Raw genomic sequence first — 54,753 nt, 5'->3', positions numbered from 1 at the left:
CCGCAAGGTGCACATCGTGCCGGGCAATCACGACAAGGACTGGACGCACAAGGATGTGGCGGGGACGTTCATCGTCGAGCCGCCCATCGTGCGCATCAATATCCATGGGCAGAAGATCGTGCTGTCGCACTATCCGCTCATGGAGTGGCAGTCCATGTCGCGCGGGTCCTGGCATCTTCATGGGCATATCCACAGCGCGGGCAGCGTGTATAACGAGCTCAACCGCAAGCAGGGCCTCATGCGCTATGACGTGGGCATGGATGCGAACGACCTGGCGCCGGTGAGCCTGGACGAGATTCGCGCCTGGTTCGAGGGCGTGGAGTTCTACGGCCGTGCCCGCTGGTGGGAGTGGGTGAACGGGACGGGTGATCCTGCGGTGGCCGAGGATTGCGAAGTGGTCCGCGAGCTCATGGTCGAGGTGGATCGCGACCATGCGACCGCGCAGGAGTCTGCGGAGGCGTCGCGGCGTTGCGCCTCGGCGCTGCGGGAGCTCGGACTCGGACGCTAGCACCACGCGGAGCACCGGCCTTCACCGCGGCCTTCGCTTCGAATGCATGGGGCTTCAACCTCAAATTAGGGACAGTCCCTCATTTGAGGTTGAGAGGGGCAATCGTTTCCAGTGCGTGAATTCGCCATGCTCCCCATCGTCATGGTAGGCGGGTAGTACACTGAAATCCCGTGGAAGCGCCGGATTCCGGTGCAGATTTCGACGGGAAGTGCAGGTAAACACCATGACAAAGCATATATTCGTGACCGGAGGCGTGGTCAGCTCGCTGGGCAAGGGCATCACCGCGGCGTCGCTGGGGCGTCTGCTCAAGTCGCGCGGCTATCGGGTGACCATGCAGAAGGCCGATCCGTATCTCAACGTGGACCCGGGCACCATGAGCCCGTTCCAGCACGGCGAGGTGTTCGTCACCGAGGACGGCTACGAAAGCGATCTCGACCTCGGCCATTACGAGCGCTTCATTGACGAGAACCTCACGCGCGACTCCAACTTCACCACGGGCGCCATCTACCAGGACCTCATCGCGCGCGAGCGCCGCGGCGACTTCCTCGGCGGCACGGTGCAGGTCATCCCGCACGTGACGAACGCCATTAAGGCCAAGTTCCGCGGCGTCGAGGAGCAGACGGACGCCGACGTGGTCATCACCGAGCTCGGCGGCACGATCGGCGACATCGAGGGCCAGCCGTTCGTCGAGGCCATCCGTCAGTACAAGAAGGATGCCGGCGCCGAGAACGTTTGCTACATCCACGTCTCGCTCGTGCCCTATATCGCGGCGGCCCACGAGGTGAAGACCAAGCCGACGCAGCACTCCGTCAAGGAGCTGCGGAGCTTTGGCATCCAGCCCGACATCATCGTGTTGCGCAGCGACCATCATATCGAGGACGACGTGCGCGCCAAGATCGCCTCGTTCACCGACGTGGACGTGGATTGCGTGTTCACCTGCGAGGACGCCCCGTCCATCTACGATGTGCCGCGCATGATGGCCGAGCAGGATTTCGACCTGCGCGTCTGTGAGCGCCTGGGGCTCGATCCGCACGAGCGCGACATGGCGGATTGGGAGGGGTTCCTCGCTGCGAAGGACCATGCGGAAAACGAGGGCGACCCCGTGAAGATCGCACTCGTCGGCAAGTACACCCAGCTGCCCGACGCGTACCTCTCCGTCATCGAGGCGCTGCACCACGCGGGCACGCACCTGGGCAAGCACGTGGAGGTCGAACTCGTCGATGGCGAGGCGCTCTCCGATGACAACGTCGAGCAGGTGCTGGGCGACGCGTCGGGCATCCTCGTGCCGGGCGGCTTCGGCAAGCGCGCCTTCGACGGCAAGATCACCGCTGCCCGCTACGCGCGCGAGCACCAGGTGCCGTATCTGGGCATCTGCCTGGGGATGCAGGTCGCCGTGTGCGAGTTCGCGCGCGACGTGCTGGGCTATGCGGACGCGAGCTCATCCGAGTTCGACCCGCAGTGCGCGCACGCCGTGATCGACCTGCTCGATGAGCAGGAGGGCGTGACCGAGAAGGGCAGCACCATGCGCCTTGGCGCGTATCCGTGCGCGCTCGTCGCAGGCACGCTCGCTGCGGAGGCGTACGGCGAGGCGCTGGTGCAGGAGCGCCATCGTCATCGTTACGAGTTCAACAGCGCGTACCGCGAGGAGCTGGAGGCGGCCGGCTTGGTCGTGTCCGGCACGAGCCCGGATGGCGAGCTGGTCGAGATGGTCGAGCTGCGCCGCGACCTGCACCCGTGGTTCGTCGCCACGCAGGCGCATCCCGAGTTCAAGAGCCGCCCCACGCGTCCGCACCCGCTGTTCCGTGAGTTCGTCCGCGCGGCTGCGGAGTAAGCGCGCCACGTTCTCCACGAGGGGACAGGCACTCATTCCGTGAGTTTCATCGCCTATGAGACGCCGCGCGTCGAGCGCGCTCATGCATCTCGACTGCCTTTTTGATGCGCGTCGCATCGCTTTGAGAACGCCGCCTCAATTAAGGGACTATCCCTTAATTGAGGCGGCGTGTCATGTGCCATCGTTGCCGATGAGTCTTTAGTTATGCGCCCCAGACCTCCTCGGCGATGCTGCGCACGAGCGCGATCTTGGCCCACTGCTCGTCCTCGGTGAGCTTGTTGCCGATCTCGCAGCTGGCAAAGCCGCACTGCGGGGAGAGGCAGAGGTCCTCGAGCGGGACGAAGCGCGCGGCCTCGTGGATGCGCGCGATCACGGCGTCGCGGTCCTCCAACTCGGGGCGCTTGGTGGTCACCAGGCCGAGGACGACCTTCTTGCCCGGCGCCACGTGCGCGAGCGGCTCGAAGCCGCCGGAGCGCTCGTCGTCGAACTCCAGGTAGAAGGCGTCGACGTTCTCGCGCGCGAACAGGATGGGGGCCACCAGGTCGTACGGGCCACTCGAGGCGTGGGTGGAGTGATAGTTGCCGCGGCACACGTGCGTGGTGACGGCCATGTCGGCGGGGCGTCCCTCGAGCGCGAGGTTGTTCACGCGCAGGTACTTCTCGGCCTCGGCCTCGGGCGTGGAGCCGGCGGCGCGGATGCCCGCCTGGAAGTGCTCGTCAACGAGCGCGCCCCAGGTGCAGTCGTCGAGCTGCAGGTTGCGGCAGCCCGCGGCGTAAAGTTCGGCGATCACGGTGCGGTACGCGGCGCCGATATCCTCGAGCAGCTCGTCCTCGTTCGGGTAGAAGCTGTGCGTGCGCTCGGCCGCCGCCTCGTCACGGTAAAGCTCGAGCAGGAGCTGGGCGGGGGCGGGGATGGTCTGCTTGGCCGTGTGCCCCGGCTCCTCGAGCGCCTGCACGAACTTGAAGTGCTCGACGAAGGGATGGTTCTCGCCGGAGATCTTGCCGGTGAGGATGGCCGAGCCGTGCGTGGTCTCCTCGCCCACGAAGAAATAGCCGTGGTCGAGCTCCACGTGCTCAATCCCGCCGAGTCCCCACATGAAGTCGAGGTGCCAGTAGGAGCGGCGGAACTCGCCGTCGGTGACCAGCGGCAGACCGGCGTCCTTCTGCTTGGCGACGAGCTCGGTGATGCAGACATTCTCAACGGCGATGAGACCTGCGTCGTCAAGTTTGCCGGCGGCGTGTGCGGCTCGGGCCTCCTTGAGCGCCTCCGGGCGCAGGAAGCTACCGACGACGTCGAATCGGGTGGGTGCGATGGCGGCCATGATGGGTTCCTTTCGATAGATGCGATATCTGATGAAAGGAGTATGCGGGACGCGCATCCGATTGGGAAATACTTAAAACAATCTAATATCGATAGGAAAAACCTATGGAGATAGGTGGGTAACGAAGGCTTTCGATCCCAGGTCATTACGGGATATGCGTGCGGATAGCCTCGACGAACGCCTTCCCATAGCGGGAGAGGTGGGTGTCGCGCCGCGTGACGATGCCGACTTCCATGCGGTCGTCGACCTCGAGTGGGACGGCGATGATGTCCTCGCCGTTGAGCTCGTGCGAGATCACGCCCGAGCACACCGTGTAACCATCGAGGCCTATGAGCAGGTTGAACAGGGTCGCGCGGTCGCGCACGCGGATGTTTTTGGAGCGGCCAAGCGTGGACAGTGGTTCCTCGGAGAAGTAGAACGAGTTGAAACCCCCCTGCTCGTAGGAGAGGTACGGATAGTCTGCGAGATCCTCGAGCGTGACCGAGGCACGTCCCGACAGGGGATGGGTCGAGGAGAGGAACACGTGTGCGGCGCATGAGAACAAGGGCTTGAATTTGAGCTCCTCGGCGCGCAGCATGCGGCCGATCACGTCGCGATTGGCATCAGATAGGTAAATCACGCCGAGTTCGCTCTTCATATGGGCGACGTCCTCGATGATCTCGTGAGTCTGCTCCTCGCGCAGGGTGAACTCGTAGCGCGCGGCGTCGTATGCGCGGATCACGTCGACGAAGGCATTCACAGCAAACGAGTAGTGCTGGCAGGAGACAGCGAAGCGGGGCACGGGTTCGGTGTCGCGTTTGTAACGCTCCTCGAGCAGGTCCGCCTGTTCGAGCACTTGACGGGCGTAGCCGAGGAACGTCTGGCCCTCGGTGGTGGTCACCATGCCCTTGCTCGTCCGGTCGAACACGGTGATCCCCATCTCGCGCTCCAGGTCGCGCACGGCGGCGGTCACGCTCGGTTGCGATACGAAAAGCCGCCGCGCCGCCTCGGTGACGCTGCCGCACGAGGCGACCTCGACGATGTATCTGAGTTGTTGGAGTTTCATGGGTTGCCTCTCATCGATGGTGGGGTGCACCGGTCTCGAGAGCACTTTACAGCTCTTCAATCAAATTTCACACCGAAGGGGGCTCACATGGTTAAACAAACAGCTGGTCGGGACGCTCTGGTTTTACGGGCGCATGGACGTCACCCTGATGGGTCACCGCACCTTCGCCGAGGTCGTGTGCGCGCGCTAAGTCCTGGCGCTGTTCCCGGTCGGTATCACCACCTCAATTTAGGGACAGTCCCTAAATTGAGGTGAGGGGTGATTCCTAGTTCGAGGTGAAGTTGATCTGGATGTCGCCCAGGCTGCTGGTGACGCCGATGGTGCGCGCCGCATCGTCGGCACCCCGCGGTGCCACGATGTCTCCCTGGGTGGTGTGGGCATCGATATGATAGGAGTTCTCTGCCCCCAGATATGACAGGTAGATGTCCCCGTTCACGCTCTCGATCCGACTCGCGACGATGTCGAGCCTCTGCGCCGAGACGTCCCCGTTCACGGATTCGCACTGCAGGTCATCCTGCAGCGCCATGTCCATCAGCATGATGTCGCCGTTTTCGTTTACGACCTGGGCCTTGCGCGCCGCAGCACCTCCAAGTGAGATGTCGCCGTTGAAGTTGGTCGCGAGGACCGCCTCGGCTTCGACGCCGGAGAGCAGGGTGTCGCCGTTCTCGTTTATCGCGTCGAGCTTGGCGGCGGAGACATTCTTCGCCACGACGTCCCCGTTACTGTTGGAAGCTCGCAGCCCGGCGAGCCCGTGCACGTTAGTCGCAACGACATCGCCCGAATCGGAGTGCACCTCGATCTCACCGGTGAACGAGGCTGGCACGCGCACCACGGTCGTAGTGTCGTCGACGCCGCCGGCCTCAGCAGGGGAGAGGTCGATCATGACGCCCTCCATGGGCTGCGAGTCGACGTCGATTTTTAGTACGCCGTCCGTGTCCTCGACGGAGACACTCTGGCAGTTTCCCGTCCAGTACTCGAGTTCGATGGCATCGCCGTCGGCGGGTTCGAGGAGGACGTTCTCGAATTCGGACGTAATGACGATGCTCTTGTGCGGCGAGGTTGCTTCGTCCTCGAGCGCGCTCACCGTTTGATGCCAGTCGTAGTTCACGGTGGACAAGCGGGCTGTATCGAATCCAGCCACCGCCCACGCGCCGCACGAGAGCACGGTGCCGGTCCCGATGAGCGCCGCGGCGGTGATGAGCATGATTTTGGGAGCCTCACGCATTGCGGGTGCCTCCTTCCGGGAGGGTGGCGTGGTTGGAGGGAGTGTTCTCGGCATGGGCGGGCATGTTCGGGGTGCCGCTGGCCTTCACCCGATTGGGCGCCTCACCGTCATCGTCTTTACCGGATACGCGCACGAACAGGCTCGCGATCCAGCGCGCGAAGGAACGCGTTGCCCGGAAGAGCAGTTTGCTGGCCCAGAACACGGCGAAGGAGGCGACGAGCCCGAAGCCGCTCGACACGAGTGAGAGCCCGAATACGAACACGCCGGGCAGCGGCATGCCCCCGCCAAGGGTCGAGGCGAGGGCGGCAAGCCCCGCGAAGGGCATGAGCACGAGGACCGCGTCGACGGCCCACAGCGCGGCGATGACCGCCCAGATTGCGACGTACACGGCGAGCGCGGCCGCCGCGAGCGCGAGCACGACGGGTATCCAGATGGGAGAGAACACGGCGAGCAGCACGATGTTGAGGGTGCGGCTGCCGGTGTTCGCGCGGGCGATGGCGCGAGGGATGGGCGGGGTCTCCGCGGCGATCTGCGCCGTGATCTCGTCGATCGGGCCCAGGTCTGCCACCGCTTCGGCTTCGGAAAGACCGTCTTCCATGCGATCGCTGATGGCCTCGTCGTAGAACGCGAGCGCCTGCTCGACTTCGGCGTGCGGCAGCTTGCCCAGCGCCCGTTCGAGTTCGGATAGGAATTCCTGCTTGTTCATCGTTGCGCACCTCGCTTTACAAAGTCATAGATCGACATAATGTCCGCCTGCTCGGATAGGAACTCGGCGATGCGTTCCTCGCCGGTCGGCGTGAGTCGGTAGTACTTTCGCAGTCGCCCGTTGTGCTCCACGGAGTAGGCGGTCAGGCACTCGGCCTTCTCGAGGCGCTTGAGTAGCGGGTAGAGCGTCGACTCGGTGAGGCCCAGGATGTCGGGCACGTCCTTCACGATCTGATAGCCGTAGGAGTCCCGTCCCTGGAGCGACGCGAGCACGCATATCTCGAGGAAGCCGCGTTTCATCTGAGCATCCATGATACCTCCCTTCGACCGATACTATACGGCGCATAGTATAAGGCGTCAACTACCTCATGATTGAATCGAGCGCGTTTGTTGCGGAAGGCAATGCCCGCGCTTGTACGCGGGCATTGCCAGGGGAAGATGATGTAGCTGGGTTGAGATGAGCGCATGGCTGGAAAACTTACCGCAATTCGCGAGTCTCCCGGTCATCCAAAGGTTTAGATAGAAGCTTTGCCCGCACCGCGCACCCATACGCGGTCGTAGTCGCGGAGCATCAAGATCGCGAATGTCAGGCCGAGTGCAAGGGGAGCCGAAGCATCGTCCATGATTTCGATGCCATATGCGGTCCGATTGAGGGCCCGACGTGCGTTGATGTGAGCGACTGCGCTGTTGTTTCGTACTATCGAGAACTCGTCCCCCATGAGGTTGCCTTCCACGCCGATGCCGCCGCCGTCGAACCGTATGACGTCTTTGTAGCCGTTGTCGATGCGAGTCTCGCGCCGGAGCTGGACTCGGTCGAATCCTTTCATGCGTACCTGGAAGACGGGGTGCTGGAGGGCGTGTTTGCGCGTGATAGATCCCACTTTGCATCCGTGTTCATCCAAGATGTGGTAAAGACCGCGGCTGAACAACGTTGCGACACGTACCAGGCGATACGCGAGTCCGTATGGGTCGGTGACATCGGCGTCTCCGAACTTGCCGTGCGCGGGCCCGCCCGTCGAGCGGAGTCCGAAGAGGCTCAGAATAGTCGCATGGTTTCGGCTGTCGGGCTGTTCGCCCCCAATGTCTGACGCCTCTCCTGCGATAATGAGGTGGTTCTTGTCGCGTTCGAGCACCTGGGCCATCACCTGCTCATCGCCCTTCACAATTTCGTCGAGAGAGCGCCCGAAGAGCGCGCCCATCAGCACGAGGCTTTGAATGTCAGGTGTGGTATCGCCTCGTTCCCAGTTGCTTACGGTGTTTCTTGACACCCAGATGGCGTCGGCGAGATCGGCTTGCGACATCCCGAGCTGCTTGCGGCATAGTTTGATCTGTTCCGAGAGAATCATCTACGCTCCCTTCGTCGGATTCGAACATGTTTGTCCTTTTCCAAGTTCACCTTACCGCCGTAAGATGGTTCGTGCTGCCAAATCTCTTGTGCATTGCCTTTAGTTGAGCTTTTTCGTATTCATTTTTGAACTCGCGAAGTAAAGCGGGTTTCCCGTGCGGCAAAAGCGCAGGTGACGGTGCATCTTATGTTGGGGCTGCTCGCCATTATCCGATTTGAATACGAAAAAGCTCAAGAAGCCAAGCTGACCTAGACGTGGAGGCTGGCTACGCGGGCAAAGGTGATGTCGAAGTCCGGGTGTTTCGATGAAAAGTCCTGCGTGGTTCGGAATGGGAAATGGCGGGCGCCCAAAATGGGTGCCCGCCGTCTTCATACTGTTAGGCTTTCCCGGTCAAAGGGTGCCGTCTCTACTGGATGGGGACCGTCAGATCGCCGACGGTGATGCTGGCTATGTCATCGACATCGCGGATCTGGTCGAAAAGGCGGGTCTTCTGCACGACGGTTTTGCCGCCCTCCCGCCAGGACCCGTAGCCGCTGCCGATTTCCTCGGTGGTGCCGTCGGTGAAGGTCACGCTGAAGTTGCCGTAGCCGGCACGGCTCTCGGAATTGGTCTCGAGGCCGGTGGGCTCGGAAGGCCCGTCCACGGCGTCGACCGTGTAGGTGATGGTCGCGCCGAGTGGGGATATTGCGAGCTCATCCACGACAGCGTTGTGGCCGTTCACGGTGAAGCTCTGCCCCGCGGGCAGGTCGACAGACAGGTCGTTGTAGTCGATCTTGAACGACATGTTCCAGTCACCGGTGGCGATGGTCTCAACCGGTAGGTCCCTCTGTCCGTCTGCGCTCGTGGGCATGTAGAGGAGCTTGCTGGCGTCGAAGTGCAGCGTCTCGCCCGAGAGCGAGGCGTCGGTGCCGGTGAGGCTCATCATCTCCATGAGCTGGATGGCGTTGTCCGAGGGGTCTGCGTCGAAAGTGTAGGCGCCGCCGTGGCCGCCTTGCACGCCAAGGCGCAGAGCGGTCAGCGCGTTGATGTTGCCGCCTCCCTCGAGGAAGAGGTTGTAGTGCCCGTTCTCGTTCATCGTGATCTCATCGAACGCCGTCCCGTCGTCCTTCTCGATGGTGTAGACCACCGCGTAGGCGTGGCGCATGCCGATGATTGCGTCGGCCGTGATAGTGATGCCGTTGCTCGTGCAGCTCGCGCCGATTGGTCGGCCGATGCGGTCGATGAGCTCGGTCTGCGCGGGGCCCGCGCCGAAGACCGCAGCGAGGGAGTCCGCCGCACGGGCGAGCGTGCCGGTGGCGTAGGCGGTGCCGCCCCCGATAGTGAGCATCGCGGCGATGCCGAGCGCCGCCGCAATGCGCTGCGCCCTGCCGCGACGAGCTTTGGGGCGACGCACGCACTTTGACGCGCTATGCGCGGCACCGGCGCCGTGCAGCTCCAAGATCTTGCCCGTTCCGTTCTCGCGCGCCTCCTTCGCCTCTGCCGTGCGGTCGCTTGCGGTCTCTGCGAGCCGTGCCGCCATGTGTGCCTTCTGTTCGTCGGAGAAGGAGAGCCGGTTCAGGTCGGATCGGTAGGAAGTGGGGTCAAAGGTCGAACTCATGTCGAGCTCCTTCCAGGGTGGGGCGAAGCTTGGAGCGGCCGCGACTGAGTCGCGTTGCCACGGCCGATTCGGATGCGTGGACGATGGCCGCGATCTGCTTGATGGAATACTCCTCGTAGTAGTGGAGGTAGATCGCCTCGCGGTATTCCAAGGGCAGGGCCATGACAAGCTCCAGGACGCCTTCCGCGCGGGCCTCGAGCTCGCGGTCGGTGGCGCCCATCGGCGCGACGGGCTCCGCTATGTCGTCGAGTGCGACGGTGCCCTGCCTGTCGCGGCGCCTCAAAAGGTCTTTCGCGGCGTTGATGGCGACGCGGATGATCCACGCGCGCTCGTGCTCGGCGGAGTCGAAGCTCCCTGCATGACCGAGCGCTTTGAGGAGGACGTCCTGGCAGATGTCCTCGGCGTCTTGCGTGCTGCGCAGGTAGGTGTAGCTCACACGGAGAATCGTGTCCGCGTACGTTTCGACGAGTCGCTTCGCCTCCGCCTCGATTGGGCGGCGAGCCGAGTCGTCCTTTGCCCGCGACGGCTGCCGGTGCCCATCTCGTGCTTCGTGGGCGGCGGATGTGCTCCAAGCTCCCATATCCTCACCTCGCTTTCTGAGTTGGTGTGACGTGCGAGGGACCGGTTTGTGATATCTCCCTCTATAGACAATACGCGGAGGCGGCGGATAGTTGGCATAATTGTTCGAAGAATGTGACGCGATGCCGCTTCGCGCACGTGGAGAGGAGCGGATATGGATGGAACTGCAACCGCTTCGCGCACGTCCCCGCGCGCCCGTCGGTTGACGTTTGCGCGCCGGGTTTGCGTCCTGGTGTCCCTCCTGCTCATTACGCCTCCCTTTCACGGCGTTGCCGCCGCCGTGCTGCTCGTCGGCCCGCTGGTGCTCGCACCCGCGGGGTATGAGTTGTCTTTGCTGTTCGCATGCGCCTCGGTCTTCCTCTCGGTCGCGAGTTGGATGACGCGTCGATCTGGGGGCGATTCGGCGAAGGGGCCTGTGACAGATGGGAAACGGGCCGTCCGATGGCTCGCGAACGGCATCACGGTCCTCGTCCTGTTCGCATCCGTTCTGGTGGCCGGCTTCGAGTGCCTTCTTGCGGCGCCTTATATTGCCGAGCCGACGGGTCCCGCGGGCGACCGGGTCGTGGTGGTGGAGCGCAACGTCCTTCTGGCGGGCTACGGTGACGTGTATCTGATCCCGGGAGGCTTTGGTGTGGGCAGGAAGATCGCCGGCTACAGCGCCGACGATGGTTACAGCCCCATGGGCAACGGGACCTACGCGCTCGAGTGGCGCGGGTCGGAGCCGCACTTCACCGCATACGGTACCCCCGCCAATCCGGTTGTGATGTATCCCGTCGATTGACGACGCCCCGCAGTGCCCGCCGCACGCGCACCGCGCACGGCGAGCCCTCCGCTCTCTTTACCGAACCGACGCCGTGGGTTGCCCCGTCATGTGCTAGATTCGACTGAATCGTCGGCCCGGGGACGGACTGGGCCGCATTGACGTGAGCGAGGAAGCATGGGACGTTTCACCACCGCGAGGGACCGCAAGCAGGGCGCCGTCGCCATCATCGGCTGCGTCTTCCTCTTCACCGCGTTCGGCGTGCTCGTCTACGGCCGCTTCGCCACGAGCGTCGGGGCGGCGGCGCTGTACAACCGCGCATCGGTCGGCGTCGGGTTCATCCTGTTCGGCATCTCCATGCTGTGCTTCACGCCCATGGTCTACCTGCAGCGCATGCATCGCAGGCACGTCGACTCCGCCGTCCTCGCCCGTGAGCTCAAGGGCATCCTGCTCGGCTTTTTCTGCTACGTGGTGCCGTTCTTCCTCGCCATGGGCGCGCTCTCCTCGGCCGATACCACGGGGGTGTTCGGGCTCGCGCTCATGGTCGCCTTCGGCGCGATCCCCTTCGCCTACCGCCGTCACCGCAAGAAGGACCCCATCTCCTACAAGCACACCGGGTCCGCCGCGATCGTGGCGTTCTGCGGCGTGTTCGCCGTCATCTCGATCGCCGGCGGCGCGTTCTCCTGCAGCGAGATGCTTGACGACCTCAACGGGGGATGGCGGCAGGAGCGCTTCGCCTTCTACGAGGCCGAGATCAACAAGCCGCGCGGCCGCGGGGCGGCGCTGTCGCCCACCACGTTCGAGGTCTCGCTCTACAGGGACGGGGAGTCGGTGGCGAACCATCACGTGGACGCGCGCCTCAGCGTGAACGCGGCCGACTGGCCCAAGGTCGCGCTTGTCCTCGATGAGCCGATGGCCGAGGTTCGCTGGTACCCCAAGACCCGCACCCTCGTGGGCGCGCGCGACGTGGACGGTCCTGCCACCGCGGGCGACCCGATCGAGTAGGGGGCGGCAATGGCGCGCGTGACTGAGAGAACGGCTCCTGTGGCGGAGTCCCCTCACGCCCGGTCGACGCTCAAAAGCAGCTGTCCCGCGGGGCCGACTCTCGTCGCGTGTCAACGGTGCCGTCGTCCGGTCCGCTCGTCCGCGCGCCTGTACAGCCCCGGGGGCTGCGGGTGCGCCCTACTCATGGCCCCGGTCATGGCCACCGCGATGGGGTTGGCGGCGCTCTCGCTCGGCATGGCCGCGCTGGCCGTCGGCGGATTGGCGATCGCCGTCGCCCTCACGGTGCGGGAGGTCAGCCGCGCGAGGGGAGGGACCAGCGTTCGGCCCGGGTTCGCGGTCGCCGCGGGAGCCCTGTACCTGGCGAGCGTCCCGTACCTCGTGTTCTTCATCTGGCTCTGGTTCGTCGACTGACCGTTTTGGAAAGGGGCTCACATGCTCTTCTCGCTGTATAAGGCCACGCTTGATGATGAAATCAGGAGAGGCTTGGAATCCTCCGCGTATTCCGAGATGGAGATCGAGGGCGTGCGTTGCAAGTTGAGGCGCCAGATCGAGGAGCGGACGAGGGCGACGAGCGGCGTGCTCGCGCTCTTTACCGCCTTCGATGCCATGTTGGTGATGACCAGGAGCTCCGTGCCCGTCCTCATCGCGATGCTCGTCGTCGAGGGCCTTGCCCTGTATGCGGCGTGGTATCTGCAGGCGGGCTGCCTCAAGCGGCAGTTCAACAAGGCCCTGCGGCGCGGGTATCCGGGGTTCGATCATTTGAAGCTGTGAGGTGAGCCGCCCGCCCGGCAATTGAAGGTGGCGGCCGCGTTCGTCTTGCGACCTGGAACGCCGGCGCGGTGGCCTGCAATCCCGGAGGGGGTACAATCCCCAAAACCTACCGAGGAGCTGATCGTTATGAGTAGTCTTCCGACCCCGCCCGCCCCGGCGCCGGAGCCCAACCGCATCGACAACGTCTCGCCGTCGGGTGACGGGCGCTCCTCCTACTGGGGTTTGGATGCGCTGGAGACCGTTGCCACGTATGTCAAGCGGGTGCGCGCGATCAAGGCGCAGTCCATCGCGCTGATTCTCGCCAACCTCGTTGCGATGATCTGGTTTGTCGAGGAGGGCCACTTCGCGCTCTACCTCGTCTGCTTTGTCCTCCTGTTCGCCATCGTGCTCATCGCGCGCGTGCGCATGGGCACACTGTTCCTCAAGCTCGGAGAGGTCGTCTCCCAGGATTGCGACCCTGCCCGCTATCGTGCGGTGCTCGATGTGCTTTCCGCCCGCGACCGCTTCGGCCGCTCCGCGAACACCATCGCCATCGAGCTCGCATACTGCGACTACCTTGAGCTCGATAGCGCCGGCGCCCTGCGCCGCCTCGAGTCCGTCACCTTCAAGCGCAAGGACAACGTCAGGTGGTTCCGAGCCATGCAGATCGAGTTTTTGAGCCGGATCGATGTGGGCGACCTCGAAGGCGCGCGCGATGCGCTGGCGAGGCTCTCGGCGTTCCGGAAGAACTTCAAGGAGGGCTCGCGCAACCGAGCCTCCGCCGACCTGCAGGTTGCCGATTACGCCGTGCTGGTGCGCCCGCCCGCCGAGCGGGACACCGCCGACGCCGCGCGCATGCGCGAGCGCATGGCCCTGGCCGATTGCCATCAACAGCGTGCGAACTGGCAGCTCTATCTCGCCGAGTACGAGCTACTGCACGGGTCGCCCGAGGAGGCGGCGCGCCTGGCGGGCGATCCTACACTTGAGCCGCTCACGCCCCGCATGGTGCGCCTCCGCGCCGAGGTTCTGTCAGGGCTGGAGGTGAGCGGGTGATGGAATACGCCGTCTTCAGGCTCGCGATTGAGTACCTGCCGCACACGGGCTACGGCGCGATCGTCGAGCGGGGCTAACGGATTCGAAGAAAGAAGGCTGTCATGGCGTCTTCGCAAGGTTATTTCGATTATGTCCTCGACCTTCTCTCGGGTGTCGAGGGCTTGACCACGAGGAAGATGATGGGGGAGTACCTCCTCTACTCGGAGGGCACGTTGTTCGGCGGCGTCTACGACGATCGTTTGCTCATCAAGGAGACCCCCGCGTCCGCATCGGCGCTGGGCACGACCGCCGTCCCCTACGAGGGTGCGCGTCCGATGCGGCTCGTCGACTCGGATGACGGCGATGCGCTCTCCCGGTTGGTGGGGGCCGTCTGCGCGGAGCTCCGCGGCGGCCCGGCTCGGAGGGCCCGCCGATGACGGGGGAGATGGCCTACGCCCGCTGCGGGTTGCGCGCGTGCGAGACGCTGCTCGTGCCCCTCGGCCTGCTGCGCATGGAGGGCGTCGATGCGTCGTGATCGATGCGGCGTCCCGAATTGAAAGGACCTGCCTGTGACGGACATAACCACAGAAAACTACGCCGATGTGAACGCCCGCGCCATCGACGGGTGGAACGCACGGGGCTGGGAGTGGGGCACGCCCTTGAGCCATGAGGAATATCTCGAGGCTCGGCAGGGCGAGTGGCGCATGCTGCTGACCCCCACCAAGCCCGTTCCGCCCGAATGGTATCCGAGCGACCTATCCGGCCTGCGCGTACTGGGGCTCGCCTGCGGCGGAGGTCAGCAGATGCCCATCTTCGCCGCTCTCGGGGCACGGTGCACCGTGTTCGATTACACGCCCAGCCAGCTGGAATCCGAGCGGATGGTCGCCGAGCGCGAGGGCTACGAGATCGAGATCGTTCGAGGCGACATGTCGAAGCCGCTTCCCTTTGCGGACGGGGAGTTCGACCTCGTCTTCCATCCCGTCTCGAACTGCTACATAGAAGAGGTCAAGCCGCTCTGGCGAGAGTGCCATCGCATCCTGAGGCCCGGCGGGCGCCTGCTGGCGGGCCTGGACAACGGCTTCGGGTACGCGTTCGACGACGCTGAGGAGCGGGCGGTGTGCAGCCTGCCGTTCAACCCGTTGAAGAATCCCAACCACATGGCGGCGCTCGACCCCGTGGAGGACGGCATCCAGTTCTCGCATACGCTTGAGGAGCAGATTCGAGGCCAGCTTCAGGCTGGTTTCCGGCTGGTCGACTGCTACGAGGACACCTATGGCGAGGGTCGTCTGCACGACCTGAACATTCCGACCTTCTGGGCGACCTACGCCGTGAAGGCCGGCTGACGTCATTGCCGCCCATCTCGCCGTCCGACTGGATAACGAGGGCGGGGCCTTTTCTGTGCTAGATTCGGAAGAATGGAGTCGGTCGCAGAGGAGGGCGATGGGTCATGGAGAAGCCGTTTGCATTCAGGGAAATAGCCATGCCGCATCCGAACCCGCGAAACGAATGCGTGACGTACGGTCGGAGGCTGCAACCCGAGATGAATTTCGAATCCGATGGTTTGGAAAGGCTTTATCTCGACCACCGAAAGGGCTTGATCGAGACGGCCATTGAGGAGTGCGCGGAGTACCTGGACGCGGACGACTGGATGGACGAGGACGTCTTCCCCTGCGTAAGGGAGATGACGGGGGAGTGGTACCTGGCGTCTGTCGATGTGCGGCGCGAGGGCGGTGAGGTCATGGCCCAGATCTACCTCCATTTTCTGGGCCGCTGCTCCGAGGGATCCATGTCGGGGGAGAAAGATGACTACCTGGGTATCGAGGCGCTGTTCGTCTACGACTCCGACCGGGGGGAATTTGGCTTTGACGGCCTGAACACGGATGCGATCTAGCAAGCGTGCGCCGGTTTGCACGGGGCGAGGGCCGCGTGGTGCATCACCGCGGCTCATCAATAGCCCCAGTCGACAACCTTCCATGGGGCGTCTTGCGAGGGCCTGGTGAGAATCCATTGCCAGCCTTCGTATCTGTCGTTCGGCGAGAAGCCCTCGTCAGCCGCCCGCCAGTCGGTCGTGAATTCGGATAGCACGACGATAAGGTCCCCTTTGCCTTTTTGCTCATGCGCGAGCATTTCGTCTAGAAATTTGGACTCAACCTCGTCGTCGTAGCGAAGCTCATCAAGCGTGCATCCCTTAAAACCTGAGGCGAATTCCGATTCGACGGCATTGAACGCATCGTCTATGTCGCCTTTGCTGTAAAGATCGGTCGCCCGCGCGATGCGCTCGACCGATTTCACGTTTCCGCAGGAGGGGCCGACGAGCGCCGCCAGGATACCAAGAGCGGCGAAAGCGCCCGCTATCGCGATGAGAGCCGTTTTCCTGTTCATTGCGCCCCCCTGGGATCGCCGTGTCGAGTGCCCGGATGCAGGTTCCTCAACGGTAGGTGACATCGATGCGAATTGCAACGAGGCGAGACCCGCTTCGTTTTGGATGCCGCAAGCTGTAGCGAGCAGTTTGAGGCGTGCTTTCTTTGCGGGGCGGGGCTGCGCCGAGTTGTTTTGTCGCAATGCTGGGGTCCGATTATTAGAAAACGGCGCCAGGCTCGCGAAGCCTGGCGCCGCCCAGAAACCCGCGGGTGGCGTGCGGGGGGGGCGCCGTAAAGCGGGTATACTGGTAACGACTTGGGAGGCGTACGCCCTCCTGGAACAGAGTTGGTGGGGTAAAACCCGCACGAACAGCCGCTCCTGCCAGGGCGGCTGTTCCCTTAACTGGCGAGTTTCGTGGCGCTATACTGATATCCATCGAAGATAAAAACACAGTGCCCGTCGGGTAGTCGGGCCGTGGGTGCTCGCCTGCCAGTAACCTGCCTCCTTGGTTGTCCCTTCTTCGCGTAGCCCTACATAGAAGGAGGTCGCGGCTATGCGAAAGAGTGAGGTCTCATCGACCCTGACGGTCTATCACGACGGTCAGTTTTGGGTGGGCGTGGTTGAGCATGTCGAAAATGACATGTTGAAGGTCGAGCGCGTGGTGTTCGGCGCCGAGCCGTCGAATGAAGAGGTCTATACGTGGGTGCTTGAGCGCTGGTCGAGCCTGCGCCTGAGTGCGGAGGCGGAGCCTGTTGGGCCACGTGTCGGACGGCTGCCCGGCAACCCCAAGCGTCGTGCGCGCGAGGCGGCCAAGGCGATGCACCAGCGCGGGCCATCGACTGTTTCGCAACTTGCGCTCGCCCGCGAGCGGGAGCGCGTCAAGGATGAATCGCGAAGCGAGCGAGCAGTGCGGCGTCAGGATGAAGCGCGTTCGCGCTGGGAAGGCCGGTGTGAAAGGAAACGCCGCAAGCACCGCGGGAAATAGCCGTTACTCGTTCGGTCGGGCGCTCTTCCTCCACCTGCGGAGTGTCGGCAGGATGGCGCCCAGAAGCGACGCGCACTCGTCCACGGACCAGTCCATGTTCTGAGCCATGCGCGGTGCGCAGTCCTCGATCATCTCTTCCATGGTGGTCTCGTAGGTATACGCGCCCTTGTCGTAGCACCAGCGGCAGAACTCGTCGGTCTCGGTTCCATCCGCCTCATGTCCGCGCTGGTCGGGTTCAGTGAACATCATGCCGCAGCTCTGGCAGTAGTGCTCGGGCATGTCGAGCAGGCGCGTCACGGGGACGTCGAGCTCGCGCGCAATGAGTTTGATCATGTCTATGCCGGGCTCGGTCGCGCCGGTCTCCCAGCGGCTGACCGCCTGGCGCGTGATGAAGAGGCGCGCGGCGAGTTCTTCTTGGGTGAGGCCGCGTTCGCGTCGGGTTTGGGCCAGGGCGTCTTTAAGCAGGATCATGGCGGGTTTCCTTTGATCGGGCCTTGGGCGGCGGGGTTTGATCCCGCCGCTTGCCTGCGATTATCCCGCGATGCACCTTGATGGTCGAGCAACGCTTTGTTGCGGGCGTGGTCGGTTCTGCGCTGATTCGCATTGCATCCGGTTTTTCCATGTCGAAGCCCACCGTAAAGCTCTTTAAATGCATGATTTCATTAATCGGATTCATGGTCTTGAGGTTTTTCGTACTGATTTTGGAAATCGTCAAGTACAAGAAGTTAATCACCTCATTTTTCCTGCGCTTTTGTGCCTTACTGCGCTTCTGTACTTGGCGGAACGGAAAAACAATACGAAAAACCTCTTTTTCGTGTGGTCATTGTTCAATGTGCTGCCCATTGCGAGGCGGTGTCCATGGTAAATCGATCGCGAAAGCGATGAAGGGCCTTATTTGCGGGACGCAACTGCGCCCGCGATCGATCCCGCCAGTATGATTGGTGCCATTCGAGCGAAGATCCACTCGAATCCATGGAGCATCGTTCCCACCACCGCGTATTCCTGATTGGAGAAATCCCATTCGAGATACGAGCCGCCGATCGACGCCAGTGCGATAAGGACGAGTGTCGTGGCGGCGGCGATCGCGATGCAAAGGGCGTGCAGCACGCGTCGCTTGGATTCCTGCGCTCGTGCGAACTGGTCGTTCAGCACCTCAAGTTTTTCGGAGAGCGCCTGTAGGCCCCCCCCGGCTCGGATGTGGGGACGGTCTCGCCCGGCAGCGTGCTCACCGGGGTGCCGAGCACCTCTCCGATGGCGACGAGCATCTCAGCGTCGGGCACCGAGAGCCCGCGCTCCCATTTGGATACCGTCTGCCTTACCACGTTCAGCTTGAGCGCGAGCTCCTCTTGCGAGAGACCCTTCTATTTCCTGAGGGCCTGGATGTTCTCGTTCAGCATGGCGAATCCTTTCTCTCGCCTGGTTCCTACGTTACCGCAATGCTGCCCGCAGATGGTCCGTTGCCGCAAGCAACGGGTTGTAACGTACGCGAAGATTGTTTGATTTCACAGGGGGTACAAGCTGGTAAAGACCCTAATTGAGAAGGGAGCTGCCATGAGCGTTTTTGATTGGGGATCTGGTTTTGTCTTGGTTGCAACCCAGCTTCTTCCGGGCGTGGTGGCTGTCGTTCTCGCACTTGCAGCGGCTGTTGCTGCGCGTTCGAAAGCGATGCCGGCGCTCATAGGGGCCAGTGGGCTTGCTGCAGCGTTGTCGCTTTTGGGAGTGTTGATGCAGCTGCAGCATTTCGCTCACGTGGACAATGCTTCTGCGTGGTACGACACCATTGATGTTTACGTCGCCTGCGCAGTCGCGCTCATCGTGTTGACGTTCGGTTTGAATCTGGTCGCTCTCGTACGCAGCTTTCGAAACCAGGGCTAGGTTCTTCGTTATTTAGATTGATTGACTCGCCTTGGCCGCGGCACAGCAAAAACGGCGCCGAGCTCGCGAAGCCCGGCGCCGCCCAGAAACCCGCGGAGGCGTGCAGGGGCGCCGTAAAGCGGGTATACTGGTGGCGACTAGGGAGACGTACGCCCTCCTGGAGTTGAAGCAGTGGGGTGAAACCCGCACGAACAGCCGCTCCTGCCAGGGCGGCTGTTCCCTTATATGGCGAGTCTCACCCCTCGGCCGTTAGAAAACGGCAAGAACAAGTAGCGTGATCGATAGAACGAGCACGGCAGCTGCGAGCAGCATTGCGGTGAACTTCGCCATGGGAACCCTCATTTGACGTCTAGCCAATCTACCTGCGGTTTGCAACCGCAGGATGCCTGTAAGTTGCGTAAAATGAAGCCCCAAGTTGGTGGTTCTCGCCGTGCGGCAACCGTAGTGTGTAAGTCGCCGGCAGGAAAAAACGCCAAACGTTGGATGTCGAGTTCGGGCGCTGCATTGAGTTGGATTGCGCTGTTCGGACTCTCGCCCCAGCCAACGAGAGGACCCATCATGAGCTTTCGCACCAACCTGCAATATCTGCGCGCAGAGCGCCACATGACCCAGGAGCAGCTCGCTATGTTGCTCGGGGTGTCCCGCCAATCCGTCACCAAATGGGAGGCCGAGAAGTCCTATCCGGAGATGGACAAGCTCATCAAGATGTGCCAGATCTTCGAATGCTCGCTGGACGATTTGGTGCAGGGTGATCTCACTGACCGTGATCCCGTGCCCGTTGCCGCGACCGTGCCATCCGGTCCCGCGACGGATGTGTGCGGCTACGACGAACACATGCGCAAGTACTCCAAACATGTGCCTACGGGCGTTGCCTCGTTTGTTTTAGGCATCGTCGGCCTGGTGTTCTTTGAGGAGACATCGGGTACGCCTGGGTTTTTCAACGGTGGAATTGCATCGGGCTGGAGTGAGCTTTTGGGTTTGGGCGCATTGTTTTTGGGTGTTCTTACTGGAATCGGCATACTTGTCTCTTCCGGTATGGAGCACTCTGCTTTTGTAAAGGCCCATCCTTTCATTGAAGATTTCTATACAGAGGAAGAGCGTTTGCAGGCTAGGCGGCTGCTTGTCAAAGGTGTCATTGCGGGCCTGGGCTCGATTTTTGCCGGAGTAATGCTCTGTGCGTTCGTCGAGCGTGAATCTGGCGCGGGCTGGGCGGCGGCAGCTGTATTGTTTCTGCTGGTCGCTATAGGCGTATGGATGATTGTATACGCAGGTATGATGTACGATCGCATCGATATTGCTGATTACAATCGGAGTGCGGCGGAGGAGCTCGAGATGGAGGACATCGCGCGCATCGATGTGCCGGAGGCGGTGCGCGATGAGCTGCGCTCCGCAAGGCGCACACACAAGAAGATCGAGGCAATTTGCGGCGTCATCATGCTCGTTGCGACCATCATTGCACTTACATGGCTTTTTATGGGCCCTTCGCTTGCCGGGACGACCTGGGATACCATCGATGCTGGGCATGCTGCGGTCGATTCCCCCGTCAGTTACTTCTGGCTCCCTTGGATGGTTGGGGGTATTTTGTGTGCCATTGTGACAATTGTCATTAAAGCGCTCGACGGAGATTGATAAAGGACGCTTCTGGATTTCCGCTTCAGGTCTTAGATTGAGAGCCACGGGCTTGCGCAGCTCTTATTCTGAGGTCCAGCATTAACGTCCGAAAGATTGCCTATGACTTCCTTCCGTTTGAGCTCCTTGAATTGGCTGAACAGCATAGACAATTGCAAGGGGCCCATAGACATTTCGGGGAAGCCGCGGGGATACCGCAAGAGCCCATAGGTAATTTCGGAGAAGCCATAGGCAATCGACGGATGCCTGGCCCGCCGGCAGGCTGGTTAGTTCAGCAACCCCCAAATGATGTAGCCGATTGCCGCGCCGATGACGCCGCCGGCGAGAATTGTCAGCGCGTTGTAGGCATGACGATGCTTCGCTGCCCAGCCGCGGCGGGGGAGGGCCCGGGGATCGCGCTCGATCTCCGCCTCGCCGTTCATGAAGGCGAGGATCTCCTTATAGGTAGCCAAGTCGTTCTCCTGCTTGATGTTCTCTATGGTGTTACTCAAAACAAGGGCGCCCATTGCGGGGATGAGCGTTACTATGGCGGCGATCTCCACGCCCCAATACCCCCGCATCCAGTCAAACGCAGGTGAGAATATTAGGGCAAAAGGCAATACGAGCAGCGCGAGCATCAGCACGGCCAGCCGCAGCATCCGCGTTCCCAAGCACTTGCGGTCTCTCTTGACAGCCTCTTCCATAACGGTCACGTCTCCCTTCACGAGCGTGTCTATGGAGGTGCCGAACAGGACGCTCAGCATGAGCAGGCTCTGGACGTCCGGATACGTCTTGTCCCGCTCTCAGTTGCTGATCGTCTGACGCGATACATAGAGTTTCTCGGCAAGTTGCTCTTGCGAGAGGCCCATCGCCTCGCGCCGCGTCTTGATCTGGTTGCTGATGTCCATCGTCACATCCCGGTCGTGAAGGAGCGTCTCGCGAACACGCCGCGTGCGCTATCGAATCTGTTGTACATCTTACGCGGCAAGGACCGCCGGCCTCTGCAAAATCTGTTGTACATCATGTCTACCTGCGGCGATAAGCACTGGTCGATGCAAATCGAGAATCAGCGGCGTATGGGGTCGGGCGCTTCTAGACCGAGTGCGCCGCGCTTTCAATTGGGTGAAGCTCCCCCCTCGAGGTGAGTGCTTTTTCCGGACCCCCAAAGCAGACCGTGTATTTCGGGTAATATTCACTCATAAAACCGCAGGTAGCGGCATCGACAAGTTCTGTATACCGAGGCTCAACTATTTTTCCACTCACTTCGAGGCCCGCCGTGCGCCGTGTTCAAGGCGGGCGCCGTCATGTGCCGTGCGGGCGTGTATGTGCAGAGCGAGATGGCCGGTTGCAGTGCAGGCGATGCCGCAGGGGATCAAATTGAGGACAGGCGCCAAATTGAGGTGGCGCAATCGATGGGCGTTGGCGTGCTGCACTGCCCGGTCTTCCATGGTGGTAATATAGGCTAAGTATCCGTGAGAAGCGGAGGGGCTCGAGATGAAGCGAATCACCTTTGGCGCGCAGATGCTCATCTGCTTTGTTGTCATCGCGGTCGGCGATTGCGCCGCCACCGCGTTCGATATCCCCATCCTCTTCAATATCGCCTCTGCGCTCGGCGGTGCCGCCTTTGTCCTCCATCCCGTTCTGCCCGCATGGGTCACTTGGGGAGATAAGAAGACCATGCTCAACGCGGTGCGGGTGGGCGGCGTTCTGGCGACAGCGCTCGCGTTGCTCACTCGTTTCAATGTTTAGGGGCCGTGCCAATCTCAATCGACGCGCCCGCGACCATCTCGTAAATTATCTGCACACACAGGTACGTACACCCATGGCGATATATCCGATTGCAGCGTAGGCAATGCCGTAGAACGCGATATCCTGTGCACCATCCATCGCGAGCGGGAACAACAAGGCGAATGCGACGCCAGGCGCCGCCGGTATCCAAAAGAGCGTCCGCGGCGACGTCGCGGCAAGCACGCCGAGGGCAGCTGCCGTGCATGGCGCGATGCCATAGAGATGAAGCATCATAACAATCATCCCCGCATCGGGCGGTACGACACCCACAAGAAGGGCGGGAATGAGCCAGCAGATAGCGCCGGTCGCTATTGCGGCGCCTGCCGTCTTGCCCAAGCCCGCGCTCATGCCCGCCTCCCTTGGAAAGAAGTCTCTGCGCCGATTGTCTCACGAGGCTTCAATTCAGAGCAATCTCAATCGAGCGCCTGCCTCCAAATCGAGGCCCCCGGTTATGCCGAAGCGGCGAGGTCGTCTAACTTCCTCGCCGCTTCGGCATGCGTGAAGAATGCCCCTAGCTCAACATCTTGGCGAGCATGCCGATGCCGACGCCAACCATGCCGCCGGCGATCGCGCCGAGGATGATCTGCACGCCGTTACGCGCGCCCTTGACCCAGGGGTTCATCTCGCGCTCGCGGTGTCCCTCGAGCGTGTCGCGATCGACCTGCTCGCCGCGGCTGAACGCCAGCACCTCGCGGTACGTGACGAGGTCGTGCTGCTTCTTCATGCGCTCCATATACACGAACGCCACGAGCATCACGACGAGCGCCACGGCGGCGAACGCCGCGGTGGGCGCGATGTGGGCGCCCCAGCCCCATTCGAACTGGAACGCCGCCCACGCGCTCAGCCCCAGGAACACGACCGCGCTCACGACCGTGACCGTGGAGAGGGCGTTGTACTTCTTGACCGCTTCGTTCATTACCTGTGCCATGGTTTCCACATCTCCTTTGATGAGGGAGTCCACGGTCACCCCGAACACGTTGGAAAGCAAGAGTAGGCTCTGGACGTCAGGATACGTGCGGCCGCACTCCCAGTTGCTGATGGTCTGGCGCGACACGTAGATGCGCTCCGCCAGGTCGTCTTGGGACAGTCCGAGCTCCGTGCGATGCTCCTTGATGTGAGAGCCCAGCTCCATGCGCTTGCTCCTTGCAGATCGGGGTGACCCTTGTCGAAAGTCACCATGGCATTGACGGGCAAATCGTACCATCAAAGGTCTTTATACCGCGTCCCCGAGGGGTCAGATCGCGCTGCCAAAAGGCTTTATACACGCTTCTGAGCTGCGGGTCTTACAGTTCACATTGTTCATCAGCTTTAGTGGCTTCGGAGCTCGATGGTGAGGCGGCCGCGATCCACCTTCGCCTCGAGGGACATCCCCATGGCCTCGGCCAGCTTCGCGGACGTCGCCAGGCCGAGTCCCGATCCCCCGCCGCGCCGTGCGGAGTCTGCCCTGTAGAACCGATCGAAGAGATGCTCCACATCCAGCTCATCGGGACGGTCGATAGGGTTCGAGATGGAGAGGATGGTCTGTTCGGGCGCCGTTGCGATGCGGAGCTCGGGTGCGCCGCTGCCATGCCTCAGCGCGTTCGCGACGAGGTTCTCCACGATGCGCCCCATCGCCTGCCGGTCGGCCTCCGTGATGCGCGGAGCTCCGGTCCCCGTTACGACCGGCTCCCATCCGAGCCGTTCGAAATCCGGATAGTGGCCGAGCAGGCATTGCTCGACGATTTCGCGCACGTCGATGGGCTCGGCATTGAGAACGAGGTCGGGGTCGCTCGCCTTGGTGTAGGAGAAGAGCGCGTCAAGGAGCTCGGAGGTCCGGTTGATGCGCTCGACCGCGGCGTCGATGCGCCGCCGTTTGAGCGCGGGGTCCGCCTCGTCTGCGGCGAGCTGCAGGTAGCCCTTTGCCCCGGTGAGCGGGGTCCGTATGTCGTGCGAGAGCGCGGAGAGGTCGCGTTGGAAGTCCCGCTGGGCTCTCATGCCGTCTATATGCGAGCGCATGGCGCAATCGAGCTCCCGGTTGATCGCTTCGGCGAGTTCGGCGACCCCTGGGGCGTGCGCGCCCATGGTTATGCGCGCGTTGGCGGACGCTCTGCCGTCCCGACGCGCGTCGAGTAGCCGCGATATTCGGCGGAGCTCGGGTGCATATGCCGCAGTCGTGATGAGCGCGCCCGCGAGAACGCCGATGACGAGCATGAGTACGGCGAGTGCGCCTGGGGACACGGTGCCTCCTTGATGTCGTGCCGCCCCCTGACGAGCAGGTGGGCGGCGGGGAGCTTAAAGATAGGATAGTCGGGTTTCGTCGCCGTCTCGGTGCGGACTCGAGGGCGGGCCTGAGCGGCGACTCATCGAGCACCCGGATTACACGTCTCGCCTGCTTGCGGTGAGGAGAAACGCGCCGCCGCCGATGGCGGTCCACATGAGGCCCGCCAACGCACCCCACAGCCACGTGGGGACGGCGCCGATGAGCGGCAAGGTCTGCGCTGGATCGAACATGGCTCCCGCGCCGAGCTTGAAGGCGGCGATGACCATGCTCGGCATCCAGTTCGCGATGCCGTTGAGGGCGGAGAACAGCGGCTCAAACACGGGAGCGGCTTGCGCCCCCATATTGGCCGCGAACATGAGCGCGACGGGGACGACGCCCATGATCAGGATGAACGTGAGGGTGTAGGCGGGCAGCTTCTTGCGGAAGAGCAGGACGACGGAAAGCGGGATCACCGTGAGCGCCCACACGGCGAGCCAGCCTCCGAGGAGCCACAGCGCGAGCTCGGCCGCCCCGTCGAACGAGGTGAAGGAGAGGCCCAGGGGAAGGGCGAGGAGCAGCTGCATGCAGACGAGGTGGCACACGATGCCCGCGATGAGCATCATGGCCGCCCAAATGCCCGAGAACACGACCTTCTCCGTGAAATATGACAGGCGCCCGGCGAGCGAGGAGACGAGCGATTTGACATAGCCGTCATTCAGATCGGCGAATATCCACTCGACCATGCCGTAGGCGCTCGCCAAGCCCACGACGGAGACGGATCCGAACATGGACCAGCCCAAAAACACTGAGGGCGTGGCGAGGGATTCGTGCACGCTGATCGCTTCGAGCTCACCGAGTCCCTGAGAGATGATGAGGGCGTTGAGCCCGACCTCGAGGATCGCGACGCCGAGGACGACGGAGAGATACTGCCACAGGGGTCCGCGTAACCCGCGGAAGCGTGTGCAGCGATAGAGATCCGAGCGAAGGAGATTCAACATGGTTTACCTGCCTTTCCGGGCGGCGACAAGGATGTAGACGAGGAACGCGACGAGCGCGATGTCGATGATGAGGTTGATGGCCGGTGCGAGCCGGCCGAGTGTCGGCGGCCATGAGGGCATGAGCGCGGACGGCGCAAAGGCGCTTGCGAGGGGCGTTGGACTAAGCATCCGCCCCGCCCATCAGCTCGACGAAGTACTCCTCGATGTCGCGTTCGACGTGGCTGAGCTCGAGGATGAGCAGGCCATGCTCACTGAGGGCCCTTGCCACGTCCTCCGCGGAGGGCGCCATGGGGGCGATAGCGGCGCCCCCGAAGCTCGTGGCGGCGTGGCGTACGGCTGCGCTCGCGAGAATCGACCCGTCCGGCTCCGCGCGCAGTGCCGTTCCCGGCAGCGCTTCCTCCAGTATCGCGAGCGTTCGTGCGGGGTCATTCGTCCTAATGCGGATGGAGTTACCGCACTCCCGATGCAGGTCGTCCATAGAGAGCTCGCGCACCATGCGGCCCGACCTGATCACACCGAAACTCGTCGCCATGCGGTCGAGTTGGTCGAGGACGTGGCTTGAGATAACCATGGTCACGCCCCGTTCCCGGTTGAGACGTACAAGGGCGCCGCGCATGGCCCTCGTCGATTCGGGGTCCAGCCCGTTGAATGGCTCGTCGAGCAGGAGCAGGTCCGGTCCGCCCACGAGCGCGAGCGCGAGTCCCAGGCGCTGCTTCATGCCCAGGGAGAATTTCTTGACGCGCAGGCTTCCCGTGTCGGCAAGGCCGACAAGCTCCAGTAGTTCGCGACAGTGCGCATTGGGGCGGACGACGCCGAGGGCGAGCGCCTTGCACATGAGGTTCTCGAGTGCGGAGAACGTCGGCAGGATGCCGGGGTCCTCGATGAGTGCGCCGACGCGGGAGAACCCCTCGCGCGCTCGTCGCTGCGCACCGAAGAGTTCTACGGAGCCCGAGGTCGGGCGCACGAGCCCTGCGATCATCTTCATTGCGGTCGACTTGCCTGCGCCGTTCTTGCCCACGAATCCGTATATTTCGCCGGCAGCGACGCACATGTCGAGGCTGTCGACGGCGCGCCTCTTGCCGTAGACGCGCGAGAGCGCATGGGTTTCGATGATGTTCATGGTGCCTCCTTGCAGTTCAGCATCAACTTGATTACAAGGATGCGGTCCATCTCTTGATAAAGTCCGAAGCAACCCTAAAGAAAGGGTAAAGTTCGGCTTGGTGGGTTAGCGTTTATCTTCGTCGAGCCTGAAGCCGATGCCCCAGACGGTTTTTATGTACGCGTCGGTGCCCGACGGCTTGAGCTTGGCTCGGATGTTGGATATATGGACCGTGACCGTGCTGTCGTCGCCGGCATAGGGTTCACCCCAGGCCGCCTCAAAGAGATCCTGCTTCGAGAAGGCGCGCCTGGGCTGGCGCATCATGGCCTCGAGGAGGTTGAACTCGATGCGGGTGAGTTGAAGTGGGGAGCCCGACACCAAGAAGGTGCGTGAGGAGGGTTCGAGCATCCAGTCGCGAAAGACGAGCGTGCCGCTGGCTTTCTCGTGCGGCGTTCTGCTCTTATTCGTGCGTGGTCCGCGTTGCTTCGACCTATGCCGGAGCTGTACCTCGACGCGTGCTGCGAGCTCATCAAGGTCGAATGGCTTGGTGAGGTAGTCGTCTGCACCGAGCTTGAGCAGCTCCACCCGGTCGGCGGTCGAGGTCCTCGCCGATATGACGATCACGGGCAGCGCGGAATCGATTCCCCGCACGCTGTCGATGATTTGCTCGCCCGTGGCCCCGGGGAGCATGAGGTCGCATATGACGAGGTCGTAGGGGAGCGGGCCGCCATTGGGGTCGAGACGCATGAGCGCCTCGGTCCCGGAGAACGCCTGCGTGCAGGTGTGCCCTTGCCGCGAGAGCTGGGTGGAGATGATCTCGTTGATGTCGGCGTCGTCTTCGACGACCAGGATGTTCGCGGTCATGTTGGTCTCCTCGTCCGCGTCTGCCTCGGGTGCGTCCATTATCGTTCAGAGACGTAAAAATCCCCCTCGAAAGCGATGTGCTTTCGAGGGGGTGTACATCGATTGGTGGGTTGCGGTTACAGGCTGTCTACCTGCCCCTCGGATTCATTGCGTGGCTTCTCCTTCTTTGGCAGCCTTCCCGCGCGCTTGAGGGCGTCGCGCAAGATCCACTCTACCTGGCCGTTGGCGCTGCGCATCTCATCGTCCGCCCAGCGTTGGACGGCCTCCCATATGGCGGGGTCTATGCGAAGGGGGTATTGCTTGCGTGCCATGACGTGCTTTCTTATCGAGCTGAGGTGCGTGTGGCTGGAAAACCTCAGTTTAGGGACTGTCCCTAAACTGAGGTTGGGTGGTTAGTACAGGGAGCCTGCGTTCAGAACCGGGTGCGCCTCGGACTCGCCACACAGGACCACCATGAGGTTGCTGGCCATCTGCGCCTTGCGCTCGTCGTCCAGCTCGATGGTGCCGCCCGCTGCCATCTCCTTGACGGCCATGTCGACCATGGAGACGGCGCCCTCGACGATCTTCTTGCGCGCGGCGATGACGGCCTCCGCTTGCTGACGGCGCAGCATCGCCTGGGCGATCTCGGGGGAGTAGGCGAGGTGCGTGAGACGGGCGTCGTCCACCTCCACGCCGGCGGGAGCCAGGCGTGAGGCGAGTTCGCGGCGCAGGGCCTCGGAGACCTCCTCAACGTTGGCGCGCAGGGTGATGGCGCCGGCGGCGTCGGACTCGTCCTCCAGGTGGTCGTAGGCGTACACGCTGGCCACGTGGCGGAGCGCCGTCTCGGCCTGCATGGCCACGTAACTCTGGTAGTCGTCCACGTCGAACAGGGCCTTGGCGGTGTCGGCCACGTGCCACACCACGACGGTGGCGATCTCGATGGGGTTGCCCATCTTGTCGTTGACCTTCAGGCGCTCGCCGTTCAGGGTGCGCACACGGGTGGAGATGGTGGTGGACAGACCCTTGGCGGCGTTGCCCGCCGCCTTGACGCTCTCTCTCAGGGAAAGACTTGCCTTTACGGCGGCGGCGGCTATGGCGTCCTCGGAGGCGTCGCTCACACCCATGTTCTTGCTAAAGAACGGGTTCGCCCAGAAAAAGCCCTCGTCGCGCACGGTGCCCACGTACTTGCCAAAGAGGATGCACACGCGAGCTTGGCCGGGCTGAAGCGAGAAGAAGCCGTTCAGCGGCAAAAACCAAAAACAAAAGGCGACGATGCTGAGCCCTAGGCCCCAGCCGTAGACGGCGGGCGCGTCGACGCCGTCCGGCGTTCCGGCGATGCCGGCGAGGCTCCAGATGAAGAGGCCGACGATGGCGAGCAGCGTCGCGATGACGGCGGCGAGCATGCCATAGCCCGACGTGGCCTTGAGTTGCTTTTCCACGCTCATGTGAGTTCCTTTCACGACTGCGCCGGCGTTTGCGTGACGGCCCCGGCGCCGCCTCCAGATTGCGATGGGGAGGAGGCGAATCCCCGAGCAGTCCGTGCGGCTGCTGATTGCATTGTGATATCACATTGAGACCAAGTCAAGAAGAATCGGTGCCTGCGCGCGCACTTCTGTGCTCCGCCGCGGCCGCTCTGTTGCATCTTTGCCGGCAAGTCCCTAGAATAGCTCCCACTCACGACTGAAGGTGCACCTGGATTTAGGAAAGGGGGCTGTATCATGCTCGCTTCCATGAGGATTTGGCTCTAGCCACGGTCGCGTGAGCGACCGGTACTTCGCTGCATATCACCGATCGCAACAAAGGATTATTCCATGACACAACCGAATCCCCGCGCTTCCTGGAAGCGCTCGCTCGCCATCGTCTGGATCGGCGAGTTCTTCTCCGTGCTCACGAGCTCCATCTTGCAGATGGGCCTCATCTGGCACGTCACCCTCACCACCGGCTCCGCGAGCGCCCTGTCGTTCGTGAGCCTGGCGGCCTTCTTGCCCATGGCGCTCCTCGGCGCCTTCGCGGGCACCATCGTGGACCGCACGTCCATCAAGCGGCTCATGATCGGCGCGGACCTCTTCATAGCCGCCGTGAGTCTCACGCTCGTCTTCGGATCGCTACGCGGCGATCTCTCCGTCACTGCCGTGGCGGCGGTGCTGTTCGTTCGCGCCCTAGGTAGCACGCTCCACACGCCTGCGTTCAACGCGCTCACGCCGCTTATGGCCCCGCCCGAGGCGCTCGGAAAGCTGGCGGGCATGCTCCAGTTCATGCAGTCGGGCAGCTACATCATCGGCAACGCAATCGCGGCAGTCATCTATCCGGCGTTCGGCCTGACCTTCATGATCGCGCTCGATGTCGCCGGCGCGGTGCTCGCGAGCATCGCGGTCGCGGTCTCCGGTATAAAGACGCCAGTGCCCGAGAGCCATGCACTCGAGGAGAACGCCGAGGCGTCGCGCCGTGCGGTGCGGGCGTTCCTCTCGGAGACGGCCGACGGTTTCCGCGAGCTCAAGCGCCATCGCGGGCTGTTCGCCATGCTCTGGATCGGATTTGCGTTCTCCGTGCTGTTCTCGCCTATCTCCGCGCTGTTCCCGCTCATGGTGTTCGACCATTTCGGCGGCACCACCACGCAGTCGGCTATCGCCGAGATCGCGTTCTCGGTCGGAATGATCGCGGCGAGCGGCTGGATTGGGGTGACGGGCGGCCTCAGGAACCACGCGCTCTCGTGCGCGCTCGCAATCGCGCTCTTCGGCGCGGCCACGCTCGCGAGCGGTCTCGTGCCGCCCTCGGCCCTCGTCGTGTTTTTGGGCCTCACGTTCGCGATGGGGCTGTCGAGTCCGCTGTACAGCGCCCCGCAGATGGCGCTCATGCAGGAGCGCATCGATCCCGAGTGCATGGGGCGCGTCTTCGGCCTTTACGGGGCGGTTTGCAGCTGGGCCATGCCCGTGGGGCTCGTCGCGTCGACCCTGTTCGCCGACGCCATCGGCGTGAGCGCGTGCTTCGTGCTCATCGGCGCTGCGATGGTGATCCTTGCGGGTATCACCTGGACGATACCGAGCATCAGGAAGATCGGGTAGCGCTTTTGGATGGGCGACCCGCCCCAAGCGGCTAGCATGGTCGTTGCGATGCGAAGGACGGCCGACGGCGTGCCCGCGAGGGCGCCGTTGGCCGCTTATTCTCGCGGCGTCGAGTCCATGGCCATCATCGAGTCGGCGAGCGTTCGAGATGCTGCCGCTGGTTTCCACCGTATGCCGAAAACACCCGGACGATGCCGTGCGGACCGCTTCGCTTTGCTATAGTCTCCCCAATTCAAGTTCTCTACTGGGATGGTGGTTAATATGGGCGACGTGCTCGAATCGTTCCTGCGCGTGGCGATGGTGGTCTTCATCGTCGGTCCGCTCACTGCATGGGTCGCCCGTCGCGGCGCGCGCGAGCGCAGTGAGGCGACGGACAGCCTCGATCGCTTCACGGTGCGCATGCCCGCTGCCATCCGCACGATCATCGCCTGCTGCGCGGTCGCATTCGAGCTGCTCATGTTGGGTGTTTACGTCTGGCAGGGCGTTTCGCTGGGCGAGTGGGACCACGAGCTTGTGTGGTTCGGCCACGCCATGGCACTTGCGGGCATGGCCATCTGGGCCCTGCTGAGCATCCCGCGCATCGACGTGGACGGTGAACGAATTCTCTCGCGTAACGCCTTTGGCGTCCGCAGGGAGTCGACGTTCGGCAACATCACCCGTGCAACGCTTCACACGCAGATGATGAGGATCGACCTGTTCGAGGGCGATCGAAAGTTTTGCTCGATAAGCCTCGAGGGGGTGTGCTCGCTCAACCTCCTCGCCCGCCTGGAGGAGGAGGGCATCGAGATCTCGGACGCTGTCGACGGCCCCATGACCAAGGCGGGCCTGTGTTGGTCTGCCATCAAGCCGTTGACGATTGTTTTCAACGGCATGGCACTCGTCTTCTCGCTCGTGATCGCCTTCATGGCTGTTTTCACCGATGCCGGCGCTCGTCTGCTCTTGCTCGTCCCGTTCCTCTTCCTGTTCATAGGGGGACTCCTGCCCCTGCTCATGCTCAGCATGCCCGCTCGTGGTATCTACGAGATCGGCAGGCAGGAACGCGAACTCGGTTTCTCCTTTGCCGAGGAGATGGCAAGCCGAGGTGTCACGGGCACTTCGTTTGTCGACGACGATTGGTTCATCGAGATCAGCAACGCCCGCGTCGTGGCGTTCCGCCGCGATTACCTCAAGAAGGTCACGGCGCACGAGGACAGTGAGAGCGGCGACCGCTGCACGGTGACCACGAAGGGCGGTCGCAAGATCAAGGTGTATGCAGCCGGCAGCACGCTCGAGGACCTGCGCTCGTGGTTCAAACAGGGCGCCAAGGCCAGAAGCACGGTCGACCGTGCAGAAGATGCACTCGAGGCGACCGTCTGATTGGGTTGCCTACCAAGGATTCAAATACGGGAAGGGGCGCTGTCGGCGCCCCTTGTCATACCAGGCCCGCGGGCCAGCGAGAGGCCTGCAGGTCGACATGCCCATTGGCGAGGAAGGCGACGCCTTCATCCTTGAGCAATGCGCGCTGCACCTCGGGTCCGCCGAAGGCGAAACCCTCCGCGAGGCGCCCGTCCGCGAATACGATGCGGTGACAAGGTATGTCCCCGGGTTCCGGATTGACGTGCAGGGCGTATCCCACATATCGAGCTCGACGGGGTTCACCAACGAGCTTGGCGATCTGACCGTACGTGGCAACCATGCCGCGGGGCACCTGGCGCACCATGTCGTATACGCGGTTGAAGAATCCGTCGGTGTCCCGGTCTGCCATGCCATCCTCACTTCCGATCGATACCGCCATTGTAGTCAAGAAAGGCGCCCCACATGTGCGGGGCGCCTTTCCAAAGAGGTGTTGCGCGAGGGGAGGGAAGGCGCAACGTTCGTGTCGAAGGTCTTTTATTCGCCTGTGCCTTCGTTGAGTTAACTATAGCTAATTCTATGAGACCCAAATCGTAGACCGATGAGCACATAGCCTCTCCACAAGTTAGTCGAGGGTTACAAATAGAAAGACGCGGCGTCATGTGGGCGTTAGGGCTCGAGGAATCGCTCGACGAGCTCGGAGAACGCGCCGTCGGTCCCGGCCGTTTCAAGAACGACATCGCAATACGGCCGTACGTCGTCGGTGACGTTCGCCACGCCGACGCCCAGTCCCGCCGCCTTGATCATGGAGAGGTCGTTTGCGGAATCGCCAACGGCGATGACCTCGGACATCGGGATTCCCAGCATATCGGCAAGGCGCGTGAGCCCCGCCCCTTTGTCAACGCCTGCGGGCATGAGTTCGAGGTAGCGCTTGGAGGAGAAGGTGATGTCAACACCGAGGCGCTCGGCCATGGGCGCGAGCTTGCGACCCAATTCCTGCAGCGCATCGAAGTTCCAGTCGACATACAGGATCTTCACGATGCCACGGCCTTCAAGGAATGAGAGGTCGGGATGATCGGATCCGCGAAAATGAGTGACCCCGGTGATCGATTCCAGATAGTCGCGCTCCCGCGTGGGTGCGTCATTCACGAAGACGTGGCCGTCGGCGACGTTGACGTGCATGCAGAGTCCGAGTTCAAGCCCCTTGGCATAGATCGCGTTCGCGCATTCGTTGGAAAGCCCGCAGGTGGTGAGCGGGGTGGGGTCTCCCACGCGGTTGATGAAGCCGCCGTTGTAGGAGAGCACATAGCCGCCTTCGATCAGCTCGCGATCATCCCCCGAGAAGTTGTCCATGATCGAGGAATACCATCGCCCGCTCGAAGGGACAAACAGCATGCCGAGCTCCCTCATGCGTTTGAGTGCCCGGAGGTTGGACGCCGGGATGGCGTGGTCGGCATCGAGAAACGTCTCATCCATATCGCTGGCAACAAGTCGGTACATGCAGTCCTCCATACAACGTAAAAACGAGGCGGGCTTATTATCGCCCACCTCGTAAGACCTTGGCTATGTCGAAAGTGCGGGCACGTGAAGATGGCCCATTCGCGTGTCGCCGCGCGCGTGTGTGGGGCGGATGCTTAGTACACCATTCCCATGGCTTCGCGCACCTCGGCGAGCGTCGCCTCGGCGACCTCGTTGGCACGGCGATTGCCCTCGCGCAGGACGTCCTTGACGTAGTCCATATCCTGGACCAGTTCCTCGCGGCGGGCGCGGATGGGGAGGAAGTACTCGTTTACGCTCTCGGTGACGTACTTCTTGAGCTGGCCGGAGCCGCCCATGCCGATCTCTTCGGCGATCTCGACCTCGGAGCGGCCGGTGCAGATGGCGGCGGTGGAGAGCAGGCCGGACACGCCGGGGCGCGCCTCGGGGTCGAACGTGATCATGCGCTCGCCGTCGGTCTGGCTCTTCTTGATGCGCTTCGCGGTCTCCTCGGCGGTCATCGAGATGTTGATGGCGTTGCCGTAGGACTTGCTCATCTTGCGGCCGTCGAGGCCGGGGAGCAGCGGCGTATCGGACAGCAAAGCGTCGACCTCGGGGAACACGTTGCCGTAGCGGTTGTTGAACTTGCGGGCGATGGTGCGGGTGAGCTCGATGTGGGGCAGCTGGTCACGACCGACGGGCACGACGTTGCCCTTGCAGAACAGGATGTCGCAGGCCTGGTGCACGGGGTAGGTGAGGAGCAGGCCGGTGAGCTCGTGTCCGCTGGCCTCCATCTCCGCCTTGACCGTGGGGTTGCGTTGGAGCAGGGCCTCGGAGACGAGGGAGAGGAACGGCAGCATGAGCTGGTTGCAAGCGGGAACCGCGGAGTGGGTGTAAATCATGGTCTTATCGGGATCCAGGCCGCATGCCAGGTAGTCGATGACCATGTTGTAGACGTTGTCCTGGATGTTGTCCGTGCTGTCGCGGTCGGTAATGACCTGGTAGTCGGCGATGAGCACGTTGGTGTGGACGCCCAGCTCCTGCAGCTCGACGCGGCTTTTGAGGGTGCCAAAGTAGTGGCCCAGGTGCAGGCGGCCGGTGGGGCGATCGCCGGTGAGCATGGTGTACTTCTCGGGGTGCTGCGGCAGGTCGGCGCGGATCTGGTTGCTGCGCTCGAGGCTGACCTCGTAGCTGAGCTCGTTGGGCATGACTTCTCCTTTGCTGGTCGTGCGTGCCACGAGGCGCGTGCGCTCGGGCGATGCCGTTCGTCTACTTGTGGGAATCGGTGCTCTTGGGCGATTTTCCGGGGATGAGGTGCTCGAGGCGTTCTTCTCGCATCTCAGCTGCGGCTCGTTCTTCGGCGGCAAAGGCCGGGTCGTCGGGGGTTACGATCTCGTCCTGCTGCGTCTTGGGGTTGTAGTGATGGCGCAGGACGGGTTCGAACAGGTGGAGCCTGGTGGCGAACAGCGCGGAGCAGGCGAGCAGGACCAGGAAGATGGCGACGCGCCAGCCCACGCTCACCTGGTTGATCACCACGGCGCCGAGCGACAGGAGCAGGCACCATGCGTAGATGAGCAGCACCGCCTGACGCTGGTCGTAGCCCTCACGTATGAGACGGTGGTGGATGTGGCCCGTGTCCGCCTGGCCGATGCTCACATGGGCGCGCTTGCGACGGACGATCGCCGAGAGCGTGTCGAGGATGGGCACGCCGGCCACGATGAGCGGGATGATGAGGGAGGTGAGCGCGGCGGTGCGGCTCACGTTGAGAAGCGAGATCGTTCCCAGTCCAAAGCCGAGAAGCAGCGAGCCGGAGTCGCCCATGAAGATCGACGCGGGGTAGAAGTTGTAGCGCAAAAAGGCGAGGCAGGCGCCGAACAGCGCGATGGACAGCGCGGCTGCGTCGAGGCGGCCGGAGAGCACGGCGAACGAGAACATGGAAAGCGACGCGATGCCCGAAATGCCGGCGGCCAGGCCGTCCAGACCATCGATGAGGTTGATGATGTTCGTGAAGGCCACGAGATAGATGACGGTGATGGGGTAGGCGATGAGGCCGAGCTCGATATAGGTGCCCGGGGCGAACGGATTGACCACGCGACCGATGAGCAGACCGCCGGCGGCGGCGATGCAGGCGGAGAGGATCTGTCCGAGGAGTTTGCTGCGCGGGCTGAGCGAGTGCACGTCGTCGACGGCGCCCGTGATCACGATCACGAGGAAGGACAGGCCCAGGATCGGGTAGCTGATGCTCATGCTGGGGTGAGGGATGAGGATGGGGGGCCAACCCAAGATTTTGATGCCCGCTATCTCGACGATGAGTGCGACGCAGAGTCCTGCGAACATGGCGAGTCCGCCCAGACGGGGGATGGGCTTGGTGTTGATGCGGCGCTTAGAGGGGTAGTCGATTGCGCCGAGTCGGTGCGCCAGCCGCTTGGTGAGCGGCACGCACAGGTACGTGGCGATGAAGGCCGCGGCAGCCACATATATGTATGGCATCGCTTGCTCCATAAGTAGGGCACCACCGTTGCAGACGAATCGAACACAGGGACGCTTTGAGCGTCAATCTTACCCATGATAGCGGAAGCGGGGATTCTTCTGGCGCGCAAAGGTCGTGTAACGCATCAAGCACATGCCGTTCAGGTCGATTTTGGACATTATGCCCTTCATCGGGGCCACAGGATGTCTCGTGTCCGCTGCATGCGCGGCCGTCGCGATCGTCAGGCCGATGACACGCGGGTGGGGCGGACGGTAGGATTCGGCGGCTAAACGGTCCCTATGGGAAGAATTCTGAATAAATCTTTTCAGGCACTGCATATTGATTACCAGTGCAAAATCCCAGGCCAGCTACTTCTCAATATGCAGAACAAGTACGAAAATATGCAATATTGAGTATGTTCTTATTCATTTATCCCTCATGGTAAACTCCGCCAGGAACGATATTTACGCACGTAAAACGCTTTATTAGATAAAAGCAGCCAACTGGGAGATTGATCGAGATATACCGTTCACTCCTCAATATCGTCCGTTTGGCGTTCTCGTGTATCCCTCTCTGAAATTTGGATATAACGGTAACTGTTGAACGGAGCCCCGCGAGGGGCTTGAACCGGAATCGCACATGCGGTTCCAGAAAAGAAAGGTAGGAGGCAATGACGAAAGGCTTGCATGTCCCGAGCGAAATCGGACAGCTCAAAAAGGTCTGCCTGCACAGGCCCGGCGAGGAGCTTCTGAATCTGCCGCCGTTCGAGCTGGAGCGCCTGCTCTTTGACGACGTTCCTTTCCTCGAGGTTGCTCAGGAGGAGCACGACACCTTTGCCCAGATCCTGCGCGACCAGGGTGTCGAGGTTCTCTATCTTGAGAAGCTCGTTGCCGAGGTCTTCGACCTGAACCCCGATGCACGCCAGGAGTTCCTGGATCAGTACATCGCCGAGGCCGGCATCAAGGGCCAGGAGATGCCCAGGGTCGTCCGCGAGAAGCTCGATTCCATCAAGGATAACCTCGAGTTCGTCCAGAAGACGATGGCCGGTCTCACCAAGGCCGAGATCGAGATGCCGCTCGTGAGCTCCACCACGCTTGACTCCCTGGTCAACACCGAGTCCGAGTCCGATCTCATCATCGACCCGATGCCCAACCTGTACTTCACCCGTGACCCGTTCGCGGTCGTCGGCAACGGCGTCTGCCTGAACCGTATGTACTCCGTCACCCGCAACCGCGAGACCCTGTACGGCAAGTACATCTTCAAGTATCACCCGGACTACAAGGACGTCTCCCTGTACTTCCGTCGTGACGCCGCTTACCACACCGAGGGTGGCGACGTGCTCAACATCAACGAGCATACCCTGGCAGTGGGCATCTCCCAGCGCACCCAGGCTGCCGCCATCGACGTCATGGCCCAGAACATCTTCTGGAACAGCGACTCCAAGGTCGATCGCATCCTCGCTTTCGACATCCCGAACAACCGCGCCATGATGCACCTCGACACCGTCTTCACCCAGATCGACGTGGATAAGTTCACTATCCACCCGGCCATCATGGGCACCCTCAAGGTGTACGAGCTGACCCCGGGCAATAACCCCGGCGAGGTCAACATCAAGGAAATGGTCGACACGCTCGAGCACATCCTCGAGGATGCTACCGGCGTCGATCAGATCAAGCTGATCCCCTGCGGTGGCGGCGACCCGATCGCTGCTGCTCGCGAGCAGTGGAACGACGGCTCCAACACGCTGGCTGTTGCCCCCGGCAAGATCTGCGTGTACGCCCGCAACACCGTCACCAACGACGTGCTCTACAAGGAGGGCCTGGATCTCCTGGTCGTTCCCTCCGCTGAGCTGTCCCGTGGCCGTGGCGGCCCGCGCTGCATGAGCATGCCTTTCTGGCGCGAGGATCTCTAAGCATCTTCTTCGGCGGCGCATCGGCTCCGGTGCGCCGTCGTACTTCGATGCGGGTGCATTGGGCATCCGCATGACCTATTCATATGTATGAAAGGAGCCCACATGGGCGTTAATCTCTCCGGTCGCAGCTTCCTGCGCCTCCTCGACTTCACCACCGAGGAGATCGAGTACATGCTGAAGCTCTCCAAGAACTTCAAGGACCTCAAGCGCGCGGGCACCCCGCACCGTTACCTCGAGGGCAAGAATATCGTCCTGCTGTTCCAGAAGACCTCCACGCGCACCCGCTGCGCCTTCGAGGTTGGCGCCATGGACCTCGGCATGGGCGTCACCTACCTCGATCCCGGTTCGTCCCAGATGGGCAAGAAGGAGTCCATCGAGGACACCGCCCGCGTTCTCGGCCGTATGTATGACGGCATCGAGTTTCGTGGCTTCGACCAGGAGGACGTCGAGGAGCTCGCCGCCAAGTCCGGCGTTCCGGTGTGGAACGGCCTGACCGATCTGTGGCACCCCACCCAGATGCTCGCCGACATCCTGACCGTTCAGGAGAACTTCAACTACGACATCAAGGGCAAGACCCTCGTCTTCATGGGCGACTGCAAGAACAACGTCGCTCGTTCCCTCATGGTTGTTTGCGCCAAGCTCGGCATGAACTTCGTGGCCTGCGGCCCGCAGGAGTGCATGCCCGCTGACGACGTCATCGAGGCCTGCAAGCCCATCGCCGAGGAGAATGGCTGCACCATCAAGCTGACCTCCGACGTGAAGGACGCCTGCACCGGTGCTCATGTCATCTACACCGACGTTTGGGTCTCCATGGGCGAGCCCGACGAGGTCTGGACCGAGCGCATCAACCAGCTCCAGGACTACCGCGTCACCACCGAGCTCATGGCCATGGCCGATCCTTCCGCGATCTTCCTGCACTGCCTGCCGGCCTTCCACGACACCAACACCACCATCGGTAAGGACATCGCCGAGAAGTTCGGTGTCACCGAGATGGAGGTCGAGGACGCCGTCTTCGAGTCCAAGCAGTCCAAGGTCTTCGACGAGGCCGAGAACCGCATGCACACCATCAAGGCGATTATGTACGCCACGCTCAAGTAAGAGCGATTTGTCGGTCCGCTCGGAGCGCATCGCTGCGCGCTCCGAGCGGTTCCTTGGTAACAATCTTGCCCATGCGGTGCGCACGGCACGGAAAGGCCGCGTAAGCAAGATCAATGACACGTGTTAAAGAAGGGGGGATGAGAACAATGACTGAGACCGCTAAGAAAAAGCGCGGCATGCCTTCATCGTTCACCATTCTTCTGCTCCTGTTGGCTATCGTTGCGGTTATCACCGTCGTCATTTCCGGTACGTCCGGCGGCGCCGTTACCGCTGCTCGTCCGAGCGACTTCTTCACCGCCCCGGTGAAGGGCTTCGCAGACGCTCTGCCCGTCTGCCTGTTCGTTATGATTCTCGGCGGCTTCCTCGGCATGATGACCGAGACCGGCGCCCTGGATAACGGCATTGCCGTTCTGGTCAAGAAGCTCCATGGCCGCGAGATCATGCTGGTCCCCGTCCTGATGCTCATCTTCTCCCTCGGTGGTACCACCTATGGTATGTGCGAGGAGACCGTGCCGTTCTACGCCCTGCTCGCCGCCACCATGATGGCCGCCGGCTTCGACCCGCTGGTCGGCGCCGCCACCGTCCTGCTCGGCGCTGGCTGCGGCTGCCTTGGCTCCACGGTCAACCCGTTCGCCGTCGGTGCCGCCGTTGACGCCCTCACCGGCGTCGGCATCGAGGTCAACCAGACCATCATCATCGGCCTCGGCCTCGTTCTGTGGGCTGTGACCACCCTGATCTCCATCGCCTTCGTGATGAACTACGCCAAGAAGGTCAAGGCTGACAAGGGTTCCACCATCCTGTCCATGCAGGAGCTCAAGGACGCCGAGGAGGCTCACGGCGCTGCCGCCGCTGAGGTCACCAAGGACGTCAAGCTCACTGGTCGCCAGAAGGCCGTTCTGGGCATCTTCGCCTTCACCTTCGTTGTCATGATCGTTGGCTTCATCCCGCTCGCCGACCTCAACGCCGGCGTGGCTGGCTTCTTCGACAACGGCGTGTACGATGCCGAGGGTAACGTCATTACCCAGGCTTGGTCCGCTGTCGTCACCGGCCTGCCCATCGGTCAGTGGTACTTCGACGAGGCCTCCACGTGGTTCTTCGTGATGGCCATCATCATCGGTATCGTGGGTGGCCTGTCTGAGAAGAAGATCGTCGACACCTTCATCACCGGCGCCGCCGACATGATGTCCGTCGTCCTGATCATCGCCCTCGCTCGTGGTATCTCCGTCCTCATGGCTGCCACCGGCCTCGACGTTTACGTCCTCGACGCTGCTGCCAACGCGCTCGCCGGCCTGTCCGGTGTGATCTTCGCTCCCATGAGCTTCCTGGTCTACTTCGGCCTGTCCTTCCTCATTCCTTCGACCTCCGGTATGGCCACCGTGTCCATGCCCATCATGGGGCCCCTGGCCGCTGAGCTCGGCTTCGCTCCTGAGGTCATGGTCATGATCTTCTCCGCCGCCATCGGTGTCGTGAACCTGTTCACCCCCACCTCCGGCGCCATCATGGGCGGTCTCGCCCTGGCCAAGATCGAGTGGACGACCTGGCTCAAGTTCGCCCTCAAGCTCATCGTGGTGCTGACCATCGTCTGCGCGGTCATCCTGACCATCGCCTGCGTCATGATCTAAGCGCCTTCCAGGCGCAACGCGGTCCGGGCGCCTATCGGTATTTTCGAAATGACGCCCCGCTGCTTTTGAGTCGTCCAGCCGGCTCGGCGTTAGGCCTCCCGGTTGCGACCTACCTTTCAGCCCCCTTCCGTATCCGTGCGCGGAGGGGGCACTTCTTTACCGATCTAAAAATCGGCTACATATGTCCTTATAAGTTGCGGGAACACCTCCGCTGTGTCTAATAATTGGGGTACTTATGTCTCATGACACGCATGTCGACAATCCAAACGGTGTCGGCTATTTTGGCCTGATTGGCCTCGTCGTCTCGTCCTGCATCGGTTCAGGTGTTTTTGCCCTGACCGGCCAGCTCGCCAACGTCGCCTCGCCCGGTGCGGCGCTGCTCGCTTGGCTCATTTGCGGCGCCGGCTTCCTGTTCCTGGCGCTGTCCATTTCCAATGTGGGTGCCAAGCGACCCGACCTTGACGGTATCTGCGCGTACGCCGAGGAGGGCTTCGGTCCGTTCCACGGATTCGTCTCCGGTTGGGGCTATTGGCTGTCCGCCTGGCTCGGCAACGTCGGCTTCGGCACGATGGTCGCGCAGGTACTCGGCAGCGATTACTGCCTGGGTGGCCTTCTGCCCGGCGTCTTCTCCGATCCCGTGACCGGCAATCCCGCCGTCGGCGGTGTCATCATCGTCTCGCTCGTTTTGTGGGCCATCACGTTCCTGGTCATCCGCGGTGTCGAGAGCGCTGCGTTCCTCAACGCCGTCGTGATGGTCGTGAAGATCGCGTCCATTCTCGTGTTCATTGCCTTTGCCATCTTCAGTTTCAACGCGGGCCTGTTCACCGCTGATTTCTGGGGTACCGTCGAGCGCAATGCTACTGTGCTTGCCGCCAATGGCACCGGCCTCGGCGGCGTTGCCAACCAGATCGTCCAGTGTGTCCTGATCCTCATGTGGGCGTTTATCGGCGTCGAGGGCGCTTCCGTCATGTCCGGTCGCGCTCGTCGCCGCAGCGAGGTCGGCAGCGCCACCGTTTTCGGTCTCGGCGTACTGCTCGCCCTCTACATCGGCGCCTCCATCATTCCCTACGGTGTCATGGATTACGCCGACCTCATCGCGGCTCCCAAGCCTGCCACCATCTCCGTCTTCGAGTACATGGCTCCCGGTTGGGGCGGCGCCTTCATTTCCTGGGCCATCATCATCTCCGTTTGCGGCTCCTGGCTTTCCTTCACCATGCTTCCGGCCGAGACCTCATCGATGATGAGCGAGCATCACCTGCTGCCCGCGTCTTGGAACAAGATGAATGCGAAGGGAGCGCCGCAGATGGCCCTGCTCATCGTCGGCGTCCTCACCGAGGTCTTCATCATCGTGGCGACGTTCGCCGCCGATGCGTACACCTTCGCCATCTCCATGTGCACGGTGACCATCGCCATTACGTGGGCCTATGCCGCGGCGTATCAGATCAAGCTCTCCCGCGAGCGCCGCGAGCCCATGCAGATGGCATTCGGTGTCATCGCACTTGCCTTCCAGGTCGTGGGCGTTCTCATGACAGGTTGGGGCTTCCTCCTGCTCGCCTGCCTCGGCTACCTTCCCGGCTTCTTCTTCTATAAGAAGGCCCGTCAGGAGGCGGGGGAGAGCCTGACCAAGCACGATTGGGTTTTCATCGCCGTGTTCGCCGTGTTCGCCGTCGTGTCGATCCCGTTGACTGCCGCCGGCATTATTGCCGTTTTCTAGCGGGCCCTCGCAGGACGGGGCGGACGCGCTCTCGCGCCGACGCCCCGTCCGCGCCGTCAGCGGCGACGGTGCGGACCCATATGGGTTCATAGGTTCATGAGTTGAGAAAAAGGAGTCTGCTATGGACATTCCGGTTATCGGAGTCGAGGATTGGCTGAACGTCCACGAGATGGACGCGACCTGGGATATCGCCCAGTCGACCATCTCGTCGCTCACCATGGGGGAGCTGCGCGCGCTCGACGGTCAGGAGGGCGCCTCGTTTTACGAGATGCTCGATGCGCAGAAGATGAACTACGGTTGGATTGAGGGCTCGCCCGAGTTCAAGGACGAGGTCGCCAAGCTCTATGACCGCAAGGTCGAGCATCGGAACATTCTTCAGACGAACGGATGCACCGGTGCGAACTTGAACGCGCTCATGGCGGTGGTGCGTCCCGGCGACCATGTGATCGCCGAATGGCCCACCTACGCCCCGCTTTACGAGATCCCGCGCACGCTTGGCGCCGAGGTCGAGTATTGGCAGATTCACGAGGAGCTCGGCTGGATGCCCGACATCGACGAGCTGCGCGAGCTGGTCCGCCCCAACACGCGTCTCATCTGCATCAACAACGCCTCCAATCCGGTGGGTGCGGTGCTCGACGCCAAGATGCTCGAGCAGATTGCGGAGATCGCCGACAGCGTGGGTGCCTACGTCCTGTGCGACGAGGTGTATCTGCCGCTCGAGAACACCGAGGGATTCAAGTCGATGACCGATGTGTACGATCGCGCGATCGTCACCAATTCCGTGTCCAAGACCTATTCGGTGCCCGCCGCCCGCTGCGGCTGGGTGATCGCCGATGATGAGGTCTCGGACGCCATTCGCACCTATCGCGATTACACCATGATTTGCGGAGGTGTGTTCAACGATGCGCTCGCGACTTACGTGCTGCGCCATCGCGACAAGATCCTCGACCGCAACCGTGAGATCGTGTTCGGCAATCGCGAGATCGCCCAGTCGTGGATTGATTCTCAGCCCCGTGTGAGCTGGGTCGCTCCCAAGGGCGTGTCGACATCGTTCATCCGACTGGATATCCCCGAGGACGATGAGGCGTTCTGCTTGCGTCTGCTCGAGGAGCGCGGCGTCTTGCTTGTCCCTGGCAGCCGCTTCGAGCTGCCTTGTGGTGCCCGTTTGGGGTACTGCGCCCAGCCGGACGTGCTCAAAAAGGGTCTCGATCTGTTGGGCGAGGCTCTTGCGGAGTTCGATCGATAGGGAGGGCGCCGTCCCTGGGGGGGGGTGCCTCGTGCGCCGTTCCCCATATGAGTGTTCGGCCCTGGCCGCGTGTGTATGAGACCGCGCGGCCGGGGCCGTTTGCGTGAAGAAACCCTGACCGCCCCCGCATGCGCGCGAATCTCGGCTAGACTGTTTCGGTACCGCCATGACAAAAAGGGAGCCGCCACATGCGCCAGGGTTTCGATAACGATATGTACATCGCCAGCCAGGCCGAGCACATCAAGGAGCGCATCGCCCAGTTCGGCGGCAAGCTCTACCTCGAGTTCGGCGGCAAGCTGTTCGACGATTTCCACGCAAGCCGCGTGCTGCCCGGCTTCGAGCCCGACAGCAAGTTTCGCATGCTCAAGAGCCTTGCGGACGACGTCGAGATCATCATTGCCATCAACGCGAATCATATCGAGAAGAACAAGGCCCGCGGCGACCTCGGCATCACCTACGACGAGGATGTCCTGCGCCTGGCCGACATCTTCCGGTCCAGCGGTTTCCTTGTGGGCGCCGTCGTGCTGACCCAGTACTCGGGCCAGCCTGCGGCCGACCAGTTCCGCCGTCGTCTCAACATGTTGGGCATTACGTGCAAGCTGCACTACCCGATCGAGGGGTACCCGCACGATATCGACCTTATCGTGAGCGAGGAGGGTTACGGCAAGAACGAGTTCGTGGAGACCACGCGCCCGCTCGTCGTGGTGACCGCCCCCGGCCCCGGTTCCGGCAAGCTCGCCACCTGCCTGTCCCAGCTCTATCACGAGCACAAGCGCGGCGTTGCCGCCGGTTATGCCAAGTTCGAGACTTTCCCCGTGTGGAACCTCCCGCTCAACCATCCCGTCAACATCGCCTACGAGGCCGCCACGGTCGATTTGGACGACGCGAACATCATCGATCCGTTCCACCTCGAGGCGCACGGGCAGACCACGGTCAACTACAACCGCGATGTCGAGGCGTTCCCCGTGGTTAAGGCCCTGATGGAGAAGATTCTGGGCGAGAGCCCGTATCAGAGCCCCACCGACATGGGTGTCAACATGGTCGGTTACGCCATTTGCGACGATGAGGCTTGCCGCGAGGCCGCGCGCATGGAGATCGTGCGTCGTTACTTCACGGCCGCATCCGATGTCAAGCGCACCGGCAGCGGTCAGGAGCAGGTGGACAAGCTCAAGGCCATCATGCAGAAGGTAGGCGTGACCAACGACCAGTCCCCGGCGCGTTCCGCCGCGTTGCTCAAGGAGCAAACCACCGGCGCGCCCGCCGGCGCCATGGTCCTGCCCGACGGTTCCGTGGTCACGGGCAAGACCTCCACGCGCCTGGGCGCGGCGAGCTCACTCATGATGAATGCGCTCAAGGCCGTGACCGGCGTCGACATGGAGCTCGAGGTCATCTCCAACGATGCCATCGAGCCCATCAGCCGCCTCAAGACCAGCCAGCTCGGCAGTGCCAACCCGCGCCTGCACCCCGAGGAGACGCTGATCGCCCTGTCCATCACCTCCGCGTCCAGCGAGATCGCCGAGCGCGTGCTCGCCGGCCTGCCCAAGCTGCGCGGTTGCGATGCCTTCTTCTCGGTGATCATCTCCAGCTCCGATGAGGCGCTTTTCAAGAAGCTCGGCATCAACGTGTGCTGCGAGCCCAAGTTCGAGCGCAGCGGGTATTACCATCGATAGGCCCGTCCGCATACATGCGTCTTGACCGCCCCGCCGGTCCGCGACCCCGAGCAGGGTGTCGAGGACCGGCGGGCGTCTTACAATGGTCGAGTCGAAAGGAGGCGGACAGGCGTGACCGAGCTTGAGCGCTGTCGAGGCGAATACTTGAATCACCTGACGGTCGAGCGCAATTTGGCCGCCAACACCATCGCGGCGTACGAGCGCGACCTCAGAGCCTACCTTGCCTTTCTTGGAGAGCGCGGAACGCGCCGCCCGGATGATGTGATTCGCCGCGATGTGGAGGATTTCGTGGCCGCCAAGCGCGCCGACCACGCCGCGGATGCATCGGTGAACCGAGCGCTTTCCGCCGTCAAGGGGTTTCACCGGTTCATGGTTCGCGAGGGTCTCTCTTCGGTCAATCCCACGGCCACGTTGCGCGTTCCCAAAATGGGCGACCACCTGCCCGATGTGATTTCAATCGAGGCTGCCGAGCGCTTGCTCGACCAGGATTTTCCCGCAACGGCCGCCGGCATGAGGGACCGTGCGGTGCTCGAGGTGCTGTATGGATGTGGCCTGCGCGCCAGCGAGCTGTGCGGCCTGGACGTGAACGAGGTCTACCTGGATGAGGGATTCGTGCGCGTGATGGGCAAGGGCTCCAAGGAACGTCTGGTCCCGCTTGTGGGTACGGCACGGCGGGTTCTCGGTACCTATCTCGCCGAGGCGCGCTCGGAGCTGTTCTCCCACACGCGATCGGCTTCGGCGTCGGCCGCGGTGTTCTTGAATATGCGGGGCACGCGCCTTTCGCGTCAAAGCGTCCATGCGATTTGCGAGCGCTACGGCCGTATGGTCGGGATCGAGGGACTGCACCCGCACGCCCTTCGACACTCCTTCGCAACGCATATGCTCGCAGGCGGTGCGGACCTGCGTGCCCTGCAGGAGATCTTGGGGCATGCGGATATCGCCACGACGCAGATTTACACCCATGTCGACCGCACGCAGCTGCGCGAGGTCTATCTGGCGGCGCATCCGCGCGCCTAGGACCGGGAGGCGTTTCGCATCTTCGCCGGCGGGGGCTCGGTGGGGGGCTGCGACCACAAGTCGGGCACAATTTAAAAATCGCTTCAACCTCAACTAGAAGGTTTAACCTGGGGAAACGGCATCGAGTAGTGGTGCCGCATGTCAGCCAAAACACAATATCTTGTGTTCAGGGCAACACCTGTTCGCTGCCTCGTTTGGGGTCTGTGGGGGATAGTGGGGGAGTGTGGGGGAGAAAGTGGGAAAAAGTGTTGCGAAAGGGGGATAGGCCCCATAGAATTGAAAGCGTCGACGGCGGGGTGGCTCCCGCATATGCCCACGAGTAAGCCTAAGGGGGTGCGCGCCAGTGTATTTCAACGGTACCTACGATCGAAATCTCGATGCGAAGGGACGTTTGTCACTGCCGCCCGCCTTCAAAAAGCAGCTTGAGGAGCATGTGCGCGTCCTTCCTGCCCCTGAAAAGGAAGTCGACGCCCTGTACGTGTTCACTGAGGACACGTTCAAGGTTTGGCTTGACTCCGTGTTTGAGGCGAAGGGCGGGTTCGATCCCACCAACCGCTCTCATCGCATGGTCAAGGAGGCTCTGTACGGCGCGGCAATCACACTTGAAATAGACTCCGCCGCCCGCATCAGCCTTCCCGAAGCCGCCCGTAAGAAGGCGCACCTCGATCGCGAGGTCACGGTCGTCGGCAGCGATGACCGTCTGGTGATCTGGGATCGCGAGACCTACGCGGCACGTCAGGCCGAGACCGAGGACATCCTCGCGGACTTCTTCGACTAAAGGAGACGCCCCCACATGGACGCGAACAAGGCAGCAGGTACGTTGACACCTGAATATCGGCATGAACCCGTCATGCTCCAAGAAGTGCTCGAGCAGCTTCGGCTCAAGCCCGGCTCGGTCGTGTGCGATTGCACGCTCGGCGGCGCCGGCCACTCCGTCAGGATGGCCGAGCGCGTGGGCTCGGAAGGGCTGCTGCTCGGTGTCGATCAGGATGACATGGCGCTCGCGGCAGCGGGGAAGCGACTTGACGCTGAGGCCCCCGATACGCCGCACAAGCTCCTGAAGGGTAACTTTGGGGATTTGGATGAGCTCCTGTGCTCGGCGCAGGTGCCGGGCGTCGATGGATTCCTCTTCGACCTGGGCGTCTCGAGCCCGCAACTCGATATCCCTGGTAGGGGTTTCTCGTACAACGAGGATGCCCCGCTCGACATGCGTATGGATCCGGGAACCAACACCCTAAACGCAGCTGAGGTCTTGAACACCTATACCGAAGCCGACCTCGCCCGGATTCTTCGCATCTATGGAGAGGAGAAGTTCGCCCGCCAGATCGCGCGCGAGGTCGTGCGCCGCAGGCAGGAGAGCCCGCTCGTCTCCACGGGAGATTTCGTCGATGCCATCAAGGCCGGTATCCCGGCGGCTGCCCGCAGGCACGGAGGCCATCCGGCAAAGCGCAGCTTCCAGGCAATCCGCATCGAGGTCAACCATGAGCTCGATGTCCTTGAGCGCGGCCTCGAGGCCGCGATTCGCTGGCTGAACCCCGGTGGCCGCGTCTGCGTCATCTCCTACCATTCGCTGGAGGACCGCATCGTGAAACGCCTGTTCCAGGAGCTTTCGAAGGGTTGCACCTGCCCGCCGGACATTCCGGTGTGCGTGTGCGGAAACGTGCCGATAGTCAAGGTCACCACCCGCAAACCCCTGGTTGCCACGGCCGAAGAGGTCGGGCGCAACCCCCGCGCCAGATCGGCCAAGATCCGCTGCGCCGAGCGTTTGTAGCTCGACCGCGCTTCACGGCCCCGGCGCATGTCATTTGTTATCTTCGCCTTAAGGAGGGCCGCATATCATGGGTTATTCCACCTCAAACGCAGCATATGCCTATGATATGCGGTCCGAGGCGTACTCGGCGCCCGTCGCGCCGGCCCGTCCGAGCCTCGACGTCGTCCATGGCGCCGGCCGTCAGGCGAGCCAGGACGTCAGCCCTCAGTTCACCCACTGTGTGAAGGTGTTCGCCGTGCTCATGACGGTCTTCGTCGTCCTCGGCCTGTTCCGCGTCACCGTGGCGGGTTTCACCGCCGCCTCGCTCAACAGCGCCGCGACTCTTTCGAACAACCTCACCACCGCGCAGGAGGAGAGCTCCGATCTCGAGGTCATGCGCTCCGTGTACGGCTCATCCACGCGCATCCGCGATCTTGCGGAGGGGTACGGCATGGTTGCGGCCGAGGGTGGCGTGACGCTCGATTTCACCGAGTACGTAGACGCGGCGGCACAGTAGTAGGCGAGAGCACCCATGCCCCAAGATAGATACAACGGACGCGGCTCCGGCCGCACGGGCCGCCCTGCCAGGGGCGGTTCATCGCGTGATGCGCGTAGGTCCCCGCAGGGCGGCCGGACGCGCCGCGCCGCCTCGAGTCGCGCCTCCGAGCGCCGCGGTGCCGACGCACCTTCCGGCTGGCTCTCAACAGAGCTCGTCTCCCGTCATGGCTTGCTGGCCGGCGGCTTCCTCGCCGCCTCGGCGATCGTTCTCGCGCGCCTTTCCGAGATACAGATCTTCAACACCGATTGGTATCGCGAACAGGCAAATGCTCGTCGCGTGTCGAGTCAGACCCTATACGCGAAGCGCGGCACGATCTACGACCGCAACGGTACGGTGTTGGTGTCGAGCATCGAATGCAAGAATGTCTATTTGAACCCGTCGCTCATCAAGAAGAAGCAGCGCCGCCGTGCGATCGACGCCCTCGTCGACGTGCTGGGCATGGATGAGGACGTGGTCGAGGACCTCGTCGATCGCGAGGGCACCTTCGTGTACGTCAAGCGCCAGGTCGATGAGGAGGATGCGGAGCTCCTTGCCAAGAAGGGCATCGCGGGCATCGAATTCGAGCCGGCGATCAAGCGCGTGTATCCCAACGGAAGCCTCGCCTCCCAGGTGCTCGGCGTCGTGAACGTCGACAACGAGGGCATCACGGGCCTCGAAAAGCAGTACAACGAAGTGTTGACGGGCGTGAACGGCTCGCTCATGCGCGAGCGCGCCCGCGACGGCTCGTTTATCGCCGGTGGTGCGTACGAGAAAGTCCCGGCCCAAGACGGCATGGACATCGTGCTCGGTATCGACGCCAACGTGCAGCGAGTCGCCGAGGACGCCATCGCAGAGGCGGTCGAGCGCGTGGGAGCCACGTACGGGTCGATCATCGTGACGGACCCCACGACCGGCGAGATCATCGCCGCGTGTTCCTATCCGACCTACGACCCCACGGATCTTTCGTCCGCTTCCAACGCTTCCATGAATCTGCGCGTCGTGACCGACGTCTACGAGCCCGGTTCGGTCTTCAAGACCTTTGTCTCCGCCGCGGCTATCGAGCACAAGGGGCTGACGCCCAACACGACGTTCGATGTCCCCGCTGAGGTCCTTGTCGGCAGCGATATCGTTCGAGATGTCGATAAGCGCGGCGCGGCTATGACGATGAGCCTGCGCGAGATCCTGCGCCGCTCCTCCAACACCGGTATGGTCCTGGTGGGCGAGAAGCTCGGCGCCGATGCGTTTTCGGAGTATGTCATCGACGGGTTTCAATTCGGCAAGTCCACGGGCATCGATTTCCCGGGCGAATCGCTCGGCATCATCAAGAAGCGCTCGGAATACGACGGTGCGTCGCTGGGTTCCATGTCGTTTGGCCAGTCGCTGGCCGTCGAGCTCGTTCAGATGGTCCGCGCGATGAGCGCGATCGCCAACAAGGGAGTTATGACGACCCCGCATTTCCTCAAGACCCGTGCGGGCGAGGAGGTCGACTGGACCGACGGCGAGCATCGCGTCCTGTCCGAGGAGACGGCCGCCAGCGTCGCAGACATGATGCTGACCGTCGTGGACGAGGGCACGGGCATGGACGCCCAGATGCCCGGTTATGAGGTTTCGGGCAAGACCGGTACCGCCGAGCGCGCCGGCAAGGACGGTGGATACGAGGAGGGCAACAACATGGCTTCGTTCATGGGATTTGTCTCGACCAAGGATCCGCGCGTCCTGTGCTACGTGACTCTCGACGGCACGGCGGCCATGTCCTATGCGGCCACGCCGGTGTTCCGCAAGGTCATGGAGGAGGCCCTGCCCGCCCTTGGAATCAAGCCGACCCGATAGGTTCACACGCCCTGCACCACCTGGTGCGGACGGCGCGGTACCATACCAGGTTGCACGGTAAGCGCTTCAGAAAGGTTGCCACCCATGGTGGAGATTGCAGTCAAGTACCTTCAAAGCACCACGGGTGCCCGCTTCGTGGCGGGCGATCCGGATCGGGTTTGCCGCGGTGTCGAGATCGATTCGCGCGCGGTTGCCCCCGACGCCGTGTTCGTCGCGTTCCCCGGTGAGCGCGTCGACGGCAACGCGTTCGCCCCTGCGGCCATCGAGGCCGGCGCGGGTGCTGTCGTCATGACGTGCGAGCCCACGCGTGAGCTTGTCGATCTTGCGCTCGAACATGGTTCTTCCATCCTCGTCGCCGACGATCCGACCGAGTTCCTCCTGCGCCTGGCCCAGGGCTATCGCGCGCGCCTGCGCTGCACGGTCATCGGCATCACGGGTTCGATCGGCAAGACCACGACCAAGGACGTGCTCGCCGCATGCCTCGCCAAGCGCTATCGCGTGCATGCCACGGCCGGCAATTTCAACAGCCTGATCGGACTGCCCCTTACCATCCTGTCCGCTCCCGCTGACACGCAGATGCTCGTACTCGAGATGGGCATGAGCGATTTTGGCGAGATCGAGCGCCTGTCTCGGTGCGCCCAGCCCACCTTTGGCATCATCACCAAGGTCGGCACTTCCCATATCGGCATGCTCGGCAGCCGCGAGGGCATCGCGCGCGCCAAGGCCGAGATCGTGTCCGGCATGCCCGCCAGCGCCGAGAATTTCGAGGGCAACCATTCCGCCCTCGTCCTGCACGGCGAGGACGACTTCACGCCGTTCATCATCGAGAACTTCGCCCGTCCCGCCGGCCTTGACGTGGTGCTTGCCGGCACCTCGACCGATGACGACGTCTGCGCGACGCATATCGAGCTGGACGAGGACGGATGCCCCGTTTTCGACCTCACGTTCGAGGACGGCTCGAGTTTCAAGACGCGCCTTTCCGTTCCCGGTGCACAGTCCGTTCCCAACGCGTTGTTCGCCGCTGCTGTTGCCCATCGCCTCGGTGTGCCCGGCTTTGAGATCGACGAGGCTTTTGGCGAGCTCCAGATGACTGGTCGCCGCACCCAGGTGCGCCATGCGGCGTGTGGCGCTCGCGTGATCGACGACTCGTACAACGCCAGCCCCGAGTCCATGGCCGCCGGCCTCAACCTGTTCTCAACGCTGCCCTGCACGGGTTCGCGCATCGCCGTTCTCGGCGAGATGGGGGAGCTGGGTGATGACGCCGAGCGCCTCCACGCGCTCGTCGGCGCCTATGCCGCGGCCAAGCGTCCGTCGATGTTGATCTGCGTGGGCGGCGAAAACGCCCGGGTGATGGCGGACGCGGCGCGTCTCATGGGGCTCGATGAAGGTGATGTCCAGGTCGTTCCCTCCTGCGATGCGCTGATCAGGCGTTATGCGGGCGTCATGGGCGAACGCGACCTCGTATTGGTGAAGGGCTCGCGTTTCGTCGGGCTCGATCGTTTCGTGGAAGAGGTGTGTGCCGATGCTCGGTAACCCTGCCTATCCCACCTACCAGGTGTTCCTTGCCATTCTCGTCTCTGCACTCATCGCGGGGCTCCTCATGCCCCTGTGGATTCGCCTGCTCAAGATCGACGGCATCGGTCAGCAGATCCGTGCCGACGGCCCGCAGTCGCATCTCGTGAAGGCCGGCACCCCCACCATGGGCGGTGTCATCATCCTCTTGGCCGTGTGCCTGACCTGCCTGATCATGGCCAAGCCCACGACCGAGCTTTTTCTGGCCGTCGGCGCGATGCTCGCCACCGGCGCCCTGGGCCTGTTCGACGATGTGACCAAGGTCGTGCAGAAGCGTTCGCTCGGCCTGACGCCCACGGGCAAGATGATCGGCCTTACCGCCATCGTGCTCGTGTTCTTCGTCATCGCGGTCAACTTCTGCGATGTCAGCGCGGCGATTCGCTTCCCGGGCGGCTTCGCCATCGACTTGGGCGTGCTCACGTCGACGTTCACCTTCGGCGATACGGTCATCAAGATCCCGTGGCTCTACCTCATCTTTGTGTTCTTGCTGCTTGCGGGCATGTCCAACGCCGTCAACCTCACGGACGGTCTCGATGGACTCGCCGGCGGTACGGTTATGATGGCCATGCTGGTCATGGCGGCCATCTGCTTCCTGCGCGGTGACGTCAATCTCGCCATCTTCTGCGCGGCCTGCGCTGGCGGTTGCATCGGCTTCTTGTGGTACAACGCCTACCCCGCCCAGATTTTCATGGGCGACACCGGCTCCCTTGCCCTGGGCGGTGCCCTGGCCGCCGTCGCCGTGCTTACGAATACCGAGGTCGTCTCGCTCGTTGTGGGCGCCCTGTTCATCGCCGAGACCCTCTCCGTGATGATCCAGGTCATCAGCTTCAAGGCCACGGGCAAGCGCGTCTTCCTCATGGCCCCCATCCATCATCACTTCGAGAAGAAGGGCTGGGCAGAGACAAAGGTCGTCATCCGCTTCTGGATCGTGTCCGCTGCGTGCGGTGCCCTCGGCCTCGCGCTCTTCTTCCAGCTTGGTTAGGAATACCTATGCCCCTGCCGCAACAATTCACGCTGCTCGTTCTCGGACAGGGCGGCACGGGTCTCGAGCTCGCCTCGTGGGCTGCGTCTCATCTTGGTGAGCGTGTGACGTCCGTGACTGTGTATGGAGGGGCTTCTTCGGCCCCCACCGAGCGCACGACCGCTCTCGAGGCGGCCGGTGTCGCTTTCGTCTACGGCACCGAGGAGGTCGCCGGAACATTCGATATCTGCGTCGCGAGCCCGGGGATATCCGAGTTCTGCGAGTTTTTCCGCAGCGCGCGTGCCGCCAGCTCCCAGATCATGGGCGAGCCCGAGTTCGCATGGCTGCTGTCGCCCGAGCGTTGGTGCGCAATCACCGGGACCAACGGCAAGACGACGGTCACGAGTCTGACCGACGAGCTGCTGCGCGCCTCGGGGCTCGACAGCGTCGCGGTCGGCAACATCGGCAACGCTCCTATCCACGAGGTGGATCGGCGCGAGGAGGGGGAGTGGTTCGTCGCCGAGCTCTCCAGCTATCAGCTCGCCACGACCGAGGCATTCCATCCGCGCGTCGCCGTGCTTTTGAATCTCTCGCCCGATCATCTCGCCTGGCATCGTTCGCATGAGAACTACGCCCTGGCGAAAATTCGCATGTTCAAAAACATGGATGACGGCGATATCGCCATCGTCAACATCGAGGACGAGGGTCTCGCACCGTATCTCGATCGTATCTGCGACGTCGGGCGTCGCGTTTTGCATCTCGGGTTGGCCGACGACGGCGCCGCGGACGCCGCGTTTGTGCGCGACGGCGTGCTCACGGTCCGCATGGCGGGCGAGGAGCATGCGCTTGTAGGCGTTGACGAGCTGCGCATCGTGGGCGTCCATAACGTCCTCAACGCGTTGGCGGCGTCCGCTGCGGCGCTTGCGTGCGGCGCCTCCGTTGCGGGCGTTTGCTCCGGTCTTAGGGAGTTCAAGCCCCTTCCGCATCGACTTGAGCCCGTCGACACGGTCGACGGCGTGCGGTATGTGAACGATTCCAAGGCCACGAACACCGACGCGGTCCTCACCGCCCTTGCCGCCTTTGACGGCGCGCGCATCGTCCTGCTTCTGGGCGGCTCCGATAAGGGGACTCCGCTTGAGGAATTCATGGCAGAGGTCGCCTCCCGGGTCGCCTGCGTGGTCTGCTTTGGCGAGGCACGCGAGCGCCTGCGCACGGCCCTCATGGATGCTCCCGGCGCGGCGGACATCGATATCGCCGAGGCTGAGGACCTGCGCGATGCCGTCGATGTGGCACGTTCGCTCGCGCAGCGCGGCGACACGGTCCTGCTTTCGCCCGCCTGCGCGTCGTTTGACGAGTTCTCCGGTTTTGAGGAGCGCGGCGAGGCATTTCGTTCGTATGTGGCCGATTTGGCCGCCCTGTCCGAGGCGGAGGCCTAGGAATCGTGTGGTTCTCTAAAGCAAAGGAAGGCGCAGCCGAGTCCGAGGCCCCGTCCGCCGGCGCGCGTTCGGCAACTCGCCCCAAGGTCCGCCGCCGTGCCACGGCGACGAGTCATTCCGACTGGGGCGAGAAGTACATCGCGGGTGTTCCTGCCCGCATCATGCGTCCCCGCTTGGTCTTCCTGTCCTGCCTCATCGCCATTTGCATGTTCGGCTTGCTCATGATCTACTCGGCATCTTCCGTCGAGTCCCTGCAGGAGAACGGCAGCTCGTGGTTTTTCCTGTACCGCCAGGCGATCTTCATGTTCATCGGCTTCGTGCTGTTCGCCATGATCGGCAGTAGGTTGCTGCCGTGGCCGCTCTTTCGATCCAAGCTCGTCTGGGGAGTGTGGTTCGGAGTGCTCGTGCTGCTCATCGCGGTGCTTTTCGTCGGCCAGGGCGCCGAGGAGTGGGGCGCTTCGCGCTGGATCGACCTCGGAATCTTCAACCTGCAGCCTGCCGAGGTCGCCAAGCCGGTGATCATCGTCTTGACGGCCAAGATCTTCGC

59 protein-coding genes (2 of these 59 only partly in view) are annotated in these 54,753 nt (G+C 62.7%); 31 read left to right on the top strand and 28 right to left on the bottom strand.

Translation table 11 applies throughout. The features are described 5' to 3' along the window. Positions 1-508, top strand: the 3' portion of a protein-coding gene (locus AOBCEHNH_RS04725) for a metallophosphoesterase family protein (protein WP_152063343.1). It extends 212 nt beyond the left edge of the window; the window shows 508 of its 720 coding nt (coding positions 213-720); its start codon lies off the left edge, out of view; its stop codon occupies positions 506-508. A 223-nt stretch (positions 509-731) separates the two neighbouring features. Then, positions 732-2,339 carry a CTP synthase gene (gene pyrG / locus AOBCEHNH_RS04720; RefSeq protein WP_152063342.1) on the top strand — a complete coding sequence of 536 codons (1,608 nt, stop codon included), beginning with the start codon at positions 732-734 and terminating at the stop codon, positions 2,337-2,339. Positions 2,340-2,541: 202 nt separating this feature from the next. On the opposite strand, the gene AOBCEHNH_RS04715 is transcribed toward pyrG, so the two are convergent. The 8 genes from AOBCEHNH_RS04715 to AOBCEHNH_RS04680 form a co-directional block, all read right to left on the bottom strand. Beyond that, positions 2,542-3,660, bottom strand: coding sequence for a 5-methyltetrahydropteroyltriglutamate--homocysteine S-methyltransferase (locus AOBCEHNH_RS04715; RefSeq protein ID WP_152063341.1), 1,119 nt, complete (start codon positions 3,658-3,660; stop codon positions 2,542-2,544). Positions 3,661-3,805: 145 nt separating this feature from the next. Next, positions 3,806-4,705: a LysR family transcriptional regulator gene (locus tag AOBCEHNH_RS04710; protein ID WP_152063340.1), complete on the bottom strand. Its 900-nt coding sequence runs from the start codon at positions 4,703-4,705 to the stop codon at positions 3,806-3,808. 265 nt (positions 4,706-4,970) lie between these two features. After that, positions 4,971-5,930: a DUF4097 family beta strand repeat-containing protein gene (locus tag AOBCEHNH_RS04705; RefSeq protein ID WP_152063339.1), complete on the bottom strand. Its 960-nt coding sequence runs from the start codon at positions 5,928-5,930 to the stop codon at positions 4,971-4,973. Then, complete coding sequence (locus AOBCEHNH_RS04700; RefSeq protein WP_152063338.1) at positions 5,923-6,636, bottom strand: DUF1700 domain-containing protein; 714 nt, start codon at positions 6,634-6,636, stop codon at positions 5,923-5,925. Before AOBCEHNH_RS04700 ends, AOBCEHNH_RS04705 begins: the two co-directional genes overlap by 8 nt. Then, positions 6,633-6,947, bottom strand: a complete 315-nt coding sequence (locus AOBCEHNH_RS04695; protein WP_118271355.1) for a PadR family transcriptional regulator — start codon at positions 6,945-6,947, stop codon at positions 6,633-6,635. Before AOBCEHNH_RS04695 ends, AOBCEHNH_RS04700 begins: the two co-directional genes overlap by 4 nt. 203 nt (positions 6,948-7,150) lie before the next feature. Beyond that, entirely contained in the window at positions 7,151-7,981 is an 831-nt protein-coding gene (locus tag AOBCEHNH_RS04690; protein ID WP_152063337.1) for a helix-turn-helix domain-containing protein, read from the bottom strand. Between the two features lie 406 nt (positions 7,982-8,387). After that, entirely contained in the window at positions 8,388-9,578 is a 1,191-nt protein-coding gene (locus AOBCEHNH_RS04685) for a DUF4179 domain-containing protein (RefSeq protein ID WP_152063336.1), read from the bottom strand. After that, the gene (locus AOBCEHNH_RS04680; RefSeq protein WP_152063335.1) at positions 9,562-10,158 is read right to left on the bottom strand and encodes an RNA polymerase sigma factor; all 597 of its coding nucleotides are present in this window, start codon (positions 10,156-10,158) and stop codon (positions 9,562-9,564) included. Before AOBCEHNH_RS04680 ends, AOBCEHNH_RS04685 begins: the two co-directional genes overlap by 17 nt. A gap of 153 nt (positions 10,159-10,311) precedes the next feature. Between AOBCEHNH_RS04680 and AOBCEHNH_RS04675 the strand changes: the two genes are divergently transcribed. The 8 genes from AOBCEHNH_RS04675 (at position 10,312) to AOBCEHNH_RS04640 (ending at position 15,595) form a co-directional block, all read left to right on the top strand. After that, positions 10,312-10,938, top strand: coding sequence for a hypothetical protein (locus AOBCEHNH_RS04675; protein WP_152063334.1), 627 nt, complete (start codon positions 10,312-10,314; stop codon positions 10,936-10,938). Between the two features lie 156 nt (positions 10,939-11,094). Further along, on the top strand, positions 11,095-11,922 hold the full coding sequence (locus tag AOBCEHNH_RS04670) for a hypothetical protein (RefSeq protein WP_152063333.1): 828 nt from the start codon (positions 11,095-11,097) through the stop codon (positions 11,920-11,922). Positions 11,923-12,117: 195 nt separating this feature from the next. Next, complete coding sequence (locus AOBCEHNH_RS04665) at positions 12,118-12,333, top strand: hypothetical protein (RefSeq protein ID WP_152063332.1); 216 nt, start codon at positions 12,118-12,120, stop codon at positions 12,331-12,333. A 21-nt stretch (positions 12,334-12,354) separates the two neighbouring features. Continuing rightward, positions 12,355-12,693 carry a hypothetical protein gene (locus tag AOBCEHNH_RS04660; RefSeq protein ID WP_152063331.1) on the top strand — a complete coding sequence of 113 codons (339 nt, stop codon included), beginning with the start codon at positions 12,355-12,357 and terminating at the stop codon, positions 12,691-12,693. A 126-nt stretch (positions 12,694-12,819) separates the two neighbouring features. Continuing rightward, the gene (locus tag AOBCEHNH_RS04655; protein ID WP_226803264.1) at positions 12,820-13,725 is read left to right on the top strand and encodes a hypothetical protein; all 906 of its coding nucleotides are present in this window, start codon (positions 12,820-12,822) and stop codon (positions 13,723-13,725) included. Between the two features lie 101 nt (positions 13,726-13,826). Continuing rightward, on the top strand, positions 13,827-14,141 hold the full coding sequence (locus AOBCEHNH_RS04650; protein ID WP_152063330.1) for a TfoX/Sxy family protein: 315 nt from the start codon (positions 13,827-13,829) through the stop codon (positions 14,139-14,141). A gap of 132 nt (positions 14,142-14,273) precedes the next feature. After that, positions 14,274-15,047 carry a class I SAM-dependent methyltransferase gene (locus AOBCEHNH_RS04645; protein WP_152063329.1) on the top strand — a complete coding sequence of 258 codons (774 nt, stop codon included), beginning with the start codon at positions 14,274-14,276 and terminating at the stop codon, positions 15,045-15,047. Positions 15,048-15,244: 197 nt separating this feature from the next. After that, complete coding sequence (locus AOBCEHNH_RS04640; RefSeq protein WP_226803262.1) at positions 15,245-15,595, top strand: hypothetical protein; 351 nt, start codon at positions 15,245-15,247, stop codon at positions 15,593-15,595. 56 nt (positions 15,596-15,651) lie between these two features. Here AOBCEHNH_RS04640 and AOBCEHNH_RS04635 read toward each other — a convergent pair whose 3' ends face one another. Further along, positions 15,652-16,266, bottom strand: coding sequence for a hypothetical protein (locus AOBCEHNH_RS04635; protein ID WP_226803260.1), 615 nt, complete (start codon positions 16,264-16,266; stop codon positions 15,652-15,654). A gap of 352 nt (positions 16,267-16,618) precedes the next feature. Between AOBCEHNH_RS04635 and AOBCEHNH_RS04630 the strand changes: the two genes are divergently transcribed. After that, positions 16,619-17,050, top strand: a complete 432-nt coding sequence (locus AOBCEHNH_RS04630) for a YjdF family protein (protein ID WP_006722349.1) — start codon at positions 16,619-16,621, stop codon at positions 17,048-17,050. 3 nt (positions 17,051-17,053) lie between these two features. Here the strand turns inward: AOBCEHNH_RS04630 and AOBCEHNH_RS04625 are convergent, their stop codons facing one another. The 4 genes from AOBCEHNH_RS04625 to AOBCEHNH_RS08035 form a co-directional block, all read right to left on the bottom strand. After that, complete coding sequence (locus AOBCEHNH_RS04625) at positions 17,054-17,521, bottom strand: zinc ribbon domain-containing protein (RefSeq protein WP_152063327.1); 468 nt, start codon at positions 17,519-17,521, stop codon at positions 17,054-17,056. After that, positions 17,508-17,783, bottom strand: coding sequence for a hypothetical protein (locus tag AOBCEHNH_RS04620; protein ID WP_152063326.1), 276 nt, complete (start codon positions 17,781-17,783; stop codon positions 17,508-17,510). Before AOBCEHNH_RS04620 ends, AOBCEHNH_RS04625 begins: the two co-directional genes overlap by 14 nt. A gap of 158 nt (positions 17,784-17,941) precedes the next feature. Further along, on the bottom strand, positions 17,942-18,202 hold the full coding sequence (locus AOBCEHNH_RS08040) for a hypothetical protein (protein WP_226803258.1): 261 nt from the start codon (positions 18,200-18,202) through the stop codon (positions 17,942-17,944). After that, a complete protein-coding gene (locus tag AOBCEHNH_RS08035) occupies positions 18,196-18,372 on the bottom strand; it encodes a helix-turn-helix domain-containing protein (RefSeq protein WP_264297776.1) in 177 nt (58 codons plus the stop codon). Before AOBCEHNH_RS08035 ends, AOBCEHNH_RS08040 begins: the two co-directional genes overlap by 7 nt. 229 nt (positions 18,373-18,601) lie before the next feature. Between AOBCEHNH_RS08035 and AOBCEHNH_RS04610 the strand changes: the two genes are divergently transcribed. Together AOBCEHNH_RS04610 and AOBCEHNH_RS04605 are read left to right on the top strand one after the other, a co-directional pair. Further along, complete coding sequence (locus tag AOBCEHNH_RS04610; RefSeq protein WP_152063325.1) at positions 18,602-18,925, top strand: hypothetical protein; 324 nt, start codon at positions 18,602-18,604, stop codon at positions 18,923-18,925. Between the two features lie 558 nt (positions 18,926-19,483). After that, entirely contained in the window at positions 19,484-20,554 is a 1,071-nt protein-coding gene (locus tag AOBCEHNH_RS04605) for a helix-turn-helix transcriptional regulator (RefSeq protein WP_152063324.1), read from the top strand. A 266-nt stretch (positions 20,555-20,820) separates the two neighbouring features. Here AOBCEHNH_RS04605 and AOBCEHNH_RS04600 read toward each other — a convergent pair whose 3' ends face one another. After that, a complete protein-coding gene (locus AOBCEHNH_RS04600) occupies positions 20,821-21,237 on the bottom strand; it encodes a hypothetical protein (RefSeq protein WP_226803257.1) in 417 nt (138 codons plus the stop codon). A gap of 99 nt (positions 21,238-21,336) precedes the next feature. Then, entirely contained in the window at positions 21,337-21,441 is a 105-nt protein-coding gene (locus AOBCEHNH_RS08030) for a helix-turn-helix transcriptional regulator (protein WP_226803256.1), read from the bottom strand. A 586-nt stretch (positions 21,442-22,027) separates the two neighbouring features. On the opposite strand from AOBCEHNH_RS08030, the gene AOBCEHNH_RS04595 reads away from it, so the two are divergent. Next, positions 22,028-22,282 carry a hypothetical protein gene (locus AOBCEHNH_RS04595; protein WP_152063323.1) on the top strand — a complete coding sequence of 85 codons (255 nt, stop codon included), beginning with the start codon at positions 22,028-22,030 and terminating at the stop codon, positions 22,280-22,282. A 45-nt stretch (positions 22,283-22,327) separates the two neighbouring features. Here the strand turns inward: AOBCEHNH_RS04595 and AOBCEHNH_RS04590 are convergent, their stop codons facing one another. From AOBCEHNH_RS04590 to AOBCEHNH_RS04550, 9 genes are all read right to left on the bottom strand, one after another. Continuing rightward, positions 22,328-22,669, bottom strand: coding sequence for a hypothetical protein (locus tag AOBCEHNH_RS04590; RefSeq protein WP_152063322.1), 342 nt, complete (start codon positions 22,667-22,669; stop codon positions 22,328-22,330). A 163-nt stretch (positions 22,670-22,832) separates the two neighbouring features. Further along, positions 22,833-23,453: a helix-turn-helix domain-containing protein gene (locus tag AOBCEHNH_RS04585; RefSeq protein ID WP_152063321.1), complete on the bottom strand. Its 621-nt coding sequence runs from the start codon at positions 23,451-23,453 to the stop codon at positions 22,833-22,835. Positions 23,454-23,629: 176 nt separating this feature from the next. Continuing rightward, a complete protein-coding gene (locus AOBCEHNH_RS04580; RefSeq protein ID WP_226803255.1) occupies positions 23,630-24,538 on the bottom strand; it encodes a sensor histidine kinase in 909 nt (302 codons plus the stop codon). A gap of 138 nt (positions 24,539-24,676) precedes the next feature. Beyond that, positions 24,677-25,558 (bottom strand): hypothetical protein, encoded by an 882-nt coding sequence (locus AOBCEHNH_RS04575; RefSeq protein WP_152063320.1) that lies wholly within the window; start codon positions 25,556-25,558, stop codon positions 24,677-24,679. Between the two features lie 3 nt (positions 25,559-25,561). Continuing rightward, positions 25,562-25,726 (bottom strand): hypothetical protein, encoded by a 165-nt coding sequence (locus tag AOBCEHNH_RS04570; protein WP_193221179.1) that lies wholly within the window; start codon positions 25,724-25,726, stop codon positions 25,562-25,564. Then, the gene (locus AOBCEHNH_RS04565; RefSeq protein WP_152063319.1) at positions 25,719-26,678 is read right to left on the bottom strand and encodes an ABC transporter ATP-binding protein; all 960 of its coding nucleotides are present in this window, start codon (positions 26,676-26,678) and stop codon (positions 25,719-25,721) included. The genes AOBCEHNH_RS04570 and AOBCEHNH_RS04565 overlap by 8 nt, the downstream gene beginning before the upstream one ends. 105 nt (positions 26,679-26,783) lie before the next feature. After that, positions 26,784-27,521 carry a response regulator transcription factor gene (locus AOBCEHNH_RS04560; RefSeq protein WP_152063430.1) on the bottom strand — a complete coding sequence of 246 codons (738 nt, stop codon included), beginning with the start codon at positions 27,519-27,521 and terminating at the stop codon, positions 26,784-26,786. A gap of 116 nt (positions 27,522-27,637) precedes the next feature. Beyond that, the gene (locus tag AOBCEHNH_RS04555) at positions 27,638-27,832 is read right to left on the bottom strand and encodes a type II toxin-antitoxin system antitoxin (RefSeq protein ID WP_006722365.1); all 195 of its coding nucleotides are present in this window, start codon (positions 27,830-27,832) and stop codon (positions 27,638-27,640) included. A gap of 81 nt (positions 27,833-27,913) precedes the next feature. Next, complete coding sequence (locus AOBCEHNH_RS04550) at positions 27,914-28,945, bottom strand: SPFH domain-containing protein (RefSeq protein ID WP_152063318.1); 1,032 nt, start codon at positions 28,943-28,945, stop codon at positions 27,914-27,916. 366 nt (positions 28,946-29,311) lie between these two features. On the opposite strand from AOBCEHNH_RS04550, the gene AOBCEHNH_RS04545 reads away from it, so the two are divergent. Both AOBCEHNH_RS04545 and AOBCEHNH_RS04540 read left to right on the top strand, forming a co-directional pair. Beyond that, the gene (locus tag AOBCEHNH_RS04545; RefSeq protein WP_152063317.1) at positions 29,312-30,562 is read left to right on the top strand and encodes an MFS transporter; all 1,251 of its coding nucleotides are present in this window, start codon (positions 29,312-29,314) and stop codon (positions 30,560-30,562) included. A gap of 261 nt (positions 30,563-30,823) precedes the next feature. Further along, a complete protein-coding gene (locus AOBCEHNH_RS04540; protein WP_226803254.1) occupies positions 30,824-31,918 on the top strand; it encodes a hypothetical protein in 1,095 nt (364 codons plus the stop codon). Between the two features lie 55 nt (positions 31,919-31,973). Here AOBCEHNH_RS04540 and AOBCEHNH_RS04535 read toward each other — a convergent pair whose 3' ends face one another. From AOBCEHNH_RS04535 to AOBCEHNH_RS04520, 4 genes are all read right to left on the bottom strand, one after another. After that, entirely contained in the window at positions 31,974-32,306 is a 333-nt protein-coding gene (locus tag AOBCEHNH_RS04535) for an MGMT family protein (RefSeq protein WP_152063315.1), read from the bottom strand. Between the two features lie 257 nt (positions 32,307-32,563). Beyond that, positions 32,564-33,394 carry an HAD-IIB family hydrolase gene (locus AOBCEHNH_RS04530; RefSeq protein WP_226803252.1) on the bottom strand — a complete coding sequence of 277 codons (831 nt, stop codon included), beginning with the start codon at positions 33,392-33,394 and terminating at the stop codon, positions 32,564-32,566. Positions 33,395-33,528: 134 nt separating this feature from the next. Beyond that, positions 33,529-34,578, bottom strand: a complete 1,050-nt coding sequence (gene trpS / locus AOBCEHNH_RS04525; protein ID WP_152063313.1) for a tryptophan--tRNA ligase — start codon at positions 34,576-34,578, stop codon at positions 33,529-33,531. A 61-nt stretch (positions 34,579-34,639) separates the two neighbouring features. Further along, positions 34,640-35,872 (bottom strand): glycosyltransferase family 4 protein, encoded by a 1,233-nt coding sequence (locus tag AOBCEHNH_RS04520; RefSeq protein ID WP_118271333.1) that lies wholly within the window; start codon positions 35,870-35,872, stop codon positions 34,640-34,642. Positions 35,873-36,510: 638 nt separating this feature from the next. Between AOBCEHNH_RS04520 and arcA the strand changes: the two genes are divergently transcribed. The 15 genes from arcA to ftsW form a co-directional block, all read left to right on the top strand. Beyond that, positions 36,511-37,752, top strand: a complete 1,242-nt coding sequence (gene arcA, locus AOBCEHNH_RS04515; RefSeq protein ID WP_006722378.1) for an arginine deiminase — start codon at positions 36,511-36,513, stop codon at positions 37,750-37,752. Between the two features lie 102 nt (positions 37,753-37,854). Next, the gene (gene argF, locus AOBCEHNH_RS04510) at positions 37,855-38,850 is read left to right on the top strand and encodes an ornithine carbamoyltransferase (protein ID WP_039910204.1); all 996 of its coding nucleotides are present in this window, start codon (positions 37,855-37,857) and stop codon (positions 38,848-38,850) included. A 137-nt stretch (positions 38,851-38,987) separates the two neighbouring features. Then, positions 38,988-40,472, top strand: coding sequence for a YfcC family protein (locus AOBCEHNH_RS04505; protein WP_367881899.1), 1,485 nt, complete (start codon positions 38,988-38,990; stop codon positions 40,470-40,472). A gap of 235 nt (positions 40,473-40,707) precedes the next feature. Next, positions 40,708-42,186 (top strand): amino acid permease, encoded by a 1,479-nt coding sequence (locus tag AOBCEHNH_RS04500; RefSeq protein ID WP_152063311.1) that lies wholly within the window; start codon positions 40,708-40,710, stop codon positions 42,184-42,186. 121 nt (positions 42,187-42,307) lie between these two features. Then, a complete protein-coding gene (locus AOBCEHNH_RS04495) occupies positions 42,308-43,432 on the top strand; it encodes an aminotransferase (RefSeq protein WP_152063310.1) in 1,125 nt (374 codons plus the stop codon). A gap of 188 nt (positions 43,433-43,620) precedes the next feature. Beyond that, positions 43,621-45,102, top strand: coding sequence for a DUF1846 domain-containing protein (locus AOBCEHNH_RS04490; RefSeq protein ID WP_006722384.1), 1,482 nt, complete (start codon positions 43,621-43,623; stop codon positions 45,100-45,102). A gap of 111 nt (positions 45,103-45,213) precedes the next feature. Further along, positions 45,214-46,119, top strand: coding sequence for a site-specific tyrosine recombinase XerD (gene xerD / locus AOBCEHNH_RS04485; RefSeq protein ID WP_193221177.1), 906 nt, complete (start codon positions 45,214-45,216; stop codon positions 46,117-46,119). A 343-nt stretch (positions 46,120-46,462) separates the two neighbouring features. Continuing rightward, the gene (locus AOBCEHNH_RS04480) at positions 46,463-46,897 is read left to right on the top strand and encodes a division/cell wall cluster transcriptional repressor MraZ (RefSeq protein ID WP_006722386.1); all 435 of its coding nucleotides are present in this window, start codon (positions 46,463-46,465) and stop codon (positions 46,895-46,897) included. Positions 46,898-46,912: 15 nt separating this feature from the next. Continuing rightward, on the top strand, positions 46,913-47,890 hold the full coding sequence (gene rsmH / locus AOBCEHNH_RS04475; RefSeq protein WP_152063308.1) for a 16S rRNA (cytosine(1402)-N(4))-methyltransferase RsmH: 978 nt from the start codon (positions 46,913-46,915) through the stop codon (positions 47,888-47,890). Between the two features lie 67 nt (positions 47,891-47,957). Further along, the gene (locus AOBCEHNH_RS04470; RefSeq protein ID WP_152063307.1) at positions 47,958-48,386 is read left to right on the top strand and encodes a hypothetical protein; all 429 of its coding nucleotides are present in this window, start codon (positions 47,958-47,960) and stop codon (positions 48,384-48,386) included. A gap of 15 nt (positions 48,387-48,401) precedes the next feature. After that, positions 48,402-50,237 (top strand): peptidoglycan D,D-transpeptidase FtsI family protein, encoded by a 1,836-nt coding sequence (locus AOBCEHNH_RS04465; protein WP_226803250.1) that lies wholly within the window; start codon positions 48,402-48,404, stop codon positions 50,235-50,237. An 84-nt stretch (positions 50,238-50,321) separates the two neighbouring features. Then, the gene (locus AOBCEHNH_RS04460; RefSeq protein ID WP_152063306.1) at positions 50,322-51,770 is read left to right on the top strand and encodes a UDP-N-acetylmuramoyl-tripeptide--D-alanyl-D-alanine ligase; all 1,449 of its coding nucleotides are present in this window, start codon (positions 50,322-50,324) and stop codon (positions 51,768-51,770) included. After that, on the top strand, positions 51,760-52,791 hold the full coding sequence (gene mraY, locus AOBCEHNH_RS04455; RefSeq protein WP_152063305.1) for a phospho-N-acetylmuramoyl-pentapeptide-transferase: 1,032 nt from the start codon (positions 51,760-51,762) through the stop codon (positions 52,789-52,791). Before AOBCEHNH_RS04460 ends, mraY begins: the two co-directional genes overlap by 11 nt. A gap of 8 nt (positions 52,792-52,799) precedes the next feature. Continuing rightward, positions 52,800-54,206: a UDP-N-acetylmuramoyl-L-alanine--D-glutamate ligase gene (gene murD, locus AOBCEHNH_RS04450; RefSeq protein WP_152063304.1), complete on the top strand. Its 1,407-nt coding sequence runs from the start codon at positions 52,800-52,802 to the stop codon at positions 54,204-54,206. A 5-nt stretch (positions 54,207-54,211) separates the two neighbouring features. Next, on the top strand, positions 54,212-54,753 hold the 5' end (the start) of the coding sequence (gene ftsW, locus AOBCEHNH_RS04445; protein ID WP_152063303.1) for a putative lipid II flippase FtsW. It continues 1,165 nt past the right edge of the window; only the first 542 of its 1,707 coding nucleotides appear in the window; the start codon lies at positions 54,212-54,214; its stop codon lies beyond the right edge, outside the window.

It is taken from the genome of Collinsella intestinalis (genome assembly GCF_902501455.1).
Lineage (GTDB): Bacteria > Actinomycetota > Coriobacteriia > Coriobacteriales > Coriobacteriaceae > Collinsella > Collinsella intestinalis.
This window is presented reverse-complemented; position numbering and strand designations above follow the sequence as displayed.

Excerpts from the sequence above, each read along its gene's own strand:
- pyrG (WP_152063342.1), top strand. The coding sequence starts at position 732 with ATGACAAAGCATATATTCGTGACCGGAGGCGTGGTCAGCTCGCTGGGC.
- AOBCEHNH_RS04715 (WP_152063341.1), bottom strand. The coding sequence starts at position 3,660 with ATGGCCGCCATCGCACCCACCCGATTCGACGTCGTCGGTAGCTTCCTG.
- AOBCEHNH_RS04710 (WP_152063340.1), bottom strand. The coding sequence starts at position 4,705 with ATGAAACTCCAACAACTCAGATACATCGTCGAGGTCGCCTCGTGCGGC.
- AOBCEHNH_RS04705 (WP_152063339.1), bottom strand. The coding sequence starts at position 5,930 with ATGCGTGAGGCTCCCAAAATCATGCTCATCACCGCCGCGGCGCTCATC.
- AOBCEHNH_RS04700 (WP_152063338.1), bottom strand. The coding sequence starts at position 6,636 with ATGAACAAGCAGGAATTCCTATCCGAACTCGAACGGGCGCTGGGCAAG.
- AOBCEHNH_RS04695 (WP_118271355.1), bottom strand. The coding sequence starts at position 6,947 with ATGGATGCTCAGATGAAACGCGGCTTCCTCGAGATATGCGTGCTCGCG.
- AOBCEHNH_RS04690 (WP_152063337.1), bottom strand. The coding sequence starts at position 7,981 with ATGATTCTCTCGGAACAGATCAAACTATGCCGCAAGCAGCTCGGGATG.
- AOBCEHNH_RS04685 (WP_152063336.1), bottom strand. The coding sequence starts at position 9,578 with ATGAGTTCGACCTTTGACCCCACTTCCTACCGATCCGACCTGAACCGG.
- AOBCEHNH_RS04680 (WP_152063335.1), bottom strand. The coding sequence starts at position 10,158 with ATGGGAGCTTGGAGCACATCCGCCGCCCACGAAGCACGAGATGGGCAC.
- AOBCEHNH_RS04675 (WP_152063334.1), top strand. The coding sequence starts at position 10,312 with ATGGATGGAACTGCAACCGCTTCGCGCACGTCCCCGCGCGCCCGTCGG.
- AOBCEHNH_RS04670 (WP_152063333.1), top strand. The coding sequence starts at position 11,095 with ATGGGACGTTTCACCACCGCGAGGGACCGCAAGCAGGGCGCCGTCGCC.
- AOBCEHNH_RS04665 (WP_152063332.1), top strand. The coding sequence starts at position 12,118 with ATGGCCACCGCGATGGGGTTGGCGGCGCTCTCGCTCGGCATGGCCGCG.
- AOBCEHNH_RS04660 (WP_152063331.1), top strand. The coding sequence starts at position 12,355 with ATGCTCTTCTCGCTGTATAAGGCCACGCTTGATGATGAAATCAGGAGA.
- AOBCEHNH_RS04655 (WP_226803264.1), top strand. The coding sequence starts at position 12,820 with ATGAGTAGTCTTCCGACCCCGCCCGCCCCGGCGCCGGAGCCCAACCGC.
- AOBCEHNH_RS04650 (WP_152063330.1), top strand. The coding sequence starts at position 13,827 with ATGGCGTCTTCGCAAGGTTATTTCGATTATGTCCTCGACCTTCTCTCG.
- AOBCEHNH_RS04640 (WP_226803262.1), top strand. The coding sequence starts at position 15,245 with ATGAATTTCGAATCCGATGGTTTGGAAAGGCTTTATCTCGACCACCGA.
- AOBCEHNH_RS04630 (WP_006722349.1), top strand. The coding sequence starts at position 16,619 with ATGCGAAAGAGTGAGGTCTCATCGACCCTGACGGTCTATCACGACGGT.
- AOBCEHNH_RS04625 (WP_152063327.1), bottom strand. The coding sequence starts at position 17,521 with ATGATCCTGCTTAAAGACGCCCTGGCCCAAACCCGACGCGAACGCGGC.
- AOBCEHNH_RS04610 (WP_152063325.1), top strand. The coding sequence starts at position 18,602 with ATGAGCGTTTTTGATTGGGGATCTGGTTTTGTCTTGGTTGCAACCCAG.
- AOBCEHNH_RS04605 (WP_152063324.1), top strand. The coding sequence starts at position 19,484 with ATGAGCTTTCGCACCAACCTGCAATATCTGCGCGCAGAGCGCCACATG.
- AOBCEHNH_RS04600 (WP_226803257.1), bottom strand. The coding sequence starts at position 21,237 with ATGGAAGAGGCTGTCAAGAGAGACCGCAAGTGCTTGGGAACGCGGATG.
- AOBCEHNH_RS08030 (WP_226803256.1), bottom strand. The coding sequence starts at position 21,441 with ATGGACATCAGCAACCAGATCAAGACGCGGCGCGAGGCGATGGGCCTC.
- AOBCEHNH_RS04595 (WP_152063323.1), top strand. The coding sequence starts at position 22,028 with ATGAAGCGAATCACCTTTGGCGCGCAGATGCTCATCTGCTTTGTTGTC.
- AOBCEHNH_RS04590 (WP_152063322.1), bottom strand. The coding sequence starts at position 22,669 with ATGAGCGCGGGCTTGGGCAAGACGGCAGGCGCCGCAATAGCGACCGGC.
- AOBCEHNH_RS04585 (WP_152063321.1), bottom strand. The coding sequence starts at position 23,453 with ATGGAGCTGGGCTCTCACATCAAGGAGCATCGCACGGAGCTCGGACTG.
- AOBCEHNH_RS04575 (WP_152063320.1), bottom strand. The coding sequence starts at position 25,558 with ATGTTGAATCTCCTTCGCTCGGATCTCTATCGCTGCACACGCTTCCGC.
- AOBCEHNH_RS04570 (WP_193221179.1), bottom strand. The coding sequence starts at position 25,726 with ATGCTTAGTCCAACGCCCCTCGCAAGCGCCTTTGCGCCGTCCGCGCTC.
- AOBCEHNH_RS04565 (WP_152063319.1), bottom strand. The coding sequence starts at position 26,678 with ATGAACATCATCGAAACCCATGCGCTCTCGCGCGTCTACGGCAAGAGG.
- AOBCEHNH_RS04560 (WP_152063430.1), bottom strand. The coding sequence starts at position 27,521 with ATGACCGCGAACATCCTGGTCGTCGAAGACGACGCCGACATCAACGAG.
- AOBCEHNH_RS04555 (WP_006722365.1), bottom strand. The coding sequence starts at position 27,832 with ATGGCACGCAAGCAATACCCCCTTCGCATAGACCCCGCCATATGGGAG.
- AOBCEHNH_RS04550 (WP_152063318.1), bottom strand. The coding sequence starts at position 28,945 with ATGAGCGTGGAAAAGCAACTCAAGGCCACGTCGGGCTATGGCATGCTC.
- AOBCEHNH_RS04545 (WP_152063317.1), top strand. The coding sequence starts at position 29,312 with ATGACACAACCGAATCCCCGCGCTTCCTGGAAGCGCTCGCTCGCCATC.
- AOBCEHNH_RS04540 (WP_226803254.1), top strand. The coding sequence starts at position 30,824 with ATGGGCGACGTGCTCGAATCGTTCCTGCGCGTGGCGATGGTGGTCTTC.
- AOBCEHNH_RS04535 (WP_152063315.1), bottom strand. The coding sequence starts at position 32,306 with ATGGCAGACCGGGACACCGACGGATTCTTCAACCGCGTATACGACATG.
- AOBCEHNH_RS04530 (WP_226803252.1), bottom strand. The coding sequence starts at position 33,394 with ATGTACCGACTTGTTGCCAGCGATATGGATGAGACGTTTCTCGATGCC.
- trpS (WP_152063313.1), bottom strand. The coding sequence starts at position 34,578 with ATGCCCAACGAGCTCAGCTACGAGGTCAGCCTCGAGCGCAGCAACCAG.
- AOBCEHNH_RS04520 (WP_118271333.1), bottom strand. The coding sequence starts at position 35,872 with ATGGAGCAAGCGATGCCATACATATATGTGGCTGCCGCGGCCTTCATC.
- arcA (WP_006722378.1), top strand. The coding sequence starts at position 36,511 with ATGACGAAAGGCTTGCATGTCCCGAGCGAAATCGGACAGCTCAAAAAG.
- argF (WP_039910204.1), top strand. The coding sequence starts at position 37,855 with ATGGGCGTTAATCTCTCCGGTCGCAGCTTCCTGCGCCTCCTCGACTTC.
- AOBCEHNH_RS04505 (WP_367881899.1), top strand. The coding sequence starts at position 38,988 with ATGAGAACAATGACTGAGACCGCTAAGAAAAAGCGCGGCATGCCTTCA.
- AOBCEHNH_RS04500 (WP_152063311.1), top strand. The coding sequence starts at position 40,708 with ATGTCTCATGACACGCATGTCGACAATCCAAACGGTGTCGGCTATTTT.
- AOBCEHNH_RS04495 (WP_152063310.1), top strand. The coding sequence starts at position 42,308 with ATGGACATTCCGGTTATCGGAGTCGAGGATTGGCTGAACGTCCACGAG.
- AOBCEHNH_RS04490 (WP_006722384.1), top strand. The coding sequence starts at position 43,621 with ATGCGCCAGGGTTTCGATAACGATATGTACATCGCCAGCCAGGCCGAG.
- rsmH (WP_152063308.1), top strand. The coding sequence starts at position 46,913 with ATGGACGCGAACAAGGCAGCAGGTACGTTGACACCTGAATATCGGCAT.
- AOBCEHNH_RS04470 (WP_152063307.1), top strand. The coding sequence starts at position 47,958 with ATGGGTTATTCCACCTCAAACGCAGCATATGCCTATGATATGCGGTCC.
- AOBCEHNH_RS04465 (WP_226803250.1), top strand. The coding sequence starts at position 48,402 with ATGCCCCAAGATAGATACAACGGACGCGGCTCCGGCCGCACGGGCCGC.
- AOBCEHNH_RS04460 (WP_152063306.1), top strand. The coding sequence starts at position 50,322 with ATGGTGGAGATTGCAGTCAAGTACCTTCAAAGCACCACGGGTGCCCGC.
- mraY (WP_152063305.1), top strand. The coding sequence starts at position 51,760 with ATGCTCGGTAACCCTGCCTATCCCACCTACCAGGTGTTCCTTGCCATT.
- murD (WP_152063304.1), top strand. The coding sequence starts at position 52,800 with ATGCCCCTGCCGCAACAATTCACGCTGCTCGTTCTCGGACAGGGCGGC.